At 73.3% G+C, this 46,481-nt stretch carries 50 protein-coding genes and 1 riboswitch; of the genes, 21 read left to right on the top strand and 29 right to left on the bottom strand.

Translation table 11 applies throughout. The features are described from left to right. Nucleotides 1-126: 126 nt before the first annotated feature. The 3 genes from IF37_RS0124950 to IF37_RS0124960 form a co-directional block, all read right to left on the bottom strand. Nucleotides 127-1,281, bottom strand: coding sequence for an ROK family transcriptional regulator (locus IF37_RS0124950; RefSeq protein WP_030746658.1), 1,155 nt, complete (start codon nucleotides 1,279-1,281; stop codon nucleotides 127-129). Nucleotides 1,282-1,376: 95 nt separating this feature from the next. Then, nucleotides 1,377-2,024 carry a response regulator transcription factor gene (locus IF37_RS0124955; protein WP_030746660.1) on the bottom strand — a complete coding sequence of 216 codons (648 nt, stop codon included), beginning with the start codon at nucleotides 2,022-2,024 and terminating at the stop codon, nucleotides 1,377-1,379. Between the two features lie 178 nt (nucleotides 2,025-2,202). After that, nucleotides 2,203-3,357 carry a sensor histidine kinase gene (locus tag IF37_RS0124960; RefSeq protein ID WP_030746663.1) on the bottom strand — a complete coding sequence of 385 codons (1,155 nt, stop codon included), beginning with the start codon at nucleotides 3,355-3,357 and terminating at the stop codon, nucleotides 2,203-2,205. Between the two features lie 108 nt (nucleotides 3,358-3,465). On the opposite strand from IF37_RS0124960, the gene IF37_RS0124965 reads away from it, so the two are divergent. The 5 genes from IF37_RS0124965 to IF37_RS39660 all read left to right on the top strand — a co-directional run bounded on the left by IF37_RS0124965 (nucleotide 3,466) and on the right by IF37_RS39660 (nucleotide 8,116). Next, entirely contained in the window at nucleotides 3,466-4,386 is a 921-nt protein-coding gene (locus IF37_RS0124965; protein ID WP_030746667.1) for an ATP-binding cassette domain-containing protein, read from the top strand. 2 nt (nucleotides 4,387-4,388) lie between these two features. Then, nucleotides 4,389-5,105 carry an ABC transporter permease subunit gene (locus IF37_RS0124970; RefSeq protein ID WP_030746670.1) on the top strand — a complete coding sequence of 239 codons (717 nt, stop codon included), beginning with the start codon at nucleotides 4,389-4,391 and terminating at the stop codon, nucleotides 5,103-5,105. A gap of 77 nt (nucleotides 5,106-5,182) precedes the next feature. Next, nucleotides 5,183-5,626, top strand: a complete 444-nt coding sequence (locus IF37_RS0124975) for a hypothetical protein (RefSeq protein WP_030746673.1) — start codon at nucleotides 5,183-5,185, stop codon at nucleotides 5,624-5,626. A gap of 264 nt (nucleotides 5,627-5,890) precedes the next feature. Then, nucleotides 5,891-7,537, top strand: a complete 1,647-nt coding sequence (gene ctaD, locus IF37_RS0124980) for a cytochrome c oxidase subunit I (RefSeq protein WP_253915840.1) — start codon at nucleotides 5,891-5,893, stop codon at nucleotides 7,535-7,537. 3 nt (nucleotides 7,538-7,540) lie between these two features. Further along, nucleotides 7,541-8,116, top strand: a complete 576-nt coding sequence (locus IF37_RS39660; RefSeq protein WP_037856992.1) for a hypothetical protein — start codon at nucleotides 7,541-7,543, stop codon at nucleotides 8,114-8,116. Between the two features lie 326 nt (nucleotides 8,117-8,442). Here the strand turns inward: IF37_RS39660 and mug are convergent, their stop codons facing one another. The 7 genes from mug to IF37_RS0125020 form a co-directional block, all read right to left on the bottom strand. Beyond that, on the bottom strand, nucleotides 8,443-8,937 hold the full coding sequence (mug, locus tag IF37_RS0124990; protein ID WP_301540348.1) for a G/U mismatch-specific DNA glycosylase: 495 nt from the start codon (nucleotides 8,935-8,937) through the stop codon (nucleotides 8,443-8,445). An 89-nt stretch (nucleotides 8,938-9,026) separates the two neighbouring features. After that, nucleotides 9,027-10,469 (bottom strand): adenylosuccinate lyase, encoded by a 1,443-nt coding sequence (gene purB / locus IF37_RS0124995; protein WP_030746684.1) that lies wholly within the window; start codon nucleotides 10,467-10,469, stop codon nucleotides 9,027-9,029. Between the two features lie 73 nt (nucleotides 10,470-10,542). Next, entirely contained in the window at nucleotides 10,543-11,376 is an 834-nt protein-coding gene (locus IF37_RS0125000) for an SGNH/GDSL hydrolase family protein (protein WP_030746687.1), read from the bottom strand. 370 nt (nucleotides 11,377-11,746) lie between these two features. Beyond that, nucleotides 11,747-12,766 (bottom strand): hemolysin family protein, encoded by a 1,020-nt coding sequence (locus tag IF37_RS0125005; protein ID WP_030746690.1) that lies wholly within the window; start codon nucleotides 12,764-12,766, stop codon nucleotides 11,747-11,749. After that, the gene (locus tag IF37_RS0125010) at nucleotides 12,763-14,133 is read right to left on the bottom strand and encodes a hemolysin family protein (protein ID WP_030746693.1); all 1,371 of its coding nucleotides are present in this window, start codon (nucleotides 14,131-14,133) and stop codon (nucleotides 12,763-12,765) included. The genes IF37_RS0125005 and IF37_RS0125010 overlap by 4 nt, the downstream gene beginning before the upstream one ends. Nucleotides 14,134-14,306: 173 nt before the next feature. Then, the gene (locus IF37_RS0125015) at nucleotides 14,307-14,744 is read right to left on the bottom strand and encodes a GNAT family N-acetyltransferase (protein ID WP_030746696.1); all 438 of its coding nucleotides are present in this window, start codon (nucleotides 14,742-14,744) and stop codon (nucleotides 14,307-14,309) included. Between the two features lie 45 nt (nucleotides 14,745-14,789). After that, nucleotides 14,790-15,677, bottom strand: a complete 888-nt coding sequence (locus IF37_RS0125020) for an LLM class F420-dependent oxidoreductase (RefSeq protein WP_030746698.1) — start codon at nucleotides 15,675-15,677, stop codon at nucleotides 14,790-14,792. 356 nt (nucleotides 15,678-16,033) lie between these two features. On the opposite strand from IF37_RS0125020, the gene IF37_RS0125025 reads away from it, so the two are divergent. Together IF37_RS0125025 and IF37_RS0125030 are read left to right on the top strand one after the other, a co-directional pair. Further along, nucleotides 16,034-16,276, top strand: coding sequence for a hypothetical protein (locus IF37_RS0125025; protein WP_030746700.1), 243 nt, complete (start codon nucleotides 16,034-16,036; stop codon nucleotides 16,274-16,276). A gap of 18 nt (nucleotides 16,277-16,294) precedes the next feature. Further along, complete coding sequence (locus IF37_RS0125030; protein WP_030746702.1) at nucleotides 16,295-16,669, top strand: hypothetical protein; 375 nt, start codon at nucleotides 16,295-16,297, stop codon at nucleotides 16,667-16,669. A gap of 64 nt (nucleotides 16,670-16,733) precedes the next feature. On the opposite strand, the gene IF37_RS0125035 is transcribed toward IF37_RS0125030, so the two are convergent. The 4 genes from IF37_RS0125035 to bioB form a co-directional block, all read right to left on the bottom strand. Then, entirely contained in the window at nucleotides 16,734-17,426 is a 693-nt protein-coding gene (locus IF37_RS0125035) for a class I SAM-dependent methyltransferase (protein ID WP_030746704.1), read from the bottom strand. A 155-nt stretch (nucleotides 17,427-17,581) separates the two neighbouring features. Then, nucleotides 17,582-18,298, bottom strand: coding sequence for a dethiobiotin synthase (bioD, locus tag IF37_RS0125040; RefSeq protein WP_030746707.1), 717 nt, complete (start codon nucleotides 18,296-18,298; stop codon nucleotides 17,582-17,584). A gap of 1 nt (nucleotide 18,299) precedes the next feature. Continuing rightward, nucleotides 18,300-19,511 (bottom strand): adenosylmethionine--8-amino-7-oxononanoate transaminase, encoded by a 1,212-nt coding sequence (locus IF37_RS0125045; RefSeq protein WP_253915842.1) that lies wholly within the window; start codon nucleotides 19,509-19,511, stop codon nucleotides 18,300-18,302. 106 nt (nucleotides 19,512-19,617) lie between these two features. Beyond that, complete coding sequence (bioB, locus tag IF37_RS0125050; protein WP_030746713.1) at nucleotides 19,618-20,832, bottom strand: biotin synthase BioB; 1,215 nt, start codon at nucleotides 20,830-20,832, stop codon at nucleotides 19,618-19,620. A gap of 147 nt (nucleotides 20,833-20,979) precedes the next feature. On the opposite strand from bioB, the gene IF37_RS0125055 reads away from it, so the two are divergent. Beyond that, on the top strand, nucleotides 20,980-22,107 hold the full coding sequence (locus IF37_RS0125055) for an 8-amino-7-oxononanoate synthase (protein ID WP_030746717.1): 1,128 nt from the start codon (nucleotides 20,980-20,982) through the stop codon (nucleotides 22,105-22,107). A gap of 69 nt (nucleotides 22,108-22,176) precedes the next feature. Here IF37_RS0125055 and IF37_RS0125060 read toward each other — a convergent pair whose 3' ends face one another. Continuing rightward, a complete protein-coding gene (locus IF37_RS0125060; protein ID WP_030746720.1) occupies nucleotides 22,177-22,398 on the bottom strand; it encodes a DUF397 domain-containing protein in 222 nt (73 codons plus the stop codon). Between the two features lie 9 nt (nucleotides 22,399-22,407). After that, nucleotides 22,408-23,268, bottom strand: a complete 861-nt coding sequence (locus IF37_RS0125065) for a helix-turn-helix transcriptional regulator (protein WP_030746723.1) — start codon at nucleotides 23,266-23,268, stop codon at nucleotides 22,408-22,410. 212 nt (nucleotides 23,269-23,480) lie between these two features. Here IF37_RS0125065 and IF37_RS0125070 point away from each other — a divergent pair, with 212 nt between their 5' ends. Beyond that, entirely contained in the window at nucleotides 23,481-23,936 is a 456-nt protein-coding gene (locus tag IF37_RS0125070; RefSeq protein WP_030746726.1) for an ATP-binding protein, read from the top strand. A 781-nt stretch (nucleotides 23,937-24,717) separates the two neighbouring features. Here IF37_RS0125070 and IF37_RS0125075 read toward each other — a convergent pair. From IF37_RS0125075 to IF37_RS0125085, 3 genes are all read right to left on the bottom strand, one after another. After that, a complete protein-coding gene (locus tag IF37_RS0125075) occupies nucleotides 24,718-25,191 on the bottom strand; it encodes a C40 family peptidase (protein WP_030746729.1) in 474 nt (157 codons plus the stop codon). Nucleotides 25,192-25,194: 3 nt separating this feature from the next. Then, nucleotides 25,195-25,440, bottom strand: a riboswitch (cyclic di-AMP (ydaO/yuaA leader). A gap of 340 nt (nucleotides 25,441-25,780) precedes the next feature. Beyond that, nucleotides 25,781-26,086 carry a hypothetical protein gene (locus tag IF37_RS0125080; protein ID WP_030746732.1) on the bottom strand — a complete coding sequence of 102 codons (306 nt, stop codon included), beginning with the start codon at nucleotides 26,084-26,086 and terminating at the stop codon, nucleotides 25,781-25,783. Between the two features lie 7 nt (nucleotides 26,087-26,093). Next, entirely contained in the window at nucleotides 26,094-26,729 is a 636-nt protein-coding gene (locus IF37_RS0125085) for an ATP-dependent Clp protease proteolytic subunit (RefSeq protein WP_030746735.1), read from the bottom strand. Between the two features lie 91 nt (nucleotides 26,730-26,820). Here IF37_RS0125085 and IF37_RS0125090 point away from each other — a divergent pair, with 91 nt between their 5' ends. The 8 genes from IF37_RS0125090 to IF37_RS0125125 all read left to right on the top strand — a co-directional run bounded on the left by IF37_RS0125090 (nucleotide 26,821) and on the right by IF37_RS0125125 (nucleotide 33,767). Beyond that, nucleotides 26,821-27,108: a type II toxin-antitoxin system Phd/YefM family antitoxin gene (locus IF37_RS0125090; RefSeq protein ID WP_030746737.1), complete on the top strand. Its 288-nt coding sequence runs from the start codon at nucleotides 26,821-26,823 to the stop codon at nucleotides 27,106-27,108. A 259-nt stretch (nucleotides 27,109-27,367) separates the two neighbouring features. Further along, nucleotides 27,368-27,670 (top strand): urease subunit gamma, encoded by a 303-nt coding sequence (locus IF37_RS0125095; protein ID WP_030746748.1) that lies wholly within the window; start codon nucleotides 27,368-27,370, stop codon nucleotides 27,668-27,670. A gap of 10 nt (nucleotides 27,671-27,680) precedes the next feature. Continuing rightward, nucleotides 27,681-27,992 carry an urease subunit beta gene (locus IF37_RS0125100; RefSeq protein ID WP_030746751.1) on the top strand — a complete coding sequence of 104 codons (312 nt, stop codon included), beginning with the start codon at nucleotides 27,681-27,683 and terminating at the stop codon, nucleotides 27,990-27,992. Further along, on the top strand, nucleotides 27,985-29,706 hold the full coding sequence (locus IF37_RS0125105) for an urease subunit alpha (RefSeq protein ID WP_030746755.1): 1,722 nt from the start codon (nucleotides 27,985-27,987) through the stop codon (nucleotides 29,704-29,706). Before IF37_RS0125100 ends, IF37_RS0125105 begins: the two co-directional genes overlap by 8 nt. A 9-nt stretch (nucleotides 29,707-29,715) precedes the next feature. Continuing rightward, the gene (locus IF37_RS0125110; RefSeq protein WP_030746758.1) at nucleotides 29,716-30,390 is read left to right on the top strand and encodes an urease accessory protein UreF; all 675 of its coding nucleotides are present in this window, start codon (nucleotides 29,716-29,718) and stop codon (nucleotides 30,388-30,390) included. A gap of 184 nt (nucleotides 30,391-30,574) precedes the next feature. Then, nucleotides 30,575-31,252 carry an urease accessory protein UreG gene (ureG, locus tag IF37_RS0125115; protein ID WP_030746766.1) on the top strand — a complete coding sequence of 226 codons (678 nt, stop codon included), beginning with the start codon at nucleotides 30,575-30,577 and terminating at the stop codon, nucleotides 31,250-31,252. Then, nucleotides 31,249-32,058, top strand: a complete 810-nt coding sequence (locus tag IF37_RS0125120) for an urease accessory protein UreD (protein ID WP_052845363.1) — start codon at nucleotides 31,249-31,251, stop codon at nucleotides 32,056-32,058. The genes ureG and IF37_RS0125120 overlap by 4 nt, the downstream gene beginning before the upstream one ends. 113 nt (nucleotides 32,059-32,171) lie before the next feature. Continuing rightward, nucleotides 32,172-33,767, top strand: coding sequence for an alpha/beta hydrolase (locus IF37_RS0125125; protein WP_030746771.1), 1,596 nt, complete (start codon nucleotides 32,172-32,174; stop codon nucleotides 33,765-33,767). Nucleotides 33,768-33,925: 158 nt separating this feature from the next. Here IF37_RS0125125 and IF37_RS0125130 read toward each other — a convergent pair whose 3' ends face one another. Beyond that, complete coding sequence (locus IF37_RS0125130) at nucleotides 33,926-34,696, bottom strand: 1-acyl-sn-glycerol-3-phosphate acyltransferase (protein WP_052845361.1); 771 nt, start codon at nucleotides 34,694-34,696, stop codon at nucleotides 33,926-33,928. A gap of 309 nt (nucleotides 34,697-35,005) precedes the next feature. Here IF37_RS0125130 and IF37_RS0125135 point away from each other — a divergent pair, with 309 nt between their 5' ends. After that, complete coding sequence (locus IF37_RS0125135) at nucleotides 35,006-35,404, top strand: DUF6153 family protein (protein ID WP_030746775.1); 399 nt, start codon at nucleotides 35,006-35,008, stop codon at nucleotides 35,402-35,404. Between the two features lie 96 nt (nucleotides 35,405-35,500). Continuing rightward, on the top strand, nucleotides 35,501-36,127 hold the full coding sequence (locus IF37_RS0125140; RefSeq protein WP_030746778.1) for a DUF305 domain-containing protein: 627 nt from the start codon (nucleotides 35,501-35,503) through the stop codon (nucleotides 36,125-36,127). Between the two features lie 50 nt (nucleotides 36,128-36,177). On the opposite strand, the gene rocD is transcribed toward IF37_RS0125140, so the two are convergent. The 8 genes from rocD to IF37_RS0125180 all read right to left on the bottom strand — a co-directional run bounded on the left by rocD (nucleotide 36,178) and on the right by IF37_RS0125180 (nucleotide 43,437). Further along, nucleotides 36,178-37,395: an ornithine--oxo-acid transaminase gene (gene rocD, locus IF37_RS0125145; protein ID WP_030746780.1), complete on the bottom strand. Its 1,218-nt coding sequence runs from the start codon at nucleotides 37,393-37,395 to the stop codon at nucleotides 36,178-36,180. Beyond that, the gene (gene ddaH / locus IF37_RS0125150) at nucleotides 37,395-38,204 is read right to left on the bottom strand and encodes a dimethylargininase (protein WP_030746783.1); all 810 of its coding nucleotides are present in this window, start codon (nucleotides 38,202-38,204) and stop codon (nucleotides 37,395-37,397) included. The genes rocD and ddaH overlap by 1 nt, the downstream gene beginning before the upstream one ends. A 156-nt stretch (nucleotides 38,205-38,360) precedes the next feature. Next, complete coding sequence (locus IF37_RS0125155; RefSeq protein ID WP_030746786.1) at nucleotides 38,361-38,846, bottom strand: Lrp/AsnC family transcriptional regulator; 486 nt, start codon at nucleotides 38,844-38,846, stop codon at nucleotides 38,361-38,363. Between the two features lie 37 nt (nucleotides 38,847-38,883). Beyond that, a complete protein-coding gene (locus IF37_RS43805; RefSeq protein ID WP_030746788.1) occupies nucleotides 38,884-39,051 on the bottom strand; it encodes a hypothetical protein in 168 nt (55 codons plus the stop codon). 113 nt (nucleotides 39,052-39,164) lie between these two features. Next, nucleotides 39,165-40,115: a cytochrome c oxidase assembly protein gene (locus IF37_RS0125165; RefSeq protein ID WP_030746791.1), complete on the bottom strand. Its 951-nt coding sequence runs from the start codon at nucleotides 40,113-40,115 to the stop codon at nucleotides 39,165-39,167. 106 nt (nucleotides 40,116-40,221) lie between these two features. Further along, entirely contained in the window at nucleotides 40,222-41,247 is a 1,026-nt protein-coding gene (locus IF37_RS0125170; RefSeq protein WP_030746794.1) for a 6-phosphofructokinase, read from the bottom strand. Nucleotides 41,248-41,448: 201 nt separating this feature from the next. Next, complete coding sequence (locus IF37_RS0125175) at nucleotides 41,449-42,177, bottom strand: type 1 glutamine amidotransferase (RefSeq protein WP_030746797.1); 729 nt, start codon at nucleotides 42,175-42,177, stop codon at nucleotides 41,449-41,451. Nucleotides 42,178-42,198: 21 nt separating this feature from the next. Further along, entirely contained in the window at nucleotides 42,199-43,437 is a 1,239-nt protein-coding gene (locus IF37_RS0125180; protein ID WP_030746800.1) for a MurT ligase domain-containing protein, read from the bottom strand. Nucleotides 43,438-43,590: 153 nt separating this feature from the next. Between IF37_RS0125180 and def the strand changes: the two genes are divergently transcribed. Continuing rightward, entirely contained in the window at nucleotides 43,591-44,130 is a 540-nt protein-coding gene (def, locus tag IF37_RS0125185; protein ID WP_030746803.1) for a peptide deformylase, read from the top strand. A gap of 28 nt (nucleotides 44,131-44,158) precedes the next feature. Here the strand turns inward: def and IF37_RS0125190 are convergent, their stop codons facing one another. Further along, nucleotides 44,159-44,803 carry a TetR family transcriptional regulator gene (locus tag IF37_RS0125190; RefSeq protein ID WP_030746806.1) on the bottom strand — a complete coding sequence of 215 codons (645 nt, stop codon included), beginning with the start codon at nucleotides 44,801-44,803 and terminating at the stop codon, nucleotides 44,159-44,161. Between the two features lie 170 nt (nucleotides 44,804-44,973). Between IF37_RS0125190 and IF37_RS0125195 the strand changes: the two genes are divergently transcribed. Then, entirely contained in the window at nucleotides 44,974-46,203 is a 1,230-nt protein-coding gene (locus IF37_RS0125195) for an acyl-CoA dehydrogenase family protein (protein WP_030746810.1), read from the top strand. The last annotated feature ends 278 nt before the right edge of the window (nucleotides 46,204-46,481 follow it).

The following is a 46,481-nucleotide window of genomic DNA, read 5'->3' on the forward strand; positions in this document are numbered from 1 at the left end:
GCCGAGTGCCCCCGCGCCGCCCCCGCCACGCCCGGCACCCGGTGCCGCCGAGTGCCCCCGCGCCGCTCCCGTCACGCCCGGCGCCGCCGAGTGCCGCCGCGCCGCCCCCGTCACGCCCGGCCCCGCTCAGCGCGGCGTCACCGTGCCGTCCACCGCGAACAGCTGCTCCTCCACGTGGTCCAGGGCCAGCCGCAGCGCGCCGGTCGCGACCGCCGCCTCGCCCAGCACCGACAGCGCGACCCGGGGCGGCCGCAGGCAGTAGCGCGCCAGCTCGCTCCGCAGCGGTTCCAGGACGCCGCTCAGACCGGCCGCCCAGCCCCCGACCACGACCAGCTCCGGATCGAGCGCCAGCACCAGCGCCGCCACGTCGTGCACCAGCCGCTGGATGAAGCGCTCCACGGCCGCCCGCGCCCGCCGGTCGCCCTCGCGCGCCAGCGCGAACACCTCGGCGACCGCCTGCTCGTCCAGCGGGTGCAGCGGCTCGTCGGTGGTGGACAGCAGCGCCTCCGGCGTCGCCCCCCGGCCCAGCAGGTGCAGCGCGCCGATCTCCCCGGCCGCCCCGCCGTACCCCCGGTGCAGCCGCCCGCCGATCAGCGAACCGGCCCCCGGGCTCAGCCCGGCCAGCACGAACACCACGTCGTCCGTCCCGGTCGCCGCTCCCTTCCAGTGCTCCGCGACCGCCGCCACGTTGGCGTCGTTCTCCACCAGCACCGGGCACCGGAAGGAACGGCTCAGCCGTTCGCCGAGCCGCAGGCCCGTCCACTCCGGCAGGGCCGTGCTCAGCCGTACCGTGCCGTCCGCCGCCACGATGCCGGGCGTGCCCACGCCCACCGCCCGCAGCGAACCACGCGCGACCCCCGCCCGGCGCAGCAGTTCGGCCACCGCGCCGCGCAGCCGGTCCAGCCGCTCGTCCGCCGAGGCTCCCACACCGACCTCCTTGGCCTGCGCGCCCAGCACCCGGCCGTCCAGGTCGGCCAGGAGCGCGGCGACCCGGTGCGGCCCGATCTCCAGGCCCAGCAGATGCCCCGCCTCGGCCCGGAACCGGAACCGCCGGGCGGGCCGCCCCTGCCGGCGGGCGCCGCCCTCGTCGGCCGCCGCCTCCACCACGAGGCCGCCCTCGATGAGCCCCTCCACGACGCCCTCGACGGTCGGCCGGGACAGTCCGGTGACCCGGGTGATCTCGGTGAGCGTCGCACAGTCCGTGGCCCGCAGTGCGCGCAGCACCACCGCGGAATTGATCCTTCGCAGCAGCGAGGGATCGCCGCCGGTCAGCTGCCCCACCGTCCGTCCTCCCAGCTCGCAGGCGTATTGGCCGGATCGTACTCGTCCCGGCGCACCCCGGCGAGTGCCGGGCTCCACCCGGACCCGGCGCTCGCTCAGCCCGGCCCCACGAATCCCGACTCGTAGGCCGCGATCACCGCCTGGGTGCGGTCCCGCGCGCCCAACTTGGCGAGGACGGAACTCACATGCGTCTTCACCGTCTCGGCACCCACGACCAGCCGGGCGGCGATCTCCGCGTTCGACAGACCCCGCGCCATGAGCCGCAGCACCTCCGCCTCCCGCTCCGTCAGCCGGGCCCGCTCCAGCGCCGCCCGGCCCCCGTCGCCGTACCGGGCGGCGAGCCGCCGTACGGAGGCCGGGAACAGCAGCGACTCGCCCTCCGCGACCAGCCGCACCGCGTGCACGATCTCCGCCGGGCGGGCCCGCTTGAGCAGGAACCCGTCGGCGCCCGCGCGCAGTGCCTCGTACACGTACGCGTCGTCCTCGAAGGTGGTCACCACCAGGATCTTCGGCGGCCCGTCCACCGTGCGCAGCACCGCGCGCGTGGCCTCGATGCCGTCCATCAGGGGCATCCGCACGTCCATGGCGACCACGTCCGGCCGCAGGCGCCGCACCAGAGGGACGACGGCCGCGCCGTCGGCCGCCTCGCCCACCACCTCGATGTCCGGCTGCGCCGAGAGCACGGCCCGCAGACCCGCGCGGACCAGCGGTTCGTCGTCGACAAGCAGTACGGTGACCGGCATCCGGCCAGCCTAGGGGGTTTCGTCTGGATCAGCCCGGGTCCGCGGCGTCCGGCACGGTGCCTCGCCGCGTTGTCGGACCACCCGAGTACGCCCAGTACGCGGGTGGTCCTCCGCCTTGCGATGCACCGCACCGGACGCCGCGGCCTGATCCGACCTGATCCAAACGAAACCCCCTGGGTCAACCGAGCGGCAGCTCCGCCCGCACCTGCCAGTCATCCTCGTCCGGACCCGTCCGGGCGGCGCCGCCGAGCAGCGCGGCCCGCTCCCGTATGCCGCGCAGACCGCTGCCCCGCCCGGCGCCGGCCACCGGCCCCGGCAGCGGATTGCGCACCTCCAGGGCGAGCGTGCCGCCGGCGACCGTGATCCGCACCCGCACCCGCACGGCTCCCGCGTGCCGCAGCACGTTGGTCAGGGCCTCCTGGAGGATGCGGTAGCCCTCACGGGACACCGGACCCGGCACGGCCTCGACCGGCCCCGTCACCTCCGCGTCGACCCTCGCCCCGGACGCCCGCGCCGACTCCAGCAGCCGGCCCGCGTCGGCCAGCGTGGGCCGCGCGCTCGCCGGCCGCTCCGCCTCCCGCAGGATGCCCAGCACCCGTTCCAGGTCGGCGAGCGCGGCCCGGCCGGTCTCCTCGATGGCGTCCAGCGCCCGGTCGGTGAATCCGGGATCGCCCGCCGCCCGCGCGGCACCCGCCTGCACCACCGCCACCGTCAGGGCGTGCCCGATCGAGTCGTGCAACTCCCGGGCGATCCGGGTGCGTTCCAGCAACTGCTCGGTACGCTCCTCCAGCGCGGCCAGCCGTTCGGCCGCGCCGGGCCCCAGCAGCCGGCGCGCACCGGCGGTGACCAGCTCGCCGAGCCCGACCACCACGCCGTACAGGGCGAGCAGCGGCAGCGGCGCGAGCAGCGCCCAGGCGCGGTGCGGCGGCAGCCGTCCCAGCAGCGGTATCCCGGACGGCGCGTTCCCCCAGGCGCAGCGGGCCAGCTCGAAGCCGGTGATGAGCAGCCACACCATGGCGGCCACGGTCGCCGCGCCGAGCACCATCCGCAGGCCGAGCCAGAGCACGGTGCGCAGCCGGTCCCGCCAGGTCGCCGACGGCGCCTCGGAGATGCCCGGCTCCGCCTCACCCGGCGTCAGCAGCAGCCGTGCCTGCACGCCCTCGCCCAACCGCACCGCCGGGACGAGACCGAGCGGGACGAGGAGCAGCGCGGGCACCCAGGGGTGCCACGGGTCGATGAACAGCCAGACGCTGACCGGAAGCACCGGCACCCACAGATGGAGCAGGCGTGTGTACGTCGTCCCGCGCAGCAGCGGGCGCAGCAGGCGGACCATGGGGCCATCGTCGCAGGCGGCACCGACAACGGGCCTCCCCCGCCCGGGGGAGACGGTCCCCGCCGGCGGGGGAGGCCCCGAACCCTCTTGTCCGGTCAGGCTGTCGCCATGACCAGCATCGACGTACGAGACCTCACCAAGGAGTACGCCGGCCGGCGGGCCGTGGACCACCTCACCTTCAGCGTCCGGCCCGGCCGCGTCACCGGCTTCCTCGGCCCGAACGGCGCCGGCAAGTCCACCACCTTCCGCCTCGTCCTCGGCCTCGACCGGCCCACCAACGGCAGCGCCACCATCGGCGGCCGGGCCTACCAGCGGCTCCGCGCACCCCTGAACCGGGTCGGCGCCCTGCTCGACGCGCGCGCCGCGCACGGCTCACGCACCGCCCGCGATCACCTGCTGGCCCTGGCAACGAGCAACCGCATTCCGGCCCGCCGGGTCGACACCGTCCTGGAGGAGACCGGTCTCGCCCCCGTGGCGCGGCGCCGGGTGCGCACGTACTCCCTCGGCATGCGCCAGCGGCTCGGCATCGCCGCCGCCCTGCTCGGCGACCCCGAGGTGGTCCTGCTCGACGAACCCGCCAACGGCCTCGACCCCGAGGGCATCGTATGGATCCGCACGCTGCTGCGCCGGCTCGCGGCGGACGGCCGTACGGTCCTGGTCTCCAGCCACCTGATGGGTGAGACCGCCGCCTTCGCCGACCACCTGCTCATCCTCGGCAGGGGCCGGCTGCTCGCCGACACCCCGGTGCGGGAGTTCATCCACGCGCGCGTACGGCCCCACGTCCGCGTCCGCACCAGCGACCCGGCCGCCCTCGGTGAGCTCCTCGCCCGGCACGGCCACGACGCCGCACGGGAGCCGGACGGCAGCTGGACCGTGCCGCACGCGCGCGTGGACGACCTCGGCCGGCTGATGTCCGAGGCGGGCGTCCCCGTCCTGGAACTCACCGCCCGCGAGGCCACGCTGGAAGAGGCCTACCTCGATCTGACGGCCGCCGAGGCCGAGTTCACCGCCGTGCCCCAGGAGACCTGACCATGTCCTTCGCACCCGTGCTGCACGCCGAGTGGATCAAGATCCGCACCCTGTGCTCCCTGTGGGCCGCCCTCGCCGCGATCCTCGTCGCCACCACCGCCTTCTCGGCGCTCGCCTCGGCCGACACCGGTACCGGCGACTTCGACCCGCTGTCCTCGGTGTTCTTCGGGGTCGGCTTCGGGCAGGTCGCCGCGATCGCCTTCGGTACGACGGCCGTGGCGTCCGAGTTCCGGGGCGGCGCGCTCGCGCTGACGCTGTCGGCGGTGCCCGACCGGGGGCGCTGGTGCGCGGCGAAGGCCACGGCGATCGCGCTGCCGGTGCTGGCCGTCGGCCTGCTCACCGGTCTCGTCACGCTCCTGGTGGGCCGGGCCGCCCTCGGCCCGTCCGCGCCCGGCTGGGGCGAGGGGCTGCGCGGTGCCGTCGGCTGCGGGCTGTACCTGACGCTGATGGCTCTGTTCGCCGCCGGACTGGCGGCCGTGCTGCGCAGCGGAGTCGCGACCCTCTCCGTCCTGATCCCGTTCCTGCTGATCGTGTCCTTCGTCGTCGGCGACCTGTCCGGCGGGGTCGCCGATCTCCTGCCCGACCGGGCCGGCCAAGTGGTCCTGCACGGCACATGGGACGGCTTCCTCGGCCCGTGGAGCGGCCTTGCTGTGACCGCGCTGTGGACGGCGGCGGCCCTCCTGGCGGGAGGGTGGAGTGTGCGGTGCCGGGACGCCTGACGGAACGCCACTTGTCAGTGGCGCCCGCTTTACTGGACCGCATGGACCGCATGGACCGCATGGACCGCACGGACAGCATGGACATCGCCGCGTGCCTGGCCCTCGTCGACCTGCTGTGCGCCCGGGAGTTCCCGGCGGCGCGCGTCGGGACGGAGCACGGCGAGAGCGGGCCCGGCTATCACATAGCCGCCTTACGGACCGGCGAGGAGTTCCGGGAGGACGACGGCAGCGGACGGGAGGAGGCGGAGGAGCAGTTCGAGGCCGACCGGGACGGTCTCGCCGAGCGGCTCGGCGAACGCTGGGGGCGGCCGCAGCACTTCAGCCTGTACAGCGTGCTGGACCGCGCCATGGCGGGCGAGGACATCGCGGAGCCCTGGGCCGGGCTCAGCGGCCACGTCCCGGACGTGCAGGTGTGGCGGGCGCCCGGCACCGGCCGCTGGGTCGCCCTCGGAGTCTCCCGGTGGGACGAGGAGATGCCCTTCCAACTGCTCGGCGTGGTGACGGAGATCGACCCGCCCTGACCGCCCTGGCCGCCGGCCCGCCACGGCCGGGCAAGGGCCGGTGGTCCCTCCTCCGCGGGCCGTTGCCGGGACCGTTCGGCTCTATCCGGACCCGGGGTGCTGCCGACGATCATGTGACGACGGCCGGGAAGGGCCATGTCCATGTCTCCCGTTGACGGCACTTCCCGGCTCGTCTGCTACAGGAGCAGAGCGGAAGGACGCCGTCCGGTGGACGAGGTACAGACACACCAGGTGGGGGCCGGGAGGCCGCCGGTCGCGGTTCCCATGGCCGTGGACACGGCGGGGGGTGCGGAACCAGCGGAGGGCCGGGCGTCCTGGACGGAGTGGCTGACCACGACCGACCACAAGAGGATCGGGACGCTGTATCTGGTCACCGCCTTCGTGTTCTTCGCCGTCGGCGGGGTGATGGCGCTGCTGATGCGCGCCGAGCTGGCCCGCCCGGGCTTGCAGATCATGTCGAACGAGCAGTTCAACCAGGCGTTCACCATGCACGGCTCGATCATGCTGCTGATGTTCGCGATGCCGCTGTTCACCGGCTTCGCCAACTGGATCATGCCCTTGCAGATCGGCGCCCCGGACGTCGCCTTCCCCCGGCTGAACATGCTCGCCTACTGGCTCTTCCTGTTCGGCTCCTCCATAGCGGCGTTCGGCTTCCTCACCCCGGACGGCGCGGCGGACTTCGGGTGGTTCCTGTACGCGCCGCTGTCCGACGCGGTCCACTCGCCCGGCCTGGGCGCCGACCTGTGGATCATGGGCGTGGCACTGTCCGGCTTCGGCTCGATCGCGGGCGCGGTCAACTTCATCACCACGATCGTCTGCATGCGCGCGCCGGGCATGACCATGTTCCGCATGTCGATCTTCACCTGGAACGTGCTGCTCACCTCGGTGCTGGTCCTGCTCGTCTTCCCGGTGCTGGCCGCCGCGCTGTTCGCGCTGGAGTGCGACCGGAAGTTCGGCAGCCATGTCTTCGACGCGGCCAGCGGCGGTGCCCTGCTGTGGCAGCACCTGTTCTGGTTCTTCGGCCATCCCGAGGTGTACATCCTGGCCCTGCCGTTCTTCGGGATCGTCTCCGAGGTCATCCCAGTGTTCAGCCGCAAGCCGATGTTCGGCTACATGGGCCTGGTCGCCGCGACCATCGCGATCGCCGGTCTGTCCGTGACGGTGTGGGCCCATCACATGTACGTCACCGGTGGAGTGTTGCTGCCCTTCTTCTCCTTCATGACCTTCCTGATCGCCGTGCCGACCGGGGTGAAGTTCTTCAACTGGATCGGCACGATGTGGAAGGGCTCGCTGTCTTTCGAGACACCGATGCTGTGGACGAGCGGGTTCCTCATCACCTTCGTCTTCGGCGGGCTCACGGGGGTGATCCTGGCCTCGCCGCCGCTGGACTTCCACCTGTCCGACTCGTACTTCGTCGTCGCCCACTTCCACTACACGGTGTTCGGCACGGTCGTCTACGCGATGTTCGCCGGATTCCACTTCTGGTGGCCCAAGTTCACCGGCAGGATGCTGGACGAACGCCTCGGCAAGATCACCTTCTGGACACTGACGGCGGGCTTCCACCTGACCTTCCTGGTCCAGCACTGGCTGGGCGCGGAGGGCATGCCCCGCCGCTACGCCGACTACCTGGCCGCGGACGGCTTCACGGCCCTCAACACCCTCTCCACGATCGGCTCCTTCCTGCTCGGCCTGTCGATCCTGCCGTTCCTCTACAACGTGTGGAAGACCGCCAGGTACGGCGAGCCGGTACGGACCGACGACCCCTGGGGTTACGGCCGCTCCCTGGAATGGGCCACCTCCTGCCCGCCCCCGCGCCACAACTTCGTCTCGCTCCCGCGGATCCGGTCCGAGTCCCCGGCGTTCGACCTGCACCATCCGGAGATCGCCGCTCTCGAAGAGGCCGCGAGGTAGACCGTGCGGCAAGCACTTCTCGCCCTCGCCACCGCCACGACGACCGCGTCCGGCTGCGTCTGGTACGTACCGGCCCTCGTGACCCTGCGCGCCGGGGCCGACCGGCCCGCCTCGCACCGCCGGGCGGCGGTCGGCTGCCTGACCGGCTGGGGCACGGCCGGGATCGTCACCGTACTGCTGCTCCTGACCCGGACGTGGTGGACACCGTGCGCCGCGGCCGGCACGGGCGGACTCCTCACGGCCGCCCTGATGACCCGCGCGGCGGCGCTCCGGCGGCGGGAGACACGCGAAGCCGCCCTCCAGTGGACGCGACTGGGGCAGGGGGCCACCCTGCTGGCGGCGGACCGCGGCCGGCACGTCGTGGCCGTCCTCGTCGGCGCGGGACTGGTGGCCGCCACCCTCGCGGCGGCGGCCGGAGCCTCCTTCGTGGCCGGACACACCACGAGCCGACCGGTGGCCCTCACCGTCCCCGCCGCCGTACTCGGCGCGTTCCTCGCGTCGGCGGCGGCGTACGCGCGCGTGGCTCGCCGCCGCACCGGCACACGACGGGCAACGACGCCCGAACGGTCCCGTGGATGAGCGACCGTCGCCGGGACACCCCCGACCCGTCGCCGTCCCCGGAACCGCGGCGGGGCACTCCCGAGGGGCCGGCCCTCACCGGTCCGTCCCCCCGGGGCGGCCGGCGGTCCGGAGCGGGCGGCGCCACCCGGAGCGTTCTGGCGCTCGCGGTGGCCTATGTGCGCGTCGTTCACCGGCGTACCCGGAGGGCGCGTGAGCGGTCCCGGCGGGGCCGGTAGCCGGACGGGCCCGGAGTGGAAGGACCTCCGGCCCGTCGCCGTTTCCGGCACCGCGATGCGGAGCCGCCCGAGGAGCCGGGTCCCGCCAGGTCCTGGGGCGGCCGGAGATCAGGACGCGGGGGCCGACGCCTCGCGCAGCCGGGCGAACTCCTCCGCCATGGTGGCCGTCGTCCAGTGCGCGTTGAGGCCGCTGGGGTTGGGCAGTACCCACACCCGGGTGTCCCCGATGGCGCGTTGCTGCGGGCCGACCTGGGCCGTGCGGTCGCCGAAGGCCGCGCGGTAGGCGGTCACGCCGACCACCGCCAGCCACTTCGGCCGCAGCCGCATCACCTTCTCGGTCAGCAGCCGCCCGCCCTCGACGTACTCCTCGGGGGTCAGCTCGTCCGCCCGCGCGGTCGCCCGCGCCACCACGTTGGTGATGCCCAGCCCGTACGCGGGCAACTCGCCCTGCTCGTCCGGCCGCAGCAGCCGCGGCGTGAAGCCGGACAGGTGCAGCACCGGCCAGAACCGGTTCCCGGGGCGGGCGAAGTGGTGGCCGGTCGCCGCCGTCATCAGCCCGGGGTTGATGCCACAGAAGAGCACACGCAGGCCGTCCGCGACCACGTCCGGGACGATACGGTCGCGGGCGGCCTCCAGCTCCGCCCTGGTGAAGCGCGGTGTACGCGGTGTGCGCGGTGCTCGCGGTGCGCTGGTCAGAGGATTGCCCCGGGGGTGTAACCGGCCGCCTCCGGGCGCTGCTTGACGGTCTCCTCGATCCGGGCGAGGACGACGGCGACCTGGTCGGCGGCGGCACCGGTGAAGGAGAGCTTGTCGGCCATCAGCGCGGCCAGCTGCTCGCGGTCGAGCGGCAGGCGCTCGTCGGCGGCCAGCTTGTCGAGCAGGTCGTTGCGCTCGGCGCCCTGTTCGCGCATGGCGAGCGCCGTGGCGACCGCGTTCTCCTTGATCGCCTCGTGCGCGACCTCGCGGCCGACGCCGGCCCGCACCGCGGCCATGAGCACCTTGGTGGTGGCCAGGAACGGCAGGTAGCGGTCCAGCTCACGGGCGACGACCGCGGGGAAGGCGCCGAACTCGTCGAGGACGGTCAGGAACGTCTCCAGCAGGCCGTCCAGCGCGAAGAACGCGTCCGGCAGTGCCACCCGGCGCACCACCGAGCAGGACACGTCGCCCTCGTTCCACTGGTCGCCCGCCAGCTCGCCGGTCATCGAGGCGTAGCCGCGCAGGATCACCATGAGGCCGTTGACGCGCTCACAGGAGCGGGTGTTCATCTTGTGCGGCATGGCCGAGGAGCCGACCTGCCCCGGCTTGAAGCCCTCGGTGACCAGCTCGTGCCCGGCCATCAGCCGGATCGTCTTGGCCAGCGAGGACGGCGCCGCCGCCAGCTGAACCAGCGTGCTGACGACCTCGTAGTCCAGCGAGCGCGGGTAGACCTGGCCGACGGAGGTGAAGGCATGCCCGAAGCCCAGGTGCCGCGCGATGCGGTGCTCCAGCTCGGCGAGCTTCGCCGTGTCGCCGCTCAGCAGGTCCAGCATGTCCTGCGCCGTACCGACCGGGCCCTTGATGCCGCGCAGCGGGTAGCGGCCCAGCAGCTCCTCGATCCGGCCGTACGCCACGAGGAGCTCGTCGGCGGCGGTCGCGAAACGCTTGCCCAGGGTGGTGGCCTGCGCGGCCACGTTGTGGGAGCGGCCGGCCATGACCAGCTCCGCGTACTCGCCGGCGAGCTTGCCGAGGCGCGCGAGCACGGCCACCGTACGGTCGCGCATCAGCTCCAGCGAGAGCCGGATCTGGAGCTGCTCGACGTTCTCGGTGAGGTCGCGGGAGGTCATGCCCTTGTGCACGTGCTCGTGCCCGGCGAGGGCGTTGAACTCCTCGATCCGCGCCTTCACGTCGTGCCGGGTGACCTTCTCGCGCTCGGCGATCGAGGCCAGGTCGACGGTGTCGAGCACGCGCTCGTAGTCGGCGATCGCCTCGTCCGGCACCTCGATGCCGAGGTCCTTCTGGGCCCGCAGCACGGCGAGCCAGAGCTGCCGCTCCAGTCTCACCTTCTGCTCGGGGGACCAGAGCGTGGCGAGCTGGGCGGAGGCGTAGCGTCCGGCGAGGACGTTCGGGATGCGGGGCTTGGCGGGCGCAGAAGTCACGTGTCCAGAGTCTACTGGCGGTTCGTGCAGGCCAGCGCCACGCCCCCGCTCGGCGGAAGCTACGAGACGCACGTCACCCGACGCCGACCGGGTCGTCGGGGCGGGGAGGCTGTGCCTGCCCCTCGTATCCCTCGTACGGCACCAGGTCCGGGCGCTTGGGCGGACGGCCGTCGCCGGAGGAGCGGCCGGTCAGCCGGCGGCCTATCCACGGGAGCAGGTGCTGCCGGGCGAACCGCGCGTCCGCGACCCGGCGCTCCACCCAGCCCGGCGGGAGCGTCGCCGCCATCGGCACGTGCCACTCGGTGTCCTCCGGCTCGTGGCCGAGGGTCTGCCACACCGCCTCGGCGACCCGGCGGTGTCCCTCCGCCGTCAGGTGCAGCCGGTCCACGTCCCACAGCCGGGGGTCGGCCAGCGCGGGCGCCCCGTACAGGTCGACCACCAGGGCGCCGTGCCGCGCGGCCAGCTCGTCCACGCAGGCGAACAGCTCCTCCATGCGCGGCCGGAACCGCTCCAGCACCGGACCCCGGCGGCCGGGGCTGCGCATCAGCACCAGCTGCCGGCAGGAGGGTGCCAGCCGCTCCACGGCCTCGGTGAGCAGGTCCCGCACCCGGACCATGTCGCACTTGGGGCGCAGGGTGTCGTTGAGCCCGCCGACCAGGGTGACGACGTCGGCGTTCATGGCCGCCGCCGTCGGCACCTGCTCGTCGACGATCTGCCCGATCAGCTTGCCGCGCACGGCCAGGTTGGCGTACCGGAACCCGGGTGTGCGGGCGGCCATCCGCGCGGCGAGCACATCCGCCCAGCCCCGGTAAGAGCCGTCGGGCAGCAGGTCCGACATGCCCTCGGTGAAGGAGTCGCCGACCGCGACCAGGCTGGAGTACGGGGGAGGTGTGGGATTCGTCTGCATGGCGACAGCGATGGTATCCCGCGCGCCATACCCGCCGGTCGGTCACCCCGGAACCCGGCACTCCCGGCACCCCGCGCGACGCACCGCCGGGTCATCCGGGATCGGGCGTGCCCGCCGGGTGATCCCGGATCGGGCGTGTGCGCCGGGCCATCCCGGGCCGGGCGTCCCCGCGGGATCGTTCTGGCCGGGCGTCTCCGCTGGACCGTCCGACCCGAGTACTCCCCGGCCCCCGGGCCGGGCACCCCCCGGACCACCATGGATCGGGCGTCTGCGCCGGACCACCCCGCCCCGGGCGTCCGCGCCGGATCACCCCGGCCCGGGCGTTTCCGTCGGATCGCTCCGCTCCGGGTGTCGGATCACCCCCGCCGGATCACCCCGGCGCGGGCTGGCCGAAGAGTTCGCGGAGCAGGTCCTCCATGGTGACCAGGCCCGCCAGGCGTCCGTCGTCGCCGAGCACGGCCGCCACGTGGGTCCGGCTGCCGCGCATCGCGGTGAGCACGTCGTCCAGCGGAGTGCTCTCCCGCACGCGCGCGATGGACCGCATGTCCCGCAGCCGGAACGGCACGTCCCGCGGCGAGGCGTCCAGCGCGTCCTTGACGTGCAGGTAGCCCACGATCCGGCGGCCCGTGTCGACCACCGGGAACCGGGAGAAGCCCGACTCGGCCGACAGCCGCTCCAGCTGTTCCGGGGTGACGCCCACGCGCGCGTAGACCACCCGCTGCAACGGCACGACCACGTCCCGCACCGGCCGGCTGCCCAGCTCCAGGGCGTCGTGCAGCCGCTCCTGCGCGCGGTCGTCGATCAGCCCCGCCTGGCTCGCGTCCTTGACGATCTCGGCGAGTTCGGTGTCCGTGAAGGTCGCCGCGACCTCGTCCTTGGCCTCCACCCGCAGCAACTTCAGCAACCCGTTGGCGAAGGCGTTGATCGCGAAGATCACCGGGCGCAGCGCCCGGGACAGGGCGACCAGCGGCGGGCCGAGCAGCAGCGCGCTGCGCACCGGTTCCGCGAGCGCGATGTTCTTGGGCACCATCTCGCCGAGCAGCATGTGCAGATACGTGGCGAGGGTCAGCGCGATCACGAAGGACACGGCGTGCCCCGCGCCCGCGGGCACGCCCACCGCGTGGAACACCGGCTCCAGCAGGTGCGCGATGGCCGGCTCGGCGACGACACCCAGCACCAGCGTGCACAGCGTGATGCCGAGCTGGGCGGCGGCCAGCAGCGCGGACACGTGCTCCAGACCCCACAGCACGCTCCGCGCGCGGCGGTCGCCCTCCTGGGCCAGCGGCTCGATCTGGGAGCGACGCACGGAGATCAGCGCGAACTCGGCGCCCACGAAGAAGGCGTTGACGACGAGGGTCGCCAGCCCGATCAGCAGCTGTAGGGCGGTCATCGTGTCCCCTCCCGCGTCCCGCGGCCGTGGCGGGCACGGCCGGGGCCGTCGGCCCGTTCGTCGTCCAGTGGCGCGTGCAGCAGCACACGAGCGGCCCGGCGGCCCGAGGCGTCGATCACGTCAAGCCGCCAGCCGGCCACGTCGACGCTGTCCCCGGCCGCGGGTATCCGGCCCAGCTCGGTGGCGACCAGGCCGGCCAGCGTCTCGTACGGCCCGTCGGGCACGCGCAGTCCCACGCGGGCGAGCTGGTCGGTACGGGCGGCGCCGTCCGCCGCGTACAGGGCGCGGCCGGTCTCGTCCGCGCCGGCCGGGGCGAGGTCGGGCGTCTCGTGCGGGTCGTGCTCGTCCCGCACCTCGCCGACGACCTCCTCCACGATGTCCTCCAGGGTGGCCACGCCGGCCGTGCCGCCGTACTCGTCGATGACGACGGCCATCGTGCGCCGGCCGCCGAGCCGGTCCAGCAGCCGGTCCACGGTCAGGGACTCCGGGACCAGCAGCGGCTCGCGCATCACCTGTGCGACCGTGCGGTGGCGCCGCTGGTCGGCGGGGACGGCCAGCACGTCCTTGATGTGGGCGGTCCCGACGACCGAGTCCAGGCTGCCCCGGTAGACCGGGAACCGGGACAGACCGGTGGCCCGGGTGGCGTTGGCCACGTCCTCGCAGGTGGCCTGTGCGTCGAGGGCTATGACCTGGACGCGCGGGGTCATCACGTTCTCGGCCGTGAGGTCGGCCAGGTTCAGCGTCCGGACGAACAGCTCGGCGGTGTCCGCCTCCAGGGCGCCCTCCTTGGCGGAGTGCCGGGCGAGGGCGGCCAGCTCCTGCGGACCGCGCGCGGAGGCCAGTTCCTCGGCCGGTTCGATGCCGAGGCGGCGCACGAAGTGGTTGGCCGTGTTGTTCAGGTGCGTGATGAAGGGCCGGAAGGCCGCGCTGAACCAGCTCTGCGCGGTGCCCACCCGCTTGGCCATCGCCAGCGGCGAGGAGATCGCCCAGTTCTTCGGCACCAGCTCGCCGACGACCATCAGGAACACCGTCGACAGGGCGGTGCCCAGCACCAGCGCGACCGTGCCCGCCGCGCTCCGCGACAGACCGACCGCCTGGAACGGCCCGGCGAGCAGTTTGGCGATCGAGGGCTCGGCGAGCATGCCGACCACCAGGTTGGTGACGGTGATGCCGAGCTGGGCGCCGGAGAGCTGGAAGGTCAGGTTCCGTACAGCTTTCAGGGCGCCCGGGGCGCCGCGCTCGCCGCGTTCGGCGGCCCGCTCCAGCTCGCCGCGTTCCACCGTGGTCAGCGAGAACTCCGCCGCCACGAAGGCGCCGCAGGCGAAGGACAGCAGGATCGCCAGCAAGAGGAGGAGCACTTCGGTCATCGGGTCACCCCCCTTTGATGATCGGGCAGGGCAGGGGGAAGCGCGCGGTGTCGCGAACTGGGAGGCTCGCCCATGGGCGGACGCTCACAACCTTTCATAGGGGGCCGAGTGCTCCCCCAATGGTAAAGGATGAGCAAAAAAGCCTTCCGGAGGCTCTCGAACGGGCTCCGGTCTCAGTCGGTGAGGGGCTCCGTGAGGGGCTTCACCCAGCGCCGCCATCGCTCCTCGGGCGCGTACCCGGCCGCGCGCCACGCGTGGTGTGCCGACTCGTTGCGGACCAGCACCATGGCGTCCGCCCGCCGCCCGCCGAGCCGTACGAACCGTTCCTCGGCGGCGGCCAGCAGCGCCGAGCCGATGCCCTGCCGCCGCCACCGCGGATGCACCGCGAGCCGGTACAGATGGCACCGCCAGCCGTCGAAGCCCGCGATCACCGTGCCCACCAGCCCGCCCGCCGACTCGGCGAGGATCAGCGCCTCCGGATCGCGCTCCACCAGCCGCTCGACACCGGCGCGGTCGTCGCTGATGCTCGTCCCCTCGGCGGCGGTCCGCCAGAAGGCGAGGACGGCGTCGAGGTCGTCGGGGACGGCGGCACGTACACACAGGTCGGTCATTCCGCCATCATGACCGCGCGCACCCGGGCGGCACCCGGGATTCCGTCATGCGGACCGGTCCCGCAGCCGCTCCATCACCGGGGCGAACTCCTCCATGAACGGCTCCAGCACCGTCAGGTACGAGAATCCGAACCGCTCCCGCAGCGCCCGTACCTTCGCCACGACGTCCTCCAGCGGGCCGGCGAGCACGATGGGCAGGTCCAGCGCCCGGTCCAGGGTCAGCCGGGGCTGCCGCTCCAGCAGCGGCTTCAGCGCGGACTCGGGGTCGTCGGTGACGGCCACCTGCTGGATCAGCAGGTTCAGCTCGGCGGACGCCGTCCGGCCGGCCGCCAGGGCGCGGTAGCGGGCCACCCGCTCGTCCAGCTCCCCGGCGTCCAGCGGGTCCAGCGCACCGGGCGTGTCACCCGGCCGGGCCCCGGTGAAGGCCGCGATGTCGGCGTGCGCGGCGGTCAGGCGCAGCATCCGGTCGCCGTTGGCGCCGATCAGCACCGGCACCCGGGACTGCGCGGGCCGCGGCTGCCCGTCGGCGTCGCCGAGCAGCCGCGCCAGCTCCGTCACCGTGCGCTCCAGGTGGTCCACCCGCTCGCGCGGCGAGCCGTACGGCAGCCCGGCCGCCTCGTGCTCCGCCGGCACGTACCCGGTGCCGAGGCCCAGTTCGAGCCGCCCGCCGGTCAGCGCGTCCGTGGTCGCCACCTCGCGGGCGAGCAGCGCCGGGTTCCAGAAGCCCGCGTTGAGCACGAAGGTGCCGACCCGCGGCCGTTCGGTCGCCTGCGCCGCCGCGACCAGGGCCGGGAAGGGCGCCGGCATTCCCAGGTGGTCCGGGACGAGGATCACGTCGTAGCCCAGCTCCTCGGCGCGGCGGCAGGTGGCGCGCCACTCGGCGGCGGGCGCGGGATTGAGCAGATTGACTCCGAAGCGGAACGGACGCGGCATGAACTTCCCCTGACGGACGACGACTTGTACCCGGTCCGATTCCATCACGCCCGGACCGGCATGCTCACTCGTGGGCGATCGCCGCCGGTGCGTTCATCCGCGACGCCCGCAGCGCCGCAGCCGCGACGCCCGCAGCGCCGCAGCGGGGCTGCCGCCACGCCCACCACCGCCGAGCCGAGGCACCACCGCGACGATCGTGCCCCAGGGGATCGCCGTCGCCGGCACACCGCGAGCCGCACGCCGTGGTCCGCGGCGTAGCCGGCGTCCAGGGAGAGCCGCCCCTCGGCCGGGCCGGCCCGACGCCGGGTGTCCGCGCGCCCTTGCCTGCGCTAGCATCCCGGCGCTAGCGTCGGGGTATGGCGAAGACCCAGCTGAACGTGCGCGTGGACGAGGGCACCGCCCGCGCGGCCCGCGAGCGCGCCCTGGCCCGCGGCATGAGCGTCAACCGCTACATCGAGGAACTGGTCAGACAGGACGCCGGCGAGGCGGGCCGGACGTTTGTCGAGGCCGCCGCCGATTTCATGAAACGGTACGAGACCCTGTTCGCCGAGGAGTTCACCGAGGCACGCGGCACCGACGCCGCCGGCGGCCGGGCCTGAGACCTCGAAGCCGGTCCCTTGAACGATCTCCGCATCGACCTCGCCTGGCTGCTCATGCTCGCCGAACAGCGGACCCCGGGAGACCCGCAGGTCACCGACTGGGGCGCCCTGGTCGCCGCCGTCGCCCGGCACCGGGCCGAGATATTCGGCGTGCCCGTCTACGACGACCCGCACGCCCGCGCCGCCTCCCTGCTCCAGCTGCTGATCCACGTCCCCGCGCTGGAACGCTCCAACGCGCTGTTCGCCTCGGCCGTCGCCTACGCCTACCTGGTCGCCAGCGGGGTCAAGGTGGTCACCACCCCCGAGCAGGTCAGGGACCTGGCCCGGCTGGTGAAGGACGGCTCGGCGGACGTCGACGACATCGCCCGGGAGCTGCGCCGCTGGAGCGGCTGACGCGATCGCGCGGGAGCGTCGCCGCCGAGCGGCCGACCGCGCCGTTGAGCGGGTGAGCGAGGCATCAGCGTACGTCCGGCTCGTCCCCGCGCCAGGCGACGCCCAGCGCGCAGTAGGAGGTCGGCAACGCCGGCCCCCGCTCCGGCAGCAGCACCCGCCGGTGCGGCCCCAGGCGGAACCCCGCCGCGCGCAGCGCGGCGACCGGCTCCCGGGCCAGGTGGCAGCCGCCGCTCAGCACCGGCCACACGGTGCGGTCCAGGGTGCGCTGGGTCAGTGTCATCAGCGGGCCGCCGCCCCGCCCGTGCTCGAAGAACCGCACCTCGCCCCCGGGCCGGAGCACCCGCCGCACCTCGCCGAGCGCCCGCCCGACATCCCGCACACTGCACAGCACCAGGGACAGCACGGCCGCGTCGAACGCCTCGCTGCCGACCGGGAGGGCCTCCGCCGTGCCCGGCACCACGTCGACCGGCACCCGGGCACGCGGCGCGGCGTCCCGCGCGAGCCTCCGCAAGCGCGGCTCCGGTTCGATCGCCACGACCTCCGTGACGGTCCCCGGATAGTGCCGGAAGTTCAGCCCGTTGCCCGCGCCGACCTCGATCACCCGCCCGGACAGCCCCGCAAGCAACCGCTCCCGTATCCCGGCCATCCCGAGCCGGGTCTCGGCGCCCTCGCTGATCCGCGCGTAGCAGCGGGCGAACACCGGATGGCGGACGGACCCCGGCGTCTCCCGGCCGGCCCGGGCGGACAGCAGCCGCATGGCAACCTCCCTGATCGGGACATCCCTGGCAGCAGTGTCCCCCGCGCCGCGCCCGCGCACCCCCAGCCGGCGCACGGGAACCGGATCGAGTCGTGCCGCGAGCGCGTTCGACGGCCCTCCGCCGGTGCGGAACCGCGGTGTCCCCGGCGACCGGGTTACGGTGTCTCGCGCACGCGGAAGGCCTCCGCGTCCCAGGTGCCGTCGAGCCGGGGTGCCAGCCAGCCGGGCGCCGCTGTGCGGAACGCGGCGGGTGGCAGTGCCCCGGACCCGGCGGGAACCGTGCCGAGCAGCGGGGCGCCGGCGACCTCGGGCAGATCGGCCACATTGCAGCGGGTCGCGAGATCGGGCGATCCGGGCCAGCTCCCGATCGCCACACCTGCCAACTCGACCCCCTGGCGCCGCAGTTCGCGCGCCGTCAGCTCCGTCACGTTGAGCGTGCCCAGCCCGGCCCGGGCGACGACCAGCACCGGCGCGTCCAGCAGCCGGGCCGCGTCGGCCAGCGTGCCGCCCGCCGCGTCGAACCGGACGAGCAGCCCGCCCGCCCCCTCGACCAGCACCAGATCGTGCTCGGTGGCCAGCTTGGCGGCCCGCTCGGCCACCTCGTGCGGGTGCACCGGCGCCGTTCCGGCCCGCCGGGCCGCCGTCCCCGGCGCCAACGGCTCGGGGTAGCGGGCGAGTTCGTCGGTCGTGACCGGACCCGCGAGCCACGCGACCTCGTCGGCGTCACCGCGCTCGTCCGGCAGTACGCCCGTCTGGGCGGCCTTCAGCACGGCCACCGAACGCCCGGCGGCGAGCGCCGCGGCGGCGACGGCGGCGGTGGTGACGGTCTTGCCGACCTCCGTGTCCGTCCCCGTGATCACCAGTACCGGCATGTCATCCCTCCCGCGCCGCGGCGCACACCGCGCGCGCGATCCGTGCCACGTCCTCGTCCGAGGTGACGTACGGCGGCATCGTGTAGACCAGGTCGCGGAACGGGCGCAGCCACACGCCCGCCCGTACCGCGGCGTCCGTCGCGGCCTGCATGTCGACCGCGTGGTCGAGCTGGACCACGCCGATGGCCCCGAGGACCCGGACGTCCCGCACCCCGGGCAGCCCGAGCGCCGGCGCCAGGCCCTCCCGCAGCCCCGTCTCGATCCGCTTGACCTCGCCCGGCCAGTCCTGGCCCAGCAGCAGTTCGACGGAGGCGCAGGCCACGGCCGCGGCCAGCGGATTGCCCATGAACGTGGGTCCGTGCGCGAGCACCGGCACCTCGCCCCGCGAGATCCCCTCGGCGACCCGCGCGGTGCACAAGGTGGCCGCCATCGTCAGATAGCCGCCGGTCAGCGCCTTGCCCACGCACATCACGTCCGGGGCGACGGCCGCGTGGTCCGCCGCGAACAGCGCGCCGGTCCGGCCGAAACCGGTGGCGATCTCGTCGAACACCAGCAGCACGTCGTGCGCGTCGCACGCCTCGCGCAGCACCCGCAGATAGCCGGGGGAGTGGAAGCGCATCCCGCCCGCCCCCTGCACCACCGGCTCCACGATCACCGCGGCCAGCTCGTCCGCGTGCCGGGCGACCAGCTCGCGCAGGTGCTCCGCGTACGACTCCTCGTAGGCGGCGGGCGGCGCGTCGGCGAACACCTGGCGCGGCAGCACGCCGCTCCACAGCTCGTGCATCCCGCCCTCGGGGTCGCACACCGACATCGGCTGCCAGGTGTCCCCGTGGTAGCCGCCGCGCCAGGTCAGCAGCCGCCGCTTGCCCGGCCGGCCGAGCGAACGCCAGTACTGGAGGCACATCTTCACCGCGACCTCGACCGACACGGACCCCGAGTCGGCCAGGAAGACGTGCTCCAGACCGTCCGGCGCGATGCCGACGAGGAGTTCGGCGAGCCGGACGGCGGGCTCGTGCGTGAGCCCGCCGAACATGACGTGGCTCATCCGGCCCAGTTGCTCGCGCGCGGCCTCGTCGAGGACGGGGTGGCGGTAGCCGTGGATGGCCGACCACCACGACGACATGCCGTCGATCAGCTCGCCGGCGCCGTCCGCCAGGCGCAGCCGGACCCCGCTCGCCGACTCCACGACGAGCGGTTCCGCGCGCCCGGGCATCGGGCCGTACGGGTGCCAGACGTGCCGCCGGTCCAGCTCCAGCAGCTCGGCCGTCCCCCTGCCGGACGTCCCGGGCCCGGGTACCCGCGGCTCAAGCACCCCCGGCTCAGGCATTGGGCGCGAGGTCCGTTCCGGCGCCCCGGCGGCGGACGGCGACGAGGTCGGTGCGCGGCTCGCCCGCCGCGGGCGCGGAGGCCGCGGAGGTGGAGGCCGCCGGGGCGGACGCCGTGCCGCATCCGGCCGTGCCCTCGTGCGAGCCGCAGACGGACCCGCACCCGGCGCCCTCGTGCGAGCCGCAGCCGCCCCCGACGGCCGCCGTCCGGTGCTCCGGGAGCGTCACCTCGCCGGCGCCCTCCACCTCGAAGCCGGCGTCCGCGATCATCTCCAGGTCCGCCTTGCCGGCCTGGCCCTCGCTGGTCAGGTAGTCGCCGAGGAAGATGGAGTTGGCCAGGTGCAGCGCCAGCGGCTGCATCGTGCGCAGATGGACCTCACGGCCGCCCGCGATGCGCACCTCCACGTCCGGGCAGACGAACCGCACCATGGCGAGGATGCGCAGGCAGCGCTGCGGGGTGAGGTTCCACTCCTCGGCCAGCGGGGTGCCCTCGAACGGGATCAGGAAGTTCACCGGCACCGAGTCCGGGTCCAGCGCGCGCAGCGAGAACACCACGTCCACCAGGTCCGCGTCGCTCTCGCCCATCCCGGCGATCAGACCCGAACAGGCGGACAGACCGGCCGCGTGCGCCTTGTGCACCGTGTCCACCCGGTCGGCGTACGTGTGGGTCGTGGTGATGTCCCCGTACGTGGACTCCGAGGTGTTGAGGTTGTGGTTGTAGGCGTCCGCGCCCGCCGCGCGCAGCCGCTCGGCCTGGCCGTCGGAGAGCAGGCCGAGGCAGGCGCACACCTCGACCTCCTCGTGCCGGTCCTTGATGGCCTTGATGGTCTCCGAGACCCGGTCGACGTCCCGGTCGGTGGGACCGCGTCCGCTGGCCACCAGACAGACCCGCTTGGCGCCGCCCGCGAGACCCGCGGCGGCGGCCCGGGACGCCTCGTCCGGCTTGAGCCAGGTGTACTTGAGGATGTCGGCCTTGGAACCGAGCCGCTGGGAGCAGTAGGAGCAGTCCTCGGGGCACAGGCCGGACTTGAGGTTGACCAGATAGTTGAGTTTCACCCGCCGCCCGAACCAGTGCCGGCGCACCTTTCCGGCCGCGGCCACCACGTCGAGCAGGTCGTCATCGGAGGTGGCCAGGACGGCGAGCGCTTCCTCGCGCGTCGGCAGTTCGCGCCGAAGCCCCTTGTCCACCAGCGTGTTCAACAGGTCCATGAGGCCCGATCCTGTCCTACCGGACCGCCCCGGGCCAAGGAGACTTCGCACAACGGACCAGGTTCACCGTGTGGGTATTGCCACACCCTGGGTGACCGGTCGCACCGCTAGGGTCTGTCCGCTACCTACAAAAGCACCGGAGGACCCATGGCGTTCGGCTGGATCGACGAGCAGGCCGGGGCACGCCGCCGTGCCGGACTCGTCCGCACCCTGCGCCCGCGCCCCGCCGACTCGCCGCTGCTGGACCTGGCGAGCAACGACTACCTGGGTCTGGCCCGCCATCCCGAGGTCACCGAGGGGGCGGCCCGGGCCGCCCGGACCTGGGGCGGCGGTTCCACCGGCTCCCGGCTGGTCACCGGCACCACCGAACTGCACACCGAACTGGAACGCGCGCTGGCCGGGTTCTGCGGGTTCGAGGCGGCCCTGGTGTTCTCCTCCGGGTACGCCGCAAACCTGGCCGCGGTCACCGCGCTCGCCCCGCACGGCTCGCTGATCGTCTCCGACGCGGGCAACCACGCCTCCCTGATCGACGGCTGCCGGCTCGCCCGGGGCGAACGCCAGGTCGTCGGGCACGCCGATCCCGAAGCCGTGCGCAAGGCCCTGGCCACACATGGGGGCGCGGCCATCGTCGTCTCGGACACGGTGTTCTCGGTCGACGGGGACCGGGCGCCGCTCGCCGCGCTCGCCACGGCGTGCCGGGAGCACGGCGCGGGACTGGTCGTGGACGACGCCCACGGGCTCGGCGTGCTGGGCGACGGCGGCCGTGGCGCGCCGTACGCGGCGGGGCTGGCGGGCGCCGCCGACGTGGTCGCCACGGCCACCCTGTCCAAGTCGCTGGGCAGCCAGGGCGGAGTGGTGCTGGGCCCGGCCCGGGTGATCGACCACCTGGTCAACACGGCCCGGACGTTCATCTTCGATACCGGTCTGGCACCGGCGGCGGCCGGTGCCGCGCTCGCGGCGCTGCGGCTGCTGCGGCGCGAGCCGGAACGGGCGGCGCGCGCCCGGGAGGTGGCCGCGGAACTGCACGCGCGGCTGACCGTCGCGGGTCTGGAGGCGGTACGTCCGGACGCCGCGGTGGTCTCCGTGCGGGCTCCGTCCCCGGAGCGGGCGGTGCGCTGGGCGGCCGACTGCCGGACGGCGGGCCTGGCCGTGGGCTGTTTCCGTCCTCCCTCCGTGCCCGACGGTGTCTCACGGCTGAGGCTGACCGCCCGCGCGGACCTCTCCGGGGCGGAGATCGAACGCGCTGTACGAGTCATCGACGAAACGCGACCATGAGTCGGCGTGACACGGCCGTGTCTCGTACGAGGGCGAAAAGAAATTGACTGATTCTGACCAGATTATGTGTCAGAGCGTGGCGATGAATCCGGCCCAGCTGCCGGCGGAGAACAGCAGCGCGGGCCCGGCCGGATTCTTCGAGTCGCGCACGGCGAGCGACCCGGCCGCGGGGCCGGAGCCCGGCCGGGCCGTCTCCACGCAGTTGTTCGCTCCCGTGCTGTAGCTGCTGCGCAGCCAGCGCACGTCGTGCAGATCGGTGCTGACAGGGACGTTCCGAGGCAGAGCTGACATGGTGCCTCCTTACACGCCGTCACGTATCCCGGCGATGTGGTCCAACGAGTCCTCGGGGGAAAGGGCGTGGAACTGAAGGGTCGTGAAGGCCTCGGAGTAGGCCAAGAGGTCTTCTTTCCGTTCCAGGTAGAGGCTACTCGTCAACTGGTCGAGAACAACGACATCCAGATCAGAAGTGCTCGGAAATGAGAAGATAACGAAAGGCCCGGTAAGGCCGACATGCGCGCCCGCCGCGAGCGGCAGCACCTGGAGCCGTACCTGGGGCAGCCGGGCGGCCTCCATCAGCCGCTCCAGCTGCCGGGCCATCACCCGGGGGCCGCCCACCTCGCGGCGCAGCACCGCCTCGTCCAGTACGGCGCTCAGCACCAGCGGCGGGTCCGAACGCAGTACGTCCTGCCTGGCGAGCCGTACCTCCACCAGGGTGTCCAGACGGTCCTCGTCCACGTCCTTCACCACCGCCCGGGTCACCGCGCGGGCGTACTCGGCCGTCTGGAGCAGACCGGGCACGACCGAGGTCTCCAGGGTGCGCATCGCGCTGGCCTGCGACTCCAGGCTGATGAAGTCGCGGTACGTGGGCGGCAGCACCCCGCGGTAGGCGTGCCACCAGCGGTGCCGCCCGCCCGCGTCCTCCGACCCCGCCAGCACCAGCAGCAACTCGCGCAGGTGCCTGTCCCGCACCCCGTAGGCGTCCAGCAGCGACCGCAGATCGGCCGGTTTCACCCCGCTGGCGCCGGTCTCGATGCGGCTCACCTTCGACTGGTGCCAGCCGACCAGCCGGGCCGCCTCACCGCTCGTGAGCCCCGCGCCGGTACGCAGCGTGCGCAGTTCGGCGCCCAGTTTGCGACGGCGCACCGCCGGACCGTTCTGCATGGGCTCCTCCTTACTCCTGACGGGCCGCCCGCACACGGTTTCGCGGCACACAGTTCACCGCTTCGGGCGACAGATATATGCAGATCTCGGTGGATCGCTCCCCGTGACCGGCCAGGTGATGGCAGTCTGGCGGGCAAGCACCAGTCCGGGACCGTACTCGAACCCGCCGCTGTATGTCGGACCGCGGTCCCGTGGGAAGGGACGACGTCGCCATGGCAGATCACCTGGAAGCCTCCGTCACTCTGCCGAGCGATCCCGCCTCGGTCTCCGCCGCCCGCTCCTATGTCGTCGGCACCCTCAGGGAGTGGGGGCTGCCGGCGGACACCGACGTGGCCGACACCGTGCGGCTCATCGTCTCCGAACTCGCCACCAACGCCGTACAGCACACCTTCGGCCAGTCACCCACCTTCACGGTCGACCTCGCGCTGCACCATGACGAACACCTGCGCATCGGCGTCACGGACAGCCATCCCCGCTTCCCGAAGAGACTGCCCGCCGCCGTCCAGCAGGACAACGGCCGCGGCATGGTCATCATCCGCTGGCTCACCGCGGAGTGCGGCGGCCGGCTCTGTGTGCGGCCCACCCGCGAGGGCGGCAAGACGGTCTCCATCGAACTTCCCTGGACCCTCCCGGCCGCCCCGGTCCCGGCCGGACCGCCGGAACACTAGGGGGCTTCGTTTGGATCAGCCCGGGTCCACGACGCCTGGAGCGAGCCCGTACGCGGGTGGATCCCGGCGCCGGAGACGGCGGACGCGTCCCGGGTCCGTCTCCCGGCGCCGGAGAGAAGTGGCGCCGCGGCGCACCACACCGGGCGGCCGGCCGTCCCGCACCGGCTCGTGCCGGGCCGCACCGCCGCCACCCCCGACCCCGGTGGCGTCGGACCGGCCGTGCGGAACTGTTGCCGGGGTGATGGCGTCGTGCCCGTCCTCCGCTGGGGGCTCGACCGGGCCGGACCGGCCGAAGACGTGGCGGGGAGGCCCCGGGCGCGGCGGGGAGGCCCCGGGCGCGGCGGGAAGGCGCCGGGCGTGAAGGGAAGGCGCCGGGCGTGGCGGTGAGGCCGGCGGCGCGCCCGGTCGTCCGCGCCGCACCGGTGCGCGCCACGCCCGGCGAGCCATCGGCGCGCACCGCCTCGTTCGCCGTACCCGCACCGCCCCGGTCGCCGTATCCGCGCCGTCACGGACGCCCGGGCCGTCGGGCCGCGCCCACGCGCCCCGTGGGGCCGTGGCGGCCCCTGGCGGCGCCTCCAGGACACCGGGAGCGGCCGGGGGCGGGGCGGGGGAGCCCTACGCGCCCCGGTGGGCACGCGTCACCGGCGTGCGCGCCCCGGAGACCTCCGCGGTTCCGCGCCGGAGCCGCTCCCGCCGGAGCCGCTCCCGCCGGAGCCGCTCCCGCCGGAGCCGCTCCCGCCGGAGCCGCTCCCGCCGGAGCCGCTCCGGGCGTGACGTCGGCTCAGCTGACCCGGCCGTACCACACGGCCTTCGTCCAGATCTTCTGGAGCTTCACCACGTCCCCGGTCTTCGGCGCGTGCCAGATCTTCCCGTGACCCGCGTAGATGCCGACGTGGTAGACGTAGGAACCCGAGTGGAAGAAGACCAGGTCACCGGCCTTGCGGCTGCGGGCGGAGACATGGTGGGTCTTGTTGTACTGCTGGGCGGCGGTGCGCGGCAGCTTCTTGCCCGCCTTCTTGAAGCTGTACAGCGTCAGCCCCGAGCAGTCGAACCGGCGGGGACCGGTGGCGCCCCACGCGTACGGCGCGCCCTTCTTGGAGGCCGCGATGTTCAGGGCCTTCGACGCGACGGTCGCGGCCGAGGCGTCGGTGGCGAGACCGGGCACGGCGATCGAGCCGCCCACGGCGGCGAGGGTGAGAGCCGAGGCCGTGCCGGCCCGGGCCATCAGTGACGGGACACGATTGAGCGCAGTCATGCGCAACCCTTCGTCAGCCGCCTGTGAAGGATGACCTGTCGGATTCGGGCTGGCGAAGTTGCCCGGCCGCGTTGGTGCGGCTTCACCCCAAGGGCTGCTCGGAGCGCCCGTCCGCCCGCGTCGACCCGTGTGTGTCGAACAGACGAACATGCGTTCCGGCGACCCGCCTTGCTCGGGTCCTCCACTCCTGCCGATCCACTCCTGTCGACCGGTCATCCGGGCGGCGGCAGGATTCGGCGTCCGCCCGGACCGCCCCGCCGCGGTGGCGGGGGCTTGTCGTCAGACAGGGATCTTGGCTTACTCCTGTCCGAAAATCCCAACGGAATCGGGGATTTGTGGTGTTACTCACCACTCACCCGTTCGGGTGGACAATGCTCCGTTCGAGCCACCGTCAGGTCCCCGGCGTAGCCCCGGACCTGGGGCTACATGCTTCCCGGCGACCCGTTCAGCGGTGCGTCGCGCAACTCGGGAGCCCCGGAAAACGAGTCGGATGTACACCGGTCGGCGGTACGTCGTTCGGACCGTTTCAACTCCGGTCCGAACGACGCGTGTCGGCGCCCGGCGGCACCGGCCCGCACGGGCGTCCCGCTCAGCCCCCGCCGTCCGGCGGGAGCGCGACGCGGGCGGCCCGGCGCTCGCCGTCGAGCACCCGCAGCGCCCGTGCCAGCGTGTCCCCGTGCAGCTCCGTCTCGCCCCGTTGGTGCATCAGGGTGAGCGCGTCCCGCAGCTGTGCCGCCTTGCGCACCAGGGCCTGTGCGGCGCGCAGCCCGCCGTAGGTGTCCCCGGACCGGGCCGGGTTGATGCGGCCGAGCAGGTCGGCCGCCTCCAGATAACGGTCGATCAGCTCGCCCTCGGCCCGGGTCAGGGCGGGCAGCGGTGGCAGTTCCGGCAGCACGGGCGGCTCACCTCGCGTCCGGTGCGCCGAGCGCGCCCCGGCGGCCGGGCACGACGGCGTCCACCAGGCCGTAAGCGAGTGCCCCGGGGGCGTCCAGGATCAGGTCACGCTCCAGGTCGTCGTGGACCCGTGCGGCCGTGCGCCCCGTATGCCGGACGAGCATCTCCTCCAGCGTCGCGCGGACCCGGACCAGCTCCTCGGCCCGCGCGGCCAGGTCGCCGGGCCGTCCGCGCACCGGTTCGGGCAGCGAGGGCTGTTCGAGCACGACGCGGGCGCCGGGCAGCGCGAACCGCTTGCCGGGGGCGCCGGCCGCGAGCAGTACCGCGGCCGAGGAGGCGGCCTGCCCCAGGCAGTAGGTCGCCACGTCGCAGCCGACGTACCGCATCGTGTCGTATATCGCCGCCATGGCGTCGAAGGAGCCGCCGGGCGAGTTGACGTACAGCGCGATGTCCCGGTCCGGAGCCGCGTGTTCCAGGTACATGAGCTGGGCCGTCACATCGCTCGCCGCCGCGCTGTCGACCGGAGTGCCGAGGAAGACGATCCGTTCCTCGAAGAGCCTCGCGTACGGATCCAGGGTGCGGACGGCGCCGCCGGTGCGCTCGCTGAACTCGGGCAGCACGTGCCGGGCGGACGGTCGGGACAGGGACATGGACATGCGCCTCCTCGGGACGAGGCCCCCATGGGCTCGACTTTTGTACAGAATGTACAGGACGTACCTCACGTACGATGGGGTCATGGCCTACGAGATTCCGGTGACGCAAGCCAGGGCTGAACTCGCCGACCTGATCAACCGGGTGGTGTACGGCGGTGAGCGGGTCGTCGTGACCCGGCATGGCAAGCCGCTGGTCGCGCTGGTCTCGGCGGCCGACCTGGAGCGGCTCGACGCGCTGGACGCGCCGGACGGGCAGGGCGAGGAGCGGATCGTCAGCTCGGTGTCCGGGGTGCGCGAGGCCGGTTCCGCGCCGCGCGAGCGGCAGCGCTTCGGCATCGCGGCGGAGCACCGCCGGCCGGACCCGTCCTGAGCCGCTCGCCGGCCGTCCGCGGACCGTCCGCCGACGGTTCGTCTCTGCGGGAGCCCATCGCCTGGTCACGGACGGATCAAAGCCTGGTTAACGTCGTTGAAACTCCGGCGTTCTAGCCTGCCGATCCACGTCACCAGGGGTTTTTCTGCCCGGATTCACGACGATCCGGGGATTTGTCTGTGTGTTACACCTATCCCCGTCGCGGTGGCTGCGGCAGCCGGACCCCGCACGGTCCGGAGCGAGGACTGTGAGGTGGGACGTGCAACTGACCCCGCACGAGCAAGAGAGGCTGCTGATCCACGTGGCGGCCGACGTGGCCGAGCGACGCCGGGCCCGCGGGCTCAGGCTCAACCATCCGGAAGCGGTCGCCCTCATCACGTCGCACATCCTCGAGGGCGCGCGCGACGGCCGCACGGTCGCGGAGCTGATGTCGTCCGGTCGCAAGATCCTCACGAGGGTCGACGTCATGGACGGGGTCGCCGAGATGATCCACGACGTCCAGGTGGAGGCCACCTTCCCGGACGGCACCAAGCTCGTCACCGTCCACGAGCCGATCATCTGAGGGGGCCGCGATGATTCCCGGAGAGATCCTGTTCGCGGACGACCCCGTCCACTTCAACGAGGGCCGCGAGGTCACCCGTCTGACGGTCCTCAACGCCGCCGACCGGCCGGTCCAGGTCGGCTCGCACTACCACTTCGCCGAGGCCAACCCCGGTCTGGAGTTCGACCGTGCCGCCGCTCGCGGCAAGCGCCTGAACGTCGCCGCCGGTACCGCCGTCCGCTTCGAGCCCGGCATCCCCGTGGAGGTCGCCCTGGTACCGCTGCGCGGCGCCCGGATCGTGCCGGGGCTGCGCGGGGAGACCGGAGGGGCCCTCGATGCCTGAGATCTCCCGCCCCGCCTACGCCGACCTCTTCGGCCCCACCACCGGCGACCGCATCCGGCTCGCCGACACCGACCTGGTGATCGAGATCGAGGAGGACCGCTCCGGCGGCCCCGGCGGCTCCGGCGACGAGGCGGTCTTCGGTGGTGGCAAGGTCGTCCGCGAGTCCATGGGCCAGTCCCGCGCCACCCGGGCCGAGGGCACCCCCGACACCGTCATCACCGGCGCCGTCGTCGTCGACCACTGGGGCATCGTCAAGGCCGACGTCGGCATCCGCGACGGCCGGATCACCGCCCTCGGCAAGGCCGGCAACCCCGACACCATGGACGGCGTCCACCCCGACCTGGTCATCGGCCCCGAGACGGAGATCATCGCGGGCAACGGGCGCATCCTGACCGCCGGCGCCATCGACGCCCACGTCCACTTCATCTGCCCCCAGGTCGCCGACGAGGCGCTGGCCTCCGGCATCACCACCCTGGTCGGCGGCGGCACCGGCCCCGCCGAGGGCTCCAAGGCGACCACCGTCACCCCGGGCCCCTGGCACCTGGCCCGCATGCTGGAGGCGATGGAGGCCTACCCGGTCAATGTCGGCTTCCTCGGCAAGGGCAACACCGTCAGCCACGAGGCGATGCTCTCCCAGATCCGCGGCGGCGCCGTCGGCCTGAAACTGCACGAGGACTGGGGCTCCACACCCGCCGTGATCGACGCCGCGCTCACCGTCGCGGACCGGACCGGCATCCAGGTCGCCATCCACACCGACACCCTGAACGAGGCCGGCTTCGTCGGCGACACCCTCGCCGCGATCGCGGGCCGGGGCATCCACTCGTACCACACCGAGGGTGCCGGCGGCGGGCACGCCCCGGACATCATGACCGTGGTCTCGCAGTCCAACGTGCTGCCCAGCTCCACCAACCCGACCCGGCCCTTCACCGTCAACACCGCCGAGGAACACCTCGACATGCTGATGGTCTGTCACCACCTCAACCCGGCCGTCCCCGAGGACCTGGCGTTCGCCGAGTCCCGGATCAGGCCGTCCACCATCGGCGCGGAGGACATCCTCCACGACCTCGGCGCCATCTCGATCATCTCCTCCGACTCCCAGGCCATGGGCCGCGTCGGCGAGGTGATCCTGCGCACCTGGCAGACCGCCCACGTCATGAAGCGCCGGCGGGGCGCGCTGCCCGGCGACGGCCGTGCCGACAACCACCGGGTACGGCGCTACGTCGCCAAGTACACGATCAACCCGGCGCTCGCCCAGGGCCTCGCCGCCGAGACCGGCTCCGTCGAGCCCGGCAAGCTCGCCGACCTGGTGCTGTGGGAACCGGCGTTCTTCGGGGTCAAGCCGCTCCTCGTGGTCAAGGGCGGCCAGATCGCCTACGCCCAGATGGGTGACGCCAACGCCTCCATCCCCACCCCGCAGCCGATCCTGCCCCGCCCGATGTACGGCGCGATCGGCCGCGCCCCGGCCGCCAACTCGGTCAACTTCGTGAGTGCGCTGGCGATCGAGGACGGGCTCCCGGAGCGGCTGGGGCTCGGCAAGCGGTTCACGGCGATCGAGTCCACGCGCGCGGTCACCAAGGCCGACATGCGCGAGAACGACGCCCGGCCGGACGTCCGGATCGACCCCGACAGCTTCGCCGTGCACATCGACGGCGAACTGGTCGAGGCGACCCCGGCCGCCGAGCTGCCGATGGCCCAGCGCTACTTCCTCTTCTGAGGGGGCCCGATGACACGAGCCGCACTGCTCGTCCTGGCCGACGGCCGCTTCCCCGCCGGAGGGCACGCGCACTCCGGCGGGGCGGAGGCCGCCGTCAAGGCGGGCCGTATCACCGACACCCACAGCCTCGAGGAGTTCTGCCGGGGCCGGCTGCACACCGCGGGACTGGTCGCGGGCGCGCTCGCGGCAGCCGCCGTCCTGGGCGCGGACCCGGGGGATCTGGACGCGGCGGCGGACGCCCGCACGCCGTCCCCGGCCCTGCGGGCCGCCGCGCGGCGCCTGGGCCGGCAACTGCTGCGGGCCGCCCGGGCGGCCTGGCCGTCGGCCGAACTCGACGCACTGGCACGGCGGTTCCCCAAGGGCGCCCATCAGCCGGTGGTGCTCGGCCTGGCCGCCCGCGCGGCCGGACTCGCACCGGGCGACGCGGCCCACTGCGCCGCCTACGAGAGCGTCAGCGGACCGGCGACGGCCACCGTGCGGCTGCTCAGCCTCGATCCGTTCGACGCGACCGGCGTACTGGCCCGGCTGGCACCGGAACTGGACCGGGTCGCGGACGCGGCCGTGGAGGCCGCGCGCAGGACGGCCACCGAGGGCGTCGACGCCCTGCCGGCGGCCTCCGCGCCGCTGCTGGAGGTCATGGCCGAAGCCCATGCCGCCTGGCCGGTACGGCTCTTCGCTTCCTGACCGCGCCCACCCACGCAGCCGTCCACCCGTCCACCCGGGCACTCGCCAACGCGCGCAGCCGTTCACCCGCGCACCCGCTCCTCCGTCCACTCGACCGCTCTCACCAGGAGCGGCCCTCACCGGCGGCCGACCACTCGCACCAGGAGCGGCCCCCGGCAACGGGCCGCTCACCCAAGGAGCCCCCATGCATCTCGACCACACCCACCCCGCCCCCGCCGCCGTCAGCGCGGACGCCCACCGCCCCGACGGGACACGCCGGGCCCTGCGCATCGGGCTCGGCGGGCCCGTCGGGTCCGGCAAGACCGCCACCGTCGCCGCCCTCTGCCGGGCCCTGCGCGACGAGCTGTCCCTCGCCGTCGTCACCAACGACATCTACACCCGGGAGGACGCCGAGTTCCTGCTCCGGGAGGCCGTGCTGCCGCCCGAGCGGATCACCGCCGTGGAGACGGGAGCCTGCCCGCATACCGCCATCCGCGACGACATCTCCGCCAATCTCGAAGCGGTCGAGGACCTGGAGGACGCGGTCGGTCCGCTGGACCTGATCCTCGTCGAGTCCGGCGGTGACAACCTCACCGCCACCTTCTCCAAGGGGCTCGTGGACGCCCAGATCTTCGTGATCGACGTGGCCGGCGGCGACGACATCCCGCGCAAGGGCGGCCCCGGTGTCACCACCGCCGACCTGCTCGTCGTCAACAAGACCGACCTCGCCCCGTACGTCGGCTCCGACCTCGCCCGGATGGCCGCCGACGCCAAGGCGCAGCGGGCCGAACTCCCGGTCGTACTCCAGTCGCTGCGCGGCGGGTCCGGCGTCGCCGAGGTGGCCGCGTGGGTGCGCGGGCGGCTCGCCGCGTGGGCGGCGTGACCGTCACCGGGATCCGGGCGCGCGCCCGGATCACCGCCCGCGCCGACGGCCGCGGCGGTACGGCACTGCCGGACCTGGACGGCGAGGGCCCGCTGGCGCCGCGCCGCACCCGGTCGGCCGGGACCGAGGCGAAGGTCGTGCTCGTCGGCGCGATGAGCGGACCGCTGGGCGGCGACCGCTTCACCCTGTCCGCCCGGGTGGAGGAGGGCGCCCGGCTGCACGTCGGCTCGGCCGCCGCCACCATCGCCCTGCCGGGCCAGGCCGGCGGCGAGGCACGGTACGACGTACGGCTCGACGTGGCCGACGGCGCCGAACTGCGCTGGCTGCCCGAGCAGCTGATCTCCGCCGACGGCAGCGACCTGTGCGTCACCACGCGGGCCGAACTCGACGCCGGTGCCCGCCTCGTGCTGCGTGAGGAGCAGGTGCTGGGCCGGGCCGGCGAGCAGCCCGGACGGCTCACCAGCCGGCTGACCGTACGGGTCGCCGGGCGGACCGTCCTGGACCAGCAACTGTCCTGCGGCCCCGGCGCGCCGGGCGGCTGGGACGGCCCGGCGACCCTGGCCGGACACCGGGCGGTCGGACAACTCGTCGTGGTGCGGCCGGAGTTCGCCGAACGCCCGGTCGCGGCGCAGGCCCTGGGGGAGCACGCCGCGTTGATGCCGCTGGCCGGTCCGGCCGTCCTCGTCAGCGCCGTCGCCCCGGACGCGCTGCGCCTGCGCGGGCTCCTGGACGAGGCGCTGGACCGGCTCGACGGGTGCGCGGCCCGCACGGGCGCGGGACGGAGTGTCGCGCTCAGCGGGACATGATCGTCCGGTTATCGGATTGGTAAAGAAGGGCGGTCACCCCTGTTCTCAGCGGGCTCACAGCGGAGACGATCCCCGCCTGAACATCCGCAGTTGAGGCACGGGAGGGGCCCCACTTGAGGGAGAACAGACCGAAGAGACGCCTGTTGGCGCTCGGTTCCGCCGGAGTACTCGTCACCGCCACCCTGGTCGCCGGCGCGGTGTCCGCGCCCACCGCCGGCGCCGCGTCCCGGCCCGGACCGGACCGGGAGGCCAAGGGCGCCGGGATCGCCGCCGCCCGGGCCGCCGAGGAAGGCATCCACTGGCAGGACTGTCCGGCCGACTGGGGGCTGGCCAAGCCCATCCAGTGCGGCTGGGTCAGTGTGCCATTGGACTACGCCCACCCCTACGGCAAGCAGATCAAGATCGCCGTGGACCGCGTCGGCAACACCGGCACGCCGCAGGAGCGCCAGGGCGCGCTCCTCTACAACCCGGGCGGCCCCGGCGGCTCCGGCCTGCGCTTCCCGGCCCGGGTCACCAACAAGAACCCCGTCTGGGTGAACGTCGCCAAGGCCTACGACTTCGTCGGCTTCGAGCCGCGCGGCGTCGGTCACTCCGCCCCCATCTCCTGCGTCGACCCGCAGGAGTTCGTCAAGGCGCCGAAGATGGACCCGGTGCCCGACAGCGAGGCCGACAAGACCGCGCAGCGCAAGCTCGCCCGCGAGTACGCCGAGGGCTGCGCCGAGCGCAGCGGCCGGATGCTGCCGCACATGACCACGCCGAACACCGCCCGCGACCTGGACGTCATCCGGGCCGCGCTGGGCGAGAAGCAGCTCAACTATCTCGGTGTCTCCTACGGCACCTACCTCGGCGCCGTCTACGGCACCCTCTTCCCGGGCCACCTGCGCCGCATGGTCGTGGACAGCGTGACCAACCCCTCCCGTGAGAAGGTCTGGTACCAGGCCAACCTGGACCAGGACGTCGCCTTCGAGGGCCGCTGGAAGGACTGGCAGGACTGGGTCGCCGCCAACGACGCCGCCTTCCACCTCGGCACCACCCGTGCCGCCGTCCAGTCCCAGTGGCTCAAGCTGCGCGCCACGGCGAAGCGGCAGCCGATCGGCGGGGTCGTCGGCCCGGCCGAGCTGCTCGCCTTCTTCCAGAGCGCGCCGTACTACGACTCGTCCTGGGTGCCGGTCGCCACGGTCTTCGGCAAGTACGTCGCCGGCGACACCCAGGCGCTGATCGACGCGGCGGCCCCCGACCTGTCCGACACCGCGGGCAACATCTCCTCGGAGAACTCCAACGCCGTCTACACGGCCGTCGAGTGCACCGACGCCAAGTGGCCCACCAGCTGGCAGCGCTGGGACCGGGACAACACCCGGCTGCACCGCGACTACCCGTTTTTGACCTGGTCCAACGCCTGGATGAACCTGCCGTGCGCCACCTGGCCGGCCAAGCAGCGGACCCCGGTCGAGGTCACCACCCACCGTGGCCTGCCGAAGGTGCTGATCGTGCAGTCCACGCGGGACGCCGCCACCCCGTACGGCGGCGCCGTCGAGTTGCACAAGCGCTTCAAGGGCTCCCGGCTGATCACCGAGCGGGACGCGGGCTCCCACGGCGTGACCGGCCTGGTCAACCCCTGCGTCAACCAGCGCGTCGACGCCTATCTGCTGCACGGCACGCTGGACGGCGCGGACGTGACCTGCGCCCCGCACGCCACGCCCAAGCCGTGACGGCACCGGCACGGTGACCAGGGGCGGCCGGGACTCCCGGCCGCCCCTCGGCCGTGCCGGGCGTACCCGGGTCGCGGTATGGGGTGCCCCCGGCCGAAGACCGGGGGAGCGCCGTGCCGGGCGTACTCGCCCGACCCGGACTGATCCGAACAAATCCCCTAGACACCGTGGCGGTGCCCGGTGCGGGTCTTCCGCGCCCGGCGGAGGTCAGTCGAGCGACGCCGGTGGGAACCCGCGCTCCCGCGCGCCCGGCCGGCCTGCCGTTCCTTGACGACGGCCGCGTACTCGTCGACGTACTCCTGCCCGGACAGGGAGAGGATCACGTAGATGATCTCGTCGGTGACCGCCCGCAGGACGGCCTTCTCGTGCTCCATGCCCGCGTAGCGGGAGAAGTCGAGGGGCTCGCCGAAGCGGATGGTCACCGGGCGGATCCGGGGCACGACCCGGCCGGGCGGCTGGGCCTCGAACGTGCCGATCATCGCGCAGGGCACCACCGGGACGCCCGCCGTCAGGGCCATCACGGCGACCCCGACCTTGCCCTTGTACAGCCGGCCGTCGTGCGAACGCGTGCCCTCCGGGTAGATGCCGAGCAACTCGCCCCGGCGCAGCACCTCCAGGCCCTCACGGATCGCGGCCTGCCCCGCCTCCTTCCCGGAGCGGTCCACCGGGATCTGCCCGGCGCTGCGGAAGAAGAACGCGGTGAGCCGGCCCTTCACCCCGCCACCGGTGAAGTACTCCGCCTTGGCGAGGAAGGTGATGCGGCGCCTGAGGATCGCCGGCATCAGGAAGTGGTCGGAGAAGGACAGGTGGTTGCCGGCGACGATCGCCGGGCCCGCCGCGGGCACGTGCCCCAGTCCTTCGATCCGGGGCCGGAAGACCAGCCTGAGCAGCGGTCCCAGCAGCACGTACTTGAGCAGGTGGTAGAACACGGCTCGACCTCACTCCGTCAGGCCGGCGGCGGACCGGCGGCTGTCCGGCCCACGGGCCGAACGACCGGCCCGCGCGCCCCTGCCCTCATCTGGTGCCCCGTTCCACCGGACCGGTACCCGGCCGCCCCCCACCGTCACCCCGCCGGAACCGCCCAGCGGCCACGATCCGGCCCCCGGGTGGGCACCGGGGTGGTGTGGCACCCGCCCCGTTGCCGTAGGAGGGGGCCGGGAGGGTGGGATCCCGGGGGCGCGCCCGCGTCGGTGGGGCCGCTCCGCGCGCTGTGCGGTCGCCCCCGTACGATGGCCCCGATGCGCACCACGGGACAGCACCTCCGGCGACCGCTCCGGCGGCACCGCGCGCTGTCCGTGCTGGCGCTGCTGATCGGGCTGCTGGGCATGCACGCCCTGGCCCCGGGGGGCGGCGCGGGCCACGCGGAGCACCCGCGCGGCACGCACATGGCGGTGGTGCTCGACGCCGTCGACGACTGCCCCGGCCCAGACGGCCACTGCGGTGGCCACCGGCTGCACCACGCCGACCCCGGCTGCGCCTCGGGCGCGGTGGACGGCGGACCGCGGCTGCCCGCACCGGTACCCGACCCGGTGACCCCTCCGGCGCCGGTCCGCCGCCCGGTCGACGGGCCGGCCACCGCGCCGGACGGCGCCCGCGCCCCGCCCGACCTCGCCGAACTCCAACTCCTGCGGATCTAGAGGCCGCGACCGGCCGCGTCCGCCCTGCCGTGCGCAGGGGGCGCGACCGTGCGCACGCGTGCCCGAAATCCCCTCAGTTCGACAGGAGTCACCAGCATGACCAGCCGTACCCTGACGCGCCGTGCCGCCCTCGGCGCCGTCGCCCTGACCTCCGCCCTCGTCCTGACCGCCTGCGGCGGTGACGGCGACGGTGGCGCCGGTGCCCACGGCGGCCATGGCGCCTCCGCCACGCCGGACGCGTCGGCCGGCGCGCACAACGCCCAGGACGTCGCCTTCGCCCAGGGCATGATCCCGCACCACCAGCAGGCCCTGGAGATGGCGCGGCTCGCCGACGGCCGGGCCTCCTCGGCGCGGGTGAAGGACCTCGCCGCCCGCATCGAGAAGGCGCAGGACCCGGAGATCCGCACCATGACCGGCTGGCTGAAGTCCTGGGGCGAGGACGCCCCCATGGCCGGCATGGATCATTCGCAGCACTCCGGTATGTCCGGCATGGCCGGGATGATGAGCGAGGCCGACATGACCGCCCTGAAGAAGGCCGGCGGCAAGGACTTCGACACCCGGTTCCTGTCCCTGATGGTCCAGCACCACCAGGGCGCCGTCGAGATGGCCGCCACCGAGAAGCGGAAGGGCCGCAGCGGCGCCGCCAAGAGGATGGCGGACGCCATCGTCACCGCGCAGAACGCCGAGATCCGGGAGATGAAGGGACTGCTCGGGACGGGCTGACGGCACGGCGGGCGGGGGCCGGTACGCCATCGGCCCCCGCCCGCCCGGTCTCAGGCCAGCACCTTCTCCAGGGCCGCCAGCGCCGACCGCAGCTCCGGCGCCGTGATGGTCAGCGGCGGCGCGATCCGGATCGTCGAGCCGTGGGTGTCCTTGACCAGGACGCCCTCGCGCATCAGACGCTCACTGATCGCGCGGCCGGTACCGAGGGCCGGGTCGACGTCCACGCCGGCCCACAGCCCGCGCGCGCGGAACCCGGTCACGCCCCGGCCGATCAGCTCGGTCAGCCCGTCCCGCAGGACCACCCCCAGCTCGGCAGCCCGGCGCTGGAACCCACCGGTCTCCAGCAGCTCGACCACGGCCGTGCCGACCGCCGCGGCGAGCGGGTTGCCGCCGAACGTCGAGCCGTGCTCGCCCGGGTGCAGCACGCCCAGCACCTCGCGCCGGGCCACCACCGCCGACACCGGGACGATGCCGCCGCCCAGCGCCTTGCCGAGCAGCAGCACGTCCGGGACGACGTCCTCGTGCTCGACGGCGAGGGTGCGGCCGGTGCGGCCGAGGCCCGACTGGATCTCGTCCGCGATGAACAGGCAGCCCGCGCGCCGGGTCAACTCCCGCACCCCGGCGAGATAGCCGTCGTCCGGGATGATCACGCCCGCCTCGCCCTGGACGGGTTCGAGCAGCACGGCGGCCGTGGTCTCGTCGACCGCCGTCTCCAGCGCGGCCAGGTCGTTGTACGGCACGACCCGGAAACCGGGCGTGAAGGGGCCGAAGCCGGCGCGGGCCGTCTCGTCCGTGGAGAAGCTGACGATGGTCGTCGTACGGCCGTGGAAGTTCTCCGCCGCGACCACGATCGTCGCCCGGTCGGCCGGGACGCCCTTCACGTCGTACGCCCACTTGCGGGCCACCTTGACACCGCTCTCCACCGCCTCCGCGCCGGTGTTCATCGGCAGCACCGTGTCCAGGCCGGTCAGCTCCGCGAGCCGTTCGGCGAACTCGGCCAGCCGGTCGTTGTGGAAGGCGCGGGAGGTGAGCGTGAGCCGGTCCAGCTGGCGGTGGGCCGCCTCGATCAGCGCCGGGTGGCGGTGGCCGAAGTTGAGGGCCGAGTAGCCCGCCAGCATGTCGAGGTAGCGGTTGCCCTCGACGTCCTCCACCCAGGTGCCCTCGGCCCGGGCCACGACCACGGGCAGCGGGTGGTAGTTGTGCGCGAGGACCGGCTCCTCCGCACGGATCAGCTCGTCGGACGTACGGGTGCGCGCGGGTGCGGTCATCAGCGGATCTCCTGGGTGCAGCACTTGATGCCACCGCCGGCCTTGTGGAACTCCGACAGGTCGACGGGGACGGGGACATAGCCGTGGCCGGCGAGGCGCTCGGCGAGCGCCTCGGCCCTGGGCGCGATGAAGACGTTGCGGCCGTCGGAGACGGAGTTCAGGCCGAACGCCAGCGCGTCCTCGCGGGTGGCGAGCACCGCGTCCGGGTACAGCCGCCTGAGCACCTCCCGGCTGCCCGCCGAGAACGCCTCCGGGAAGTAGCAGACGTTGTCGTCGTCGAGGACGAACAGCGCCGTGTCCAGGTGGTAGAAGTACGGGTCCACGAGTGTCAGCCCGATCACCGGGTGGCCCAGGAACTCCTGTGCCTCCCGGTGCGCCTCGCGGGTGGTGCGGAACCCGGAGCCGGCGAGCACGTACCGGCCCGTCCACACGAGGTCGCCCTCTCCCTCGGTCACCGATCCGGGGCGGTGCACGGCGTACCCCGCCGTCTGGAACCAGGTGTCGTAGTGCGCCGACTCCGGGCGCCGCTCGGGAGCGTGGAACAGGGAGCCGAGGACCCGGCCGCCGACCACGAAGGCCGCGTTGGCGGCGAACACCATGTCCGGCAGGCCGGGGACCGGCTCGACGGCGTCGACGGTATGGCCGTGGGCCCGGTAGGCGCGGATCAGCGACTGCCACTGCTCCTGGGCCAGGTCCACGTCGACGGGCCGGTCGGGGTGCATCCAGGGGTTGATCGCGTACTGCACGGCGAAGTGTCTGGGCTCGCAGACGAGGAAGCGCCGGGTACGCGGCACACGCACGTCGGACACAGAGGGTTTCCTCCGGTTTCCTGTGTGTCACTGAGGGATGTCACCACGGTAGGAAGGGAGGAATACGGACGACAAGCGAGAAAGGCTGCGCGGACGCGCAGCTTCGCTGCGTTCTCTCCGCGCGCCGCGCAGGACCGCTGCGCGCCGCCGGGCCGGTCACTCGGGTGCCACGTGGGTGGCGCCCGCCTCCGGGCTCTCCGGGAGCAGATGGGACAGCACCATCACGCTGATCGTCTTGCGGATGAACGGCTCGGCGCGGATCCGCTCCAGCACCTCCTCGAAGTGCTCCACGTCCCGGGCCCGCACGTGCAGCAGCGCGTCGGCGCCGCCGGTCACCGTCATGGCCGCCGCGATCTCCGGATGGTTGCGGACCACCTCCGCCAGCCGCCGGGGCGGGGCCGCGCCCTCGCAGTACACCTCGACGTACGCCTCCGTGCGCCAGCCCAGGGCCGAGGGCTTGACCGTCGCCGTGAACCCGGTGATCACCCCGGTCTCCCGCAGCCGGTCCACGCGCCGCTTGACCGCCGTGGCGGACAGCCCGATCACCGCGCCGATCTCGGCGAAGCTGGTCCGGGAGTTCGCCATGAGCGCGGTGATGATCTTGCCGTCGAGGTCGTCGAAGGACGCAGCCCTGCTGTTCATGCGGGCACTGTAATCAGCCAGGCCCGCGCCGGCGGTCCTACGACTGGGTGACGACGAGGGCGAGGGTGAGCAGCCCCAGCACCACCCAGCCGAACCACAGCCAGCCGTTGCTGCCCAGGGCGACCGTGTAGGCCGTCACCAGGACGAGCCCGCCGACGGTCATCGCCCCCATCGCCTTGGTGGAACCGTTCGTGGAACCGGGCATCGCGGCACCCTCCTCATGGTCCGTCCATGACCATGGTGCCCCGGATTCCGCCCGGAAGGGATACGGCGGACGGGATACGGCGGCCGGGACAGCCCGGACGCGACCGGCCGCGCTCAGCCCTCGCGCGCGCTCAGCGAGGCGAGGTAGGCGTTGTACGCCTCCAGCTCCTTGTCACCGTCCCGGTCGGCGGCCCGGTCCTTGCGCTTGGCCTGCCGCTGCTCGGAGCCGTACCACTGGAACAGCAGCGCGATGAGCACCAGCACCGAGGGGATCTCGCTGAACGCCCAGGCGATGCCGCCCGCCGCGCTCTGGTCGGACAACGCGTCGATGCCGAGCGAGGCCGGCGGGTTCTCGAAGGTCTTCACCATCGGCGTCGACGCCATCATCAGCGCGATGCCGAAGAACGCGTGGAACGGCATGCCAGCGAACAGCTCCAGCATGCGCATCAGGTGGCCCGGCCGGTGCGGGCCCGGGTCGACACCGATGATCGGCCAGAAGAACACCACACCGACCGCGAGGAAGTGCACCATCATCGCGATGTGCCCGGCCTTCGAGCCCATCAGGAAGTCGAACAGCGGGGAGAAGTACAGGGCGTACAGGCTCGCGATGAACAGCGGGATGGTGAACGCCGGGTGGGTGATGATCCGCATGTACCGGCTGTGCAGCAGCATCAGCAGCAGCTCACGGGGGCCCTTGCGGCCCTTGCCGGCGGTCGGCAGGGCGCGCAGCGCCAGTGTCACCGGGGCGCCCAGCAGGATCAGGATCGGCGACAGCATGCTGATCACCATGTGCTGCACCATGTGCACGCTGAACATGACCATGCCGTAGTCGTTCAGCCTGGTGCACATCACCAGCACGATGGTGAGCACGCCGACGACGTACGACACCGTACGCGTCACCGGCCACGCGTCACCGCGCCGCCGCAGCCGTACGACGCCCCAGCCGTAGAGAGCCAGCCCGGCCAGACAGGCGACCAGGAAGAAGGGGTCCGCCGACCACTCGAGCCCTCGCCCCAGCGTGAACGGCGGCAGATCCATGGTCATGCCGTGCCCGCTGTGATCCATCCGCCGGCTCCTGATTCATGGGGGTTGTGCGAGTTGTCCGCCCCCAAGAGTAGAACCGCCCCCGGTCGTCTCCGCGACCGGGGGCAGCCGTGCCGTCCGAGGGGCGCTACAGCACGCACTCCGCCTCGTCGTACCGCTCCGCGGGCACCGTCTTCAGCGTCTCCACGGCCTCCGCCAGCGACACCGTCACGATGTCCGTGCCGCGCAGCGCCGTCATCCGGCCGAACTCGCCCCGGTGCACCGCCTCCACCGCGTGCCAGCCGAACCGGGTCGCCAGCACCCGGTCGTACGCCGTCGGCGTGCCGCCCCGCTGCACATGCCCGAGGATCACCGGCCGGGCCTCCTTGCCGAGCCGGTGCTCCAGCTCGACCGAGAGCTGCCGCGCGATCCCCGCGAAGCGCTCGTGCCCGTAGACGTCCTTGCCGCCCTCGTCGAACTCCATGGTGTCGGGCCGGGGCTTGGCCCCCTCGGCGGCCACGACGATGGCGAACCGCTTGCCCGCCTCGAACCGCTCGCCGACCTTCTTCGCCAACTCCTCGATGTCGAAAGGCCGCTCGGGCACGACGACGGCGTGGGCGCCGGCCGCCATGCCGGAGTGCAGCGCGATCCAGCCGGTGTGCCGGCCCATGACCTCCACGATGAGGACGCGCTGGTGGGACTCGGCGGTGGTCTTCAGCCGGTCCAGCGCCTCGGTGGCCACGGTGACGGCCGTGTCGAAGCCGAAGGTGACGTCGGTGACGGCGATGTCGTTGTCGATGGTCTTGGGCACGCCCACGATGGGCAGCCCGTTGTCCGACAGCAGCCGGGCCGCCTTCAGGGTACCCTCACCGCCGATCGGGATGATCGCGTCGAGACCCAGTTCCGCGACATGGCCCCTGGCCCGCTCCACCCCGTCCCGCAGGTGCTCCGGACGGACCCGGGAGGAGCCGAGGATGGTGCCGCCGCGGGCCAGGATGCCGGCCACGGCGTCGAGGTCGAGCTTCAGGTAGTCGCACTCCAGGAGGCCCCGCCAGCCGTCCCGGAAACCGATGACCTCGTCGCCGTGGTCGGCGACGGCACGGTGCACGACGGACCGGATGACGGCGTTCAGGCCGGGGCAGTCGCCGCCGGACGTGAGGACACCAATGCGCATAGCCCGTAATACCTTCTCAACGTGGGCCGGGTATACCGGACCACGTTGTCCGGCGGATTCCCGGCCACCCTACCGGCGGGAGGGCGTTGCTCCGTAGCGGGCGTCCGCCTGCTGGACGCGCCCGCACATGTGAGCGGACGGCCCGTCAGGCGGGCCCGCCGGGAGTCCGCCGGAGCACGCCGGGATCCCGCTGGAGGACGGTTACGCGGGCTGCTCGGCGGAGGCGATGCGCTCGTCGCGCAGCGCCTCGTACCAGCGGTCGTCGATCGGCGGCAGCGCGTTCACGTCGAGCGCCAGCTTCAGCAGCAGGTCGGCGATGAGCGGGTTGCGGGCGAGGACGGGCCCGTGCATGTACGTACCGAAGACGGTGCCGTTGTACGCGCCCTCCGTGCCGTCCCCGGTGCCGTTGCCCTTGCCGATCTTCACCTGGGCGAGGGGGCGGGCGGTGGGGCCGAGGTGGGTGACGCCCTGGTGGTTCTCGAAGCCGGTCAGCTGGGGCAGGCCGAGCTGCGGGTCGATGTCCGCCAGCACGTCGCCGACGCACCGCTCGCCCTCGCCGCGCACCGACACCACGTCGAGCAGGCCGAGGCCGGGCTCGCGCTGGCCGAGGTCGTTGATGAACTCATGGCCGAGGATCTGGTAGCCGGCGCACACGGAGAAGACGATCGCGCCGTTCTCCACCGCCCGGTGCAGGTGCCCGTCCCGGCGCAGCCGCTCGGCGGCGAGCCGCTGCGGACGGTCCTCGCCGCCGCCGATCAGGTAGATGTCGCCGGAGGTCGGGATCGGCTGGTCGCTGCGCACGTCGAGCCGGGCCACGTCCAGGCCGCGCTGCCGGGCCCGCCGCTCCACGACGAGGGCGTTGCCCTGGTCGCCGTAGGTGCTCAGCAGGTCCGGGTAGATCCACACCAGCCGCAGTTGGTTGTCGCTCATGAGGTGGTCGCCCTTCGAAGATCAGTTGCCGACGCGGCGGCGCAGGTCCTGGAACGCGGTGTAGTTCGCGATGACCTCGATCCGGCCCGGCGGGCACATCTGCACGGCCTGGTCGAGGTTGTCGCACACCTGGAAGTGCTGGTTCGCCACCTCCAGGCGGACGGCGAGGTCCAGCTTCCGGTCGCCGATGACGAAGATCGGGTGGCCGGTCAGCCGCGTGTAGTCGACGTCCCACAGCCAGGAGGTGTCGGTGCCGTCTGCCGAACGGGCGTTCACGGACAGGATCACCGGGGCCGGCGGCGGGTCGATCAGGGAGAACGTCTCCAGCCAGCCGGCCGGGTTCTTGGCCAGCAGCAGCCTGAGGTCCCGGTCCTGGAACTGGACCACGTCGTACCGGCCGGCCACCGCCTGCACCTGGTACATCCGCTCCAGGGCGACCTGCGGCGGCACGCCGAAGACGGCGGCGACGGCCGCGGAGCTGGCCGCGTTCGCCTTGTTGGCGCGGCCCGGCAGCTGGAGGTGGATCGGCCAGGCGGAACCGTGCGGGTCGAGCACGTGGTCACCGGAGAGGGCCCAGCTCGGCGTGGGCCGGCGGAAACCGCACTGGCCGCAGTACCAGTCGTCGCCGGGGCGCTGCATCACGCCACCGCACGACGGGCAGGACCAGGCGTCCTCCTGCCACATCTGCCCGGCCGCGACCCAGATCACATTCGCCGAGGAGGACGCGGCCCAGACCACCAGCGGGTCGTCGCAGTTGGCGACGACGACCGCCTTGGAGCCGGCCAGGCCCTCACGCCAGTTCTCGGCGAGCATGCGCGTCTCGGCGGCGCGGTCCAGCTGGTCACGGGAGAGGTTCAGCAGGGCGATGCACTTGGGGTCGGTGTCCCGGGCCACTCCGGCCAGGTACTTCTCGTCGACCTCGATGACGCCGAACTTCGCGTCCGAGCCGCCCGCCAGCGCCGAGGTGATACCGGCCGGCATGTTGGCGCCGAGCGCGTTCGACACGACCGGGCCCGCGGCGCGCAGCGCCTCGGCGATGAGCCGGGTGGTGGTGGTCTTGCCGTTGGTGGCGGACACCAGGACGACGTCCAGGTTCTGGGCCAGCCGCGCGAGCAGGTCGGGGTCGAGTCTCAGCGCGACCCGGCCACCGATCACCGACCCGCTGCCGCGCCCCGCGGCGCGCGAAGCCGCAGCGACCGCCTTGCCCGCGGTCACGGCCAGCTTGGCCCGTGGCGAGAGCGGGTCCGAGTTGCCTGCCATCAGTTCTCGATCCTCCTTGCGTACGCGCCGCGCCTGTGGCCATCCGGCAGCGTGGTGTGAACCTCAGCCTATCGAGATCCATTCCCGCACCCGAATCCCGGCCCACGCCTGACGTGGCGGGCATGGGCTGAAAGGAACCGTACCCTTGCCGCCATGCGACACGGTTCCATCCCGGGCGCCCGCGGGCGCGTCCGGCCCCTCACCCTGCTCGGTGCCGCGGCACTGCGCGAGCCCTGCCGGGACGTCACCGACTTCGGCCCCGGTCTGGCGGCCCTCGTGGAGGACCTGTTCGCCACGATGTACGCGGCGCGCGGGGTGGGTCTGGCGGCGAACCAGATCGGGGTCGGTCTCAGGGTGTTCGTGTACGACTGCCCGGACGACGAGGACGTGCGCCACCTCGGCCATGTGGTCAACCCCCGCCTGGTCGAGGCGGACGGGGTCGTGATCAGGGGTCCGGAGGGCTGTCTGTCCCTGCCGGGCCTGGAGGCGGGGACGGAGCGGTACGACCACGCGGTGGTCGAGGGCCGCACGGTGACGGGGGAGCCGGTCACCGTGCACGGCACCGGCTTCTTCGCCCGCTGTCTGCAACACGAGTGCGACCACCTGGAGGGCCGGGTCTACGCGGACCGCCTCACGGGGTGGCGCCGGCGCAGGCTGGACAGGCGGATAGGGCGGGCCGCGTGGTACCGGTGAGGGGGCGGGCCCGGGGGAAGGCGGAGCGTCAGAACCCGGGGCCGCCCACCCGGTCCCCGGCGGCGGCGAGCCGGCCCCACAGCAGGTCCGCGAGGGAGCGCACCAGCTCGGCGCGGGAGCAGGGGCGTTCGCCGAGCCACCAGTCCCCGGCGGCGTGCATCATCCCGACGATGCCGTGCCCCCACACCCGGGCCAGCTGCTGGCTCCCCGGCCCGAGGTCCACCCGCTCCTCGATGACCTGGGCCAGTTCCTCGCCCATCCGCCGCAGCAGCGGTGCGGAGTGCTTGCCGACGTCGAAGCCCTGGTCGCCGCCCTGGCCGCCCTCGGCCGGGTGCATCAGGAACCGGTACACCTGGGGACGCGCCTCGATCGCGGCGAGGTAGGTCCCCAGCGTGGACTCGACCCGCTCCCGCCGGTCGGCGGGAGCGTCCAGCGCGGCCCGCAGCGAGTCGAGGAGGGCGTCGGTGTGCCGCTTGGCCAAGGCCGCGTAAAGGCCGCCCTTGTCGCCGAAGTGCCGGTACAGGATCGGCTTCGTGATACCCGCTTCCGCCGCGATCGCGTTCATCGACGCCTGCGGGCCGTCGCGCAGCACCACCCGGTCGGCGGCCTCCAGCAACTCCCGCCGTCGGCGGTCGGCGGACCGTTGCTGGTCGGTCCGCTGTGTGGTGTCCATGTGCTCTCCCCACCCGTGCTGATTCGGTGACGCTTGCGCAAACTAACACTGACCGGGCCCCTGACATCGAACGGGATGCCGAGGCGACAGCGGCGGTTGACTTTTCCTACCGGTCGGTAACAGACTCCTGTTACCGCTAGTAGCATTTGTACTGCCGCGCTGGAGGGGACATGGCCGAGTTCACCATGGAGCTGAACGACGAACAGAGGGAAGTCCGGGACTGGCTCCATGGCTTCGCCGCCGACGTGATCCGCCCGGCGGCGGCGGAGTGGGACGAGCGCGAGGAGACCCCCTGGCCCGTCATCCAGGAGGCCGCGAAGGTCGGCATCTACTCCCTCGACTTCTACGCGCAGCAGTACTTCGACCCCACCGGCCTCGGCATCCCGATGGCCATGGAGGAGCTGTTCTGGGGCGACGCGGGCATCGCCCTGTCCATCGTGGGCACCGGCCTCGCCGCCGTCGGCGTGCTCGCCAACGGGACCGAGGAGCAGATCGGCACCTGGATCCCGCAGATGTACGGCGACCAGAACGACGTCAAGGTCGCCGCGTTCTGCTCCTCCGAGCCCGACGCCGGCTCCGACGTCGCCTCCATGCGTACACGGGCCGTGTACGACGAGGCCACGGACGAGTGGGTGATCAACGGTACGAAGACCTGGGCGACCAACGGCGGTATCGCCAATGTCCATGTGGTCGTCGCCGTCGTCGACCCGGAGCTGGGCTCCAAGGGCCACGCCTCCTTCATCGTCCCGCCGGGGACGGCCGGGCTGTCCCAGGGGCAGAAGTTCAAGAAGCACGGCATCCGCGCCTCGCACACCGCCGAGGTCATCCTCGACGGCGTCCGCGTCCCCGGCTCCTGCCTGCTCGGCGGCAAGGAGAAGCTGGACGAGCGGCTCGCCCGGGCCCGGGAGAAGGCGAAGGCCGGCGGCGGGGAGCGGGTGAAGAACGCGGCGATGGCCACGTTCGAGGCGTCCCGGCCGGCCGTGGGCGCGATGGCCGTCGGCACCGCCCGGGCCGCCTACGAGGTCGCCCTCGACTACGCCCGCACCCGGGAGCAGTTCGGGCGGCCCATCATCGACAACCAGGGCGTGGCCTTCCAACTGGCCGACATGCGGACCCGGATCGACGCCGCCCGTCTGCTGGTCTGGCGCGCCTCGTGGATGGCGGTCAACGGCAAGCAGTTCACCGCCGCCGAGGGGTCGATGTCGAAGCTGTTCGCCAGCGAGACCGCCAAGGAGGTGACCGCGCAGGCCATCCAGATCCTGGGCGGCAACGGCTACACGCGCGAGTACCCGGTGGAGCGGATGCACCGGGACGCCGCGATCTACACCATCTTCGAGGGCACGAGCGAGATCCAGCGGCTCGTCATCGCCCGCACCCTGGCCGGGATGCCGATCCGGTAGGCGGCTCCCGCCCGCCCCCGGACGGGACCTCGCGCCCGCGCCGCGGGGCCGCACCCCGGGTGCGGCCCCCAAGGCACCCAAGGCATCAGCCGGCCCCCCTGCCCCGGCGTCATGGACCGTGCGGCCCCGCCCCGGCGCTGTGGACCCTGTGCCCCGCCCGGGCGTCATGGACCCCGCGACCCCGCCCTCCGCGGGGCGGGCGGCCGGCTCAGGACGCGAGGCCGGACCGCCGCAGGGCCGCCGCGTCGGACGGCCCGCGCCGCGACAGCCAGCGCGCG

This window comes from Streptomyces sp. NRRL S-31, from assembly GCF_000718775.1.
Taxonomy (GTDB): domain Bacteria; phylum Actinomycetota; class Actinomycetes; order Streptomycetales; family Streptomycetaceae; genus Streptomyces.

Bases quoted from the DNA above. Each gene is read 5' to 3' on its own strand.
- IF37_RS0124955 (WP_030746660.1), bottom strand. From the start codon at position 2,024: ATGCCGGTCACCGTACTGCTTGTCGACGACGAACCGCTGGTCCGCGCG.
- IF37_RS0124960 (WP_030746663.1), bottom strand. From the start codon at position 3,357: ATGGTCCGCCTGCTGCGCCCGCTGCTGCGCGGGACGACGTACACACGC.
- IF37_RS0124965 (WP_030746667.1), top strand. From the start codon at position 3,466: ATGACCAGCATCGACGTACGAGACCTCACCAAGGAGTACGCCGGCCGG.
- IF37_RS0124970 (WP_030746670.1), top strand. From the start codon at position 4,389: ATGTCCTTCGCACCCGTGCTGCACGCCGAGTGGATCAAGATCCGCACC.
- IF37_RS0124975 (WP_030746673.1), top strand. From the start codon at position 5,183: ATGGACATCGCCGCGTGCCTGGCCCTCGTCGACCTGCTGTGCGCCCGG.
- ctaD (WP_253915840.1), top strand. From the start codon at position 5,891: ATGGCCGTGGACACGGCGGGGGGTGCGGAACCAGCGGAGGGCCGGGCG.
- IF37_RS0125000 (WP_030746687.1), bottom strand. From the start codon at position 11,376: ATGCAGACGAATCCCACACCTCCCCCGTACTCCAGCCTGGTCGCGGTC.
- IF37_RS0125005 (WP_030746690.1), bottom strand. From the start codon at position 12,766: ATGACCGCCCTACAGCTGCTGATCGGGCTGGCGACCCTCGTCGTCAAC.
- IF37_RS0125010 (WP_030746693.1), bottom strand. From the start codon at position 14,133: ATGACCGAAGTGCTCCTCCTCTTGCTGGCGATCCTGCTGTCCTTCGCC.
- IF37_RS0125015 (WP_030746696.1), bottom strand. From the start codon at position 14,744: ATGACCGACCTGTGTGTACGTGCCGCCGTCCCCGACGACCTCGACGCC.
- IF37_RS0125020 (WP_030746698.1), bottom strand. From the start codon at position 15,677: ATGCCGCGTCCGTTCCGCTTCGGAGTCAATCTGCTCAATCCCGCGCCC.
- IF37_RS0125025 (WP_030746700.1), top strand. From the start codon at position 16,034: ATGGCGAAGACCCAGCTGAACGTGCGCGTGGACGAGGGCACCGCCCGC.
- IF37_RS0125035 (WP_030746704.1), bottom strand. From the start codon at position 17,426: ATGCGGCTGCTGTCCGCCCGGGCCGGCCGGGAGACGCCGGGGTCCGTC.
- bioD (WP_030746707.1), bottom strand. From the start codon at position 18,298: ATGCCGGTACTGGTGATCACGGGGACGGACACGGAGGTCGGCAAGACC.
- IF37_RS0125045 (WP_253915842.1), bottom strand. From the start codon at position 19,511: ATGCCCGGGCGCGCGGAACCGCTCGTCGTGGAGTCGGCGAGCGGGGTC.
- bioB (WP_030746713.1), bottom strand. From the start codon at position 20,832: ATGGACCTGTTGAACACGCTGGTGGACAAGGGGCTTCGGCGCGAACTG.
- IF37_RS0125055 (WP_030746717.1), top strand. From the start codon at position 20,980: ATGGCGTTCGGCTGGATCGACGAGCAGGCCGGGGCACGCCGCCGTGCC.
- IF37_RS0125060 (WP_030746720.1), bottom strand. From the start codon at position 22,398: ATGTCAGCTCTGCCTCGGAACGTCCCTGTCAGCACCGATCTGCACGAC.
- IF37_RS0125065 (WP_030746723.1), bottom strand. From the start codon at position 23,268: ATGCAGAACGGTCCGGCGGTGCGCCGTCGCAAACTGGGCGCCGAACTG.
- IF37_RS0125070 (WP_030746726.1), top strand. From the start codon at position 23,481: ATGGCAGATCACCTGGAAGCCTCCGTCACTCTGCCGAGCGATCCCGCC.
- IF37_RS0125075 (WP_030746729.1), bottom strand. From the start codon at position 25,191: ATGACTGCGCTCAATCGTGTCCCGTCACTGATGGCCCGGGCCGGCACG.
- IF37_RS0125090 (WP_030746737.1), top strand. From the start codon at position 26,821: ATGGCCTACGAGATTCCGGTGACGCAAGCCAGGGCTGAACTCGCCGAC.
- IF37_RS0125100 (WP_030746751.1), top strand. From the start codon at position 27,681: ATGATTCCCGGAGAGATCCTGTTCGCGGACGACCCCGTCCACTTCAAC.
- IF37_RS0125105 (WP_030746755.1), top strand. From the start codon at position 27,985: ATGCCTGAGATCTCCCGCCCCGCCTACGCCGACCTCTTCGGCCCCACC.
- IF37_RS0125110 (WP_030746758.1), top strand. From the start codon at position 29,716: ATGACACGAGCCGCACTGCTCGTCCTGGCCGACGGCCGCTTCCCCGCC.
- ureG (WP_030746766.1), top strand. From the start codon at position 30,575: ATGCATCTCGACCACACCCACCCCGCCCCCGCCGCCGTCAGCGCGGAC.
- IF37_RS0125135 (WP_030746775.1), top strand. From the start codon at position 35,006: ATGCGCACCACGGGACAGCACCTCCGGCGACCGCTCCGGCGGCACCGC.
- IF37_RS0125140 (WP_030746778.1), top strand. From the start codon at position 35,501: ATGACCAGCCGTACCCTGACGCGCCGTGCCGCCCTCGGCGCCGTCGCC.
- rocD (WP_030746780.1), bottom strand. From the start codon at position 37,395: ATGACCGCACCCGCGCGCACCCGTACGTCCGACGAGCTGATCCGTGCG.
- IF37_RS0125155 (WP_030746786.1), bottom strand. From the start codon at position 38,846: ATGAACAGCAGGGCTGCGTCCTTCGACGACCTCGACGGCAAGATCATC.
- IF37_RS43805 (WP_030746788.1), bottom strand. From the start codon at position 39,051: ATGCCCGGTTCCACGAACGGTTCCACCAAGGCGATGGGGGCGATGACC.
- IF37_RS0125165 (WP_030746791.1), bottom strand. From the start codon at position 40,115: ATGGATCACAGCGGGCACGGCATGACCATGGATCTGCCGCCGTTCACG.
- IF37_RS0125170 (WP_030746794.1), bottom strand. From the start codon at position 41,247: ATGCGCATTGGTGTCCTCACGTCCGGCGGCGACTGCCCCGGCCTGAAC.
- IF37_RS0125175 (WP_030746797.1), bottom strand. From the start codon at position 42,177: ATGAGCGACAACCAACTGCGGCTGGTGTGGATCTACCCGGACCTGCTG.
- IF37_RS0125180 (WP_030746800.1), bottom strand. From the start codon at position 43,437: ATGGCAGGCAACTCGGACCCGCTCTCGCCACGGGCCAAGCTGGCCGTG.
- def (WP_030746803.1), top strand. From the start codon at position 43,591: ATGCGACACGGTTCCATCCCGGGCGCCCGCGGGCGCGTCCGGCCCCTC.
- IF37_RS0125190 (WP_030746806.1), bottom strand. From the start codon at position 44,803: ATGGACACCACACAGCGGACCGACCAGCAACGGTCCGCCGACCGCCGA.
- IF37_RS0125195 (WP_030746810.1), top strand. From the start codon at position 44,974: ATGGCCGAGTTCACCATGGAGCTGAACGACGAACAGAGGGAAGTCCGG.